This window comes from Paenibacillus sp. J22P277, from assembly GCF_059383675.1.
Genome location: NZ_JBXENS010000012.1, coordinates 115343 through 158260 on the forward strand (window position 1 = coordinate 115343; position 42918 = coordinate 158260).

The window sequence follows — 42918 nt, forward strand, 5'->3', positions numbered from 1 at the left end:
TTGCTGGCAGACAGAACGCCAATGCGCAGCACTTGGCGTTCCCCTTCTTCGTCAGCGCCGCCTGAACAAGCGGCAAGCAAGCTCGCCGCAAGAGTTAACGTTACGCCAAGCGCAACGCCGCGGCGAACGAAGAGATTGTAAATCGTATTATTATGTATCATGAATTTCCACCTCCGGTAATTCAGGGGGAGAACAGCCGGCTTGACGTCGCTGCCATCGCCCCTGATCCTCTTATCAGCTAAGAGCTCCATATTGCTAAATACTCTGCCAACGGAATGTATAGTAGGATCTCATTTGTTGCGGCCAAGTCATGACGACTGGCAGATCAAGTTCTCATCATTGGCACTATTCTGCGGCCAGCGGAATTCGAACTTCAAACACGGTCTGCTTCCGGTCGCTGTCCGCCGAGATGCGTCCGTCATGTGCATCGATTATGCTCTTGGCGATCGCCAGACCTAGCCCCGTCCCGCCGGTTGACTTCGAGCGAGATTGCTCAACCCGGTAAAAACGGTCGAAAATAAACGGCAGATCGCGGTGCGGAATAGGCTCGCCATAATTAACAAACCGGATGACCGCCTCATCGTCCTCCACACCGACCCCGATGTTGACCTCCTTGCCCTCGGCGCCATAAAGAATGGCGTTGGAGAGCAGATTTTCAAAGCTGCGTACAAGCAGATCGCCGTCCGCCCACACGACCGCTTGCTCCGCTTCAGCCGTGACGCGGCAAGCTACCCCGGCCGTCTCCGCGGCCGGCACGAACTCCTCGACCAGCTGACGAAGGAAGTCAACGAGATCGAGCTCGCTAGGACGGAGCGGCAAACCATTATTTACGCGCGTATATTCGAACAGGTCGTCGATCAGTTTCTTCAAGCTTTGCGCCTTCTCGTAGGCAATATTTACATAATGGCGAAGCTCCGTCTCGTCTCTATATCGATCCTCCTCGATAACCTCCAGGAAGCCAAGAATCGAGGTAAGCGGCGTCCTTAAATCATGCGACACGCCGGTAATCAGGTCGTTCTTCGACTTCTCGGCACTGCGTTCCTCCTCGATGGATCGGCTTAGCCGGACGGCCATGCGATTGATACTTTCCGCCACTTCGGCCAGTTCGCCGCTCCGAACGGGGATCGGACTGTCAAACCGCCCATCGGCGATTTTATCCAAGCCGTCGCGAATGTCCGCCAAATAAACCCTTAGCTCGGCAGCCATCCCGTTAACGCCGGCCGCAACTGCGCCCAGCTCGTCCGATGCGTGCACCGGGAGTATGGCATTAAGCCGCCCGCTGCCAATGTCGCGCAGCGCGATTTCAATACGCTTCAGATCGCGGGTCGGCCCGCTGGCAAACAGAAAGAACAAGACGATGAAAACAACGGTGCCCGTTGCTCCCATAACGGGGATCGACCCGATGTGGTTGATTAGCCAGGGGAACGGCCAGAGGAGCAAACGATAACGTTGAAATATTTCCAACAGCTGCCGGCAAACATAAATAAGCACGACGGCGACGGTGAAGCTTCCTAAAAAAACAAGCAGAAATTTGACGCGCAGCGAATAAAGACCCTTCCATTTCATGCGGATTCCTCCATCGCCTTTAGCCGCTCTCTATCTTGTAGCCGATTCCCCAAACTGTTTTAATGAAGCGGGGATGCCGGGGATCGCGCTCGATCTTCTCACGAAGCTTGCGGATATGGACCATGACCGTATTTTTCGATTCCATGTATTGCTCATTCCACGCCTCCTCGTAAATTTTATCCATGCTGAGCACGATGCCGCGGTTGACGGCAAGCAAATGGAGGATCGTGAACTCGCGCGGCGTCAGCTTCACTTCCCGTTGGTCCACGGTAACGGTATGCATGGCAATGTTGATGACCAAATCGTCGATCACGATTTCGTCCTCTTGAAATTCCGTCCGTTTGGCAAATCGGTTGTAACGGCGAAGCTGGGATTTGACCCGTGCCACCAGTTCCAGCGGATTAAACGGCTTTGCTACATAATCGTCAGCTCCGATGCTGAGCCCTGCGATTTTGTCGATGTCCTGGCTTTTTGCGGACAGCATGATAATCGGCGTGTCTCGTTCCTCGCGAATTCGCATGCAAGCCTCGGTGCCGTCCAGCCGGGGCATCATGACATCAAGGATAATCAGATCAACGGTATTCCGCCGGAGCAGATCCAGCGCCTCCAGGCCATCGGACGCCTTCAGCAACTCGTAGCCTTCATTCTTCAAATAAATTTCCATCAGCTTGATGATTTCTTTCTCGTCATCCACGATGAGGATTCTTTCTTTAGCTGACATGAGGACCTCCCTTCTACCCATTTCTGCCTTGCAATGAGCGACACTCCGTGCTGTTCGATCTAACGTCAGAACCCCGCATGGTACATGTTTAAGTTTGCTGTTCGACTCTTACACCATAATTGAACTTTGAATATAGTTCTGTGATCTTTCTTACAAAATACATGGCAAACTCATTGGTGCTTTCCTCCAGTTAAGTCTATGGACACGAGTGAACTTAGCCGACTTTCTCACTATCCGATTTGAATCTACTGATTCGAATCCATTTGTTGCATTACTTTCGCGACGCGCATATAGCTTTCTCTTCTCGTAAGGCCGGTTATATTTACGTTCACGTGTTGCTTGTGGTATGCATCCTGAATGCGGTTGACTTGAAAAAGCAAAATTTGCGTTTGGTCTTCAGTCAGTATGCTATCGAGATTGTATTCGTTTCTATATCCTCCTGCTGCAATTCCCTTTGAACGAAGATAGGCTAACGCTGCATATCCACGGTCGCGAGTTATTGCAGGAGCTGCGTCACTCCATGTTTGCAGCTTGAGTTTCTTTTGTATGGCGAGAATGCCTTTTTTGCTTGCCGCTAACTCATGAAAATCAATGTTGTGTTGATCTGCATATGCGGCTGCTATTCCAGCAGCTTCCCCCACGCTCATTCCGGTAGGAATGACGCGCGCGCTGCCATGCGCCAAGGAGTCGTAACTCGCGCTGCGGGACGAGACCAACAAATTGCGCAGTTCCGCGGGCACAAGTGCACGAAAAGGAATCGAATAGTGCTCTGGTTTGCCGATCACGACTCCCTCGCTCCAATTCCCCTTCTGTACGTCTACCGGATAGCTCCCCCATGCGATACGGTCGTCAAATTGCCTGTTTTCCAGGACATCGTTGAGGGTAAGCCGATATAAACCGAGCAAATGGCGGGTCTCCCGGACATACAACTCCGGCATGGATCTCACCAGCGTTACATGCTCCATACCCGGAAGCTTTCGCATCGAGGCCAGGATGTATGGGAGCTCCTGCTCGGCATCTTCGCGAGCTTTTTTTCTTTCTTCGGCGTTTGTTCCATCGACGCCCAATATTTGGAGCGCGTTTACCAGAAGGTTTCCGTTCTTTTGTCTGCCTACGTTGAGTCCCCGCATACGTACATTTTTATGGAACGGAACATATTTGCTCATTTGGTTGTATCCCCACAAGCTTTTCTCATCGGACCCGGTGTTCTTATCTCCGTCATTTTTTACGTACAGCCTCATCTGGTGCCAATCGGCTCCGGATAGTTCAAATACGAGCGAGACCGCCATCGTATCCTTGGTATGCGTATAATCTTCTTGCCCGTAAGTGAATTTGGCTCCAGACTTATAGGCAATATCAGCATCAGGCGTTGCATCTATATAGGTTTCTCCTATAACTCGTTTTAGTTGCCCCTGCTCGACATAGATTATTCCATCAATACCCCCGTTGCTGACGTCCACGTTAATATTTCGCGCGTTTTGAATGAGCGTCAGGCGCGGTTCCTTTTTAATCATCTTCATAAATACGGATTCGGCATCAGTAATGTCAAAGGATGTGCGCCGTCCGATTTGGGTAAAAAATTCATCGAACATGCCGCGATTGAGCAATTGTCCCGTTTTCGAATCGCGGTTTAAATCAAGTGAATTCAGTCCGCCCAGCGTCAATACGCCTCCGACGCGCGCTTTCTCGTCGATCAAGAGTGTCCTTGCTCCTTGCCTTGCGCTTGCTATTGCCGCTGCGATTCCTTCAGGATCGGTTCCGACGACAATGACATCATAATTGAAACTAGCCTGTTCAACCGTCGAACCTGTATGTGCAAACATCGAAAGCATTTGCCATAGAAGAACGATAATCATGAAAACGAAAGGGCTACATAAGAGAATACGATTTCTTCTTCGTGCCTGCTCCCTTTTGTCGTTCAAGGATGGGTAGGTTCCAGATAAAGTTTCTCCCGTTCGCGGCGTATCTTTTTTTTCCTTTGCCTTCATTGTCCCGAATAATAAACGGCCCCAGCTGTATCGTCGGAAGATCGACACGACCAGCCAAGGGATCGCCAGAGCCGCCAATCCTCCGCTCCAGACGAGCACATGATAGAGAATCGGGTCGTTCATCATAACCTTGGTTCTCCAGAAGGCAAGTACCAACGGGTGCATCAGATAGACGCCGAACGATACGGCTCCAAGTCCCTTGAGCAGCTTAACTGCTCCCCGGTTCTTATCTTGCAGCACGGTCGAGATATGCAGGAGGAAGTAGCAACACGCCGCCGCGTAACTGTGCACCGACAAATATTTCATGTGGGAAAACCAAGATTGCTCCATATATTGCGGTTCTAAAAGCTGAAATAAGCTTTGCGCGACATGGTTGGCTGCTAGCAACAATACAGCACCATATAGCAACCCGCTCCGTTTCCTCGGCCAATTCAGCGAATGTTTCAGTTTTACGCCCGCTTTGGCCCCAAGAAACACGTAGAGTGAATATGACCCGATGAACGTACTCGCCAATCTCATATGGAAAGCGTAGTAATTGCCGAAATAAAAAGCGAGCTGCAGAACGATTCCAATCGGAATTAAGTTGGCGCGCACCCACTGAATTCGAATTACACGCAGCAGCAGTGGGAGCAATGCCAACAATTGCGCAAGCACGACGATATAATAAAGATGCGCATAATTGCTTCCAAGCAATAAGCCGCTAAAAAACTGCGGTAAACCTTTTAGAATCGCGCCACCGCGGATATGAGTCACGAGCAGGAAGTAGATGAACGACCAAATCACATACGGCACGATGATTATCGTTATTCGCCTCAGATAAAACTTCCCCCAGTTGATTCCTGTCCGTTGATCGTAATTATAGAACAAGACCAATGAACTCAAGAATAGAAAAGCAGGTACCGCGTAATGCGCCGCTGAGTTTAACGCGATGTAAACCGGAAACAGAATCGAATCGTGCGGCAACGAGACTACGACCGACGATGTAGTATGAATCATAAGTACTGCTAAGATTGCGAACGCTCTATATAGATCTAGATAATTAATTCTCGCTCTTGTCATTGAATGAATCCTCTCTGTTGTACGTACTAATTTGACATTTCACGCGTATATTCGAACAGGTCGTCGAATATAGACCTTTCCATTTCATTTAGATGCCACAATCAGATTAGCCGGTCGAATCTTATGTCCATGCTTGTCACGCTACCATCCTCTCAACTTCATCTGAACAAGAGTATACCGGGAAAAGCTTAATAACCTTGCGCGGCAAAGCTTAACAAAAGCTTATCTTTCGCTTATCTTTTTTTGACAAGCCTTCTACGTAACATCCTGTGAATAAAAGAGGAGCTATCTCGACTTTTCCGCCGAGATAGCTCCTCTAAATCAAATCGCACTCTGTTATTTGTTTTTTGATGCTTGTAAAAGATTTCATTCAGCATACAAATCGACTGCTCGTATCCCGGGGAACAAAAACAAAATAAGGACTTAACAGGAGTTCGCATGATGAATGAATCGGAACCGACTATAATTATTGCACGACTATGAAATTAAAACGGCGCTGATACACCTTGTGGTGCAGCAGCGCCGCAAGGTGTATCAGCGCCGCAAGTGGAGCTATTCGAATTTCAAAACGACGTTGCCTTTTTTTCCAGGCGCAGCAACAGCTTCCACGGCATGCTTGATTTCGGATAGATCGAATTCCTTATAGCTTGAGAACATGAGCTTCGAATTGCTTCCCGCCTCGATGGCGGCTTTCATGTCTTGCATCCGCTCATCTGCCGTCGTATCTTCTTGCCAAGTCATGATCGTTGCCCCGACCAGTGTAAGCGACTTTACCGTTAAAGCGGTCATATCTGACGGTCCACCCGCCAAGGAGCCATAGGAAACGATGCGGCCTTTGACAGCCAACAGGCCGAATAGTCCGGTTAGCATGTCGCCGCCGACCCCGTCAACCGCCAGCACGATGTCTTCTCCGGCTGCTTTTCGGACCTCAGCCTGCCAGCCATCCACGTCAGTTGCGATTATGTTTCCACCAGGCAGCTCCTTTTCCATATGTTCGCCTGAATGGGTGGAGCGTACAAGGCGGATGGGGTCGATTCCTTGCTGAAGGGCAAAGTAAGTGATCAATTTGGCCACGGAAGATGATGCGCCGGTCTGAATCAGCCGCCTCGGGCGCGGCTCTAGTTCACGCAAGCCCGCTCGAAGCACATGCCGGGCTGTGATGGTATTGATGAGCAGCTGAGTCGCGATTTCGTCTGACATTTCATCGGGCAATGCCACCAGAGCCTGGGCAGGCACAGTTGCATAGCTCTGCCATGCTCCCGGGTAGAAGAAGGCCACGCGCATGCCCATCGTCAAACCGGTTCCATCCAGCGCACCTGGCCCGGCATCCTCGATGACTCCTGCCGCTTCGAGGCCAGGTACCCGACCTTCGGGCAGCTTTTCCGAAGAATCGGAATTTGCGGAAATCAGCTGGAGATCACCTGGATGAATCACGCTCCTTGAGATCCTGACCAGCACCTCGCCTTCGGCAAGTGGTTGGTCAAAAGTCGCGGACTCCACCTCAAGAACCTCTTGAGGATCGCCGAAGCGATACTGGATGATGCGTTTTCCTATGCGTGCCATATCTCATCATCCCTTTATTTTCAAATTTTTTAAGATCTCCGGAAGCAGATGCGATAGCGTATCAATCCTTAAATGTTGCTTCAGACGATGAATTTCTCCAAGAGATTCAAATTCAATCCAGCAAGAGGACCGCCTATTTGCTGAAGTCTACCGCCTTGGCTTAGGGAGCCGAGATCAACGCATGCAAAACCTATTCCTTCCCAGATTTCTTGGAAAACTTGTTTTGCCTTGCTGTCGTCTCCAGATACGAAAAGGACCGTCTTCGGCTTCTTTTCCGTATAATCCTGAATCCATTGCATCGGAACCGTATTGAAAGCTTTGATTACACGAGCGCCCGGAGCATATTGCGCTACGATTTCACTGGAATTCACTTCTGACAAGTCACCAAGGCCATCCATATTGTCAAAACGGTTGGCAGCATCAATAAGAACGCGGCCTGTCCAATCCGGAACCATCGACACGGCTGCAGGAACTTGCGACCACCCTACGCTCAAAATGACGTAGTTCTGCTCAGCTGCTTCTGACGGCGTGCCAGATTTCGCGCCGGCACCGAGCGAACTTACCAGCTCCGACAACGTTTCGGGACCACGGCTATTACTCAGCATGACTTCGTGGCCGTGCAGCAACAGATGCTTCGCCAGCGTTTGAGCAACGACTCCTGCTCCAATAAAACCAAATTTCATTTCGCACCTCCGGGTATGATGGAAATTTATTTTCGAGTCGTAACTGAAGCCGTTACAGCTACAAGATCGTTTAAAAAAGGCAGCAAACAACAAAACACGACCCATAGGCCGTGTTTTGTCGTGCGGGTCAACCCGGCGGTCATCACATGAACAGTGAGTCCTGCCTTTCGGCTAGTTTTGCCTTTATCCTTATTTTGTTTTCACGAAATCTTCCGCATGCCCATATAATTCTTGGTCCTTTAGAATAGGTGTAGGACCCAAAATATTTTCTAAAGATGATTCCAACGGAAGACCCTTCTCTGCTTTGACCACCCAGTCATGATTAGCTAGTGCGGCTTTTCCTAGTGAAATCAAATCAGAACCTGCTTCCAGCGCCTTTTCAGCATCCTCTGGCTGATCCAGTTGCCCATTAGCAATGACAGTCGTATTACCATATTTTTTCGCCAATTCAGCTAGCGTTGAACCGCTATCTCCGAAGGCCGGTTTATGGGCATTATATTCAGTAACGTGGATATAATCGGGCTTTTCTGCGCCAATGGCTTCGAAAATGATTCGGGCGTCTTCTTCATTGTTCGCCCACTTGTGCACAAAGTAATTGGCTTTAGCCTGCGATACCCGAACGCCGACAACAATACGTTGACCGACTTTTTCCTTGACGGCTCTAATAACTTCGGTTACAAAACGCATACGGTTCTCAGTTGATCCGCCATATTCATCTTGACGCAGATTTGTGAAATCCGTCAAAAATTCGTCCAATAAATAACCGGCTGCCGCGTGAATCTCTACCCCGTCGAACCCTGCTTGTTCGGCTCTTAAAGCTGCTTCCCCAAACTCGGCTATGATTGCTTTGATTTCTTCTCGCGTAAGTTCCTTCGGCGTTAAATATTCGCCGCCATTACCTCCAAATGCCGGTGGTTGCTCGCCAAATGGCTTCACAGCCGAAGGAGCCACTGTCCCATCTTTATAAATATTACCTATAGAAAGAGCACCAGCATGGGCAATTTGCATAATAATTTTACCGCCCTTAGCATGAACGGCTTCAGTCACTTGTTTCCAAGCTCCGACATGCTCAACATTTGCGATTCCTGGTTGAAAACTATATCCTTGACTGTATTCTTCATCTGGATATGTTCCTTCGGTAATCACAAGACCAAATCCACCCGCAGCATAGCTTTGATAATATCGCGCCATTCTATCGTTTGCATTTCCATTCTTTTCGGCAGAAGTGCGCGTCATCGGGGCAACTACTGCTCGGTTTTTTAAGGTAAGACTTCCTAGATTATAGGTGGAAAGAAGTTTTTTAGGCGTTGTCATGAAGAGGATCTCCTTTTATGTTAAAAAGTTATTTTTCCCAAAAAGTCACTAAATCTCTAACGGTCTACGGCTCGACAATGTTTTCTCAAGTGGATTATTAATAATCTGTTCCTAAGTTCAAGGATTAATACATAGCGGTGGAGTCTGAATAGCCGATCCCAAGATGATTGTCCGGCCGGCCAAGTTTACCTCTCGAGTGCGGTAAGCTACAATCTCCGTTAATCTAAGAAGATGGTCGTTATCTGACTTCCCCATTCGCCCTTAGGCTCCAGCCAACTAACGCTTCTATCCACGATTAAATCGCCTAGTATTCCTTCGTAATTCTTACGGTATGGCTTGATGAATTCTTCCGCCAGCCAGCTATCTCTCGTACCTTGCCATGTCTCATATATGACCAAATCATCCGGCTGATCCAAGTCATCGGAAACAATGGCGCTGATGAATGCCTTCTCGGATGACATTTTTTCGATAAGGGAAGACAATTCCTTGCGGAATTCTTCTTTTCTCCCCGGTTTTGCTTTGAATCGAATATTTAGTTGGACTAGCTGACTGGACATGGTTTATTCCTCCTTTAGGTTGGTTAGATGTACCGCATTTCCGTGAGCGCATATCGTATTGGCCTAACGGATTAACGCTGATCTTGTATGAGTCCTTTCCACAACTCTCCGAAAGGATGAATTAATCATAATCCTAGATGGATAATTCCTCAGTAATATAGATTACCTAAACGAGAAGCAATAAGAGGAAAATATTCTCATTATTCAAATCAAGATAATTCTTTCATGACTTTTTCGACATGAATCATAACCATCCTTCGGCTGGTAACGATAATACCTTCGTTGGATAGTTCTTGTAAGGTAAGTGACACCGCTTCACGCGTAGCGCCGATCATATTAGCCAATTCTTGATGAGTAAGCGGAATATCGATTTTGAGGTATCCATTTTCTTCAATGCTGAATTTTTTAGAGAGCCGGTTTAAAAAGTACAGCACTTTTCCTCGAAGATCTCTAAAAACAAGCTTTTCCACTAATTCAACTTGCTGTCGCAATCTCTTGCTCATTTCCGATAACAATCGTAATGCAAGTTCGGGATGCTTGCTCAACAACGGCTCGAAATGTTCAGTCGGGATCAAATAAATCGTCGTTTCCTCCATCGTCTCCACGTAAGTTCCGTCTATGCCGAGAGAAAACGATTCGACTTCACCGAACATCCCGCCGTCGCTAAGGATGCACACCGTATATTGTTTACCGTCCGAATCGGTTTTATAGGCTCGAAGCTTGCCGGCGATTACGAAGCTCAATCCAGTCTTCTCGTTTCCAGGCGCTTGAATAATGGTATTTTTAGGATACGTATTGAGATTGGATTCATTAGCCAGCTGTTCGATTTCATGGATGATTTGCGACGGAAGCGATTCGAATAGCTTGATTTGAGACAATATCGTTAATTTCTTTTTGTCCTGTTCCATACTCTTCATTTACTTCTCTGCCGAGGCAACATCGAGCTTATTCAGATATTCTCTGATTTGAGTCGGCGTTTTCGCGAATTTACTGTGCAGATGATCCAATTTCACGATATCACCGATAAATCGGTCTAAATTTTTGCAATCCGGACACCAGGTTGCGTCGAATTTCATAATGGTATATTTATCTTGATCGATTTCATCTTGAAATTGCTGTTGATTGTCGATTCTGTTCATTGCATATCCCTCCTTGGTATGGAGCCATCTTAGCTCAATACGCTGCACTTGTTCTGTAAACTAATTTACCGAAGGCGCACCGTCATAAGTTTAAACGGTAAAGGACCGAGTTCCGATCCGGATAGTCATAAGGAAACGGCAAATCATGCTTGGCGATTTTCTCAAAGCCGTTCTTTTCATAAAAGCGATGCGACCTCGCCGCAATAGAAGGCGTATCTAAAATAATCGTTTTGACTCCATGGGATTTCGCATATTGAACTAATGGATTGAATAGTCCAATCGAATAACCTTTGCCTCGGTATGCTTCGTAGATAAAAAACTTCTTCAGGATATAGAGGTCTTTGCTTAACCGCTGCAGTCCAATGGTCCCGACTACTTGTCCATCATCATTCAATGCTATCCAAAAATTCCCGCCATTCGCGATATAATGCGTTGGAATGTCAAGGATATCGGACTGTTCATCCAGGTTGATATTCAGTTGAAATTCTGTATTTTGAACGTACAGAATTAAATCGACAATCGCATGCTTATATTGCTCCTCATATGATTTAAACATTCCCAGTCTCTCCATTTGTCATCCCGCCGGTCCGGCGTATTTTTTTTGTTCGAAAGATCAAATCGGTATAGGATTGCTTGGTTAAGATCGCACGAACCTGTATCCGATTGTACCATTCATCATAAACCACCCTATTTCTCTCCTCAGTAATCCAGATTACAAAATCTGCTCCGCTTATGAACGAAAGGCGCATAAGAAGCTATATACCTACGAATACTTACTGAACTTTGAGCGTTCGCATAACGCGTACGTTGATTTTTCTTTAATTTGGAAGAGCTGAATAGCCTAACATTAAACCTTTGTGTAAATCAGATTACAGAAAAAAAGAACGCATGCGACTAGAATGGGGAACAGGCAAGAAAGGAGCGGTGAGGTTGCCGTGTTGCGAAGCAAACTGCGTCAACACGTTTCGAGTTACTTTTAGACTGATTAAGCTCAAGAAATAAGCCATAGTTTGAATAAAGTTTCCAAAAAACTAATTTAATCGGAGGAATATTTTTATGTCGACTTTTTTGGATGTTATGGGACCGCGTATCAAGCTTTTAACGGACTTGGCGAAAAACCGGGATTATAGCCTTATGGAGGCAGAAGTTCCGCCAGGGGTAGTCGTTCCTGTTCACAGTCACGTTGACCGAGAAACCTTCGTTGTTCTCTCCGGGGAACTTGAGGCTTTCACGGATGACAGCTGGCAAACCGTTCACGCGGGTGAAACCGTTGATATTCCGGGAGACGTTAAACATGCTTGGAGAAATGCCACGAATGAAACCGTAACATTGGTCATCGCATCAACAGCGAACATGGGAGATTTCTTCGTTGAAATCGGCCGCCCATCTGATTCCGTTACACCGGGCCCGCCTTCTCTCGAAGCATTGAACCATTTTGTTCAAGTAGCCATCGCGTATGGGTACTGGCTTGGATCCCCTGACGACAATGCATCGATTGGCATCCACTTAGGTTAAGCCAATGAATCGCAGCGGCCGTAAAGCGGCCAAAACATAATGGAACGGCTGAACAGGATATCTCCTGCTCAGCCGCTTTTAATCCCACGAATTAACACGGGGTTGTAATAGTTGCCTTCCAAATTACGAGTATGTTAACTCGAGTATTTCCGCTGCTTTCACGGGTGAAATGGAAATCGATTTCCTTCCGGTCTGAATAACATTGTTCTTCGTAAGCGTCTTTAAGATTACAGAGACCGCCTCGCGTGTGGCACCTACCATATTCGCAACATCCTGATGCGTTAACGGCAAGTCGATTCTTATATTCCCATCTTCCTCGATTCCGAATCGTTCGGAAAGATCGAGCAATAGATGGAGTATGCGGTCACGGACATCACCTAGGGCTAGTTTCTCGAGCATCTCATCCTTATACTTAAGAACCTTGCTCAATTCCGTCAACATTTTCATTGCAAGCAGCGGTCGTTCAGCTAAGAAATTTTCAAAATCTTGTTTAGGCACCGAACAAATCAACGTTTGATCCATTGTTTCGATGTGAAAACCTTTCGTTCCAAAAGAAAAGGTGTCGATTTCTCCGAAGACATTACCTTTTCCCAAAATCACGACAGTAAATTGCTTTCCTTCCGAAGTCGTTTTATATAAGCGTACCTTTCCTTCTTTTATAAAAAACAGTCCGTCTCGAGCTGTATCCGGCTTTTGTATGATACTCCCTTTGGGAATAGCATTAAAATGAGTCATCGGTGATATATGATCCAGTTCATTTAAATCATCAGGAGTCAGCACATCAAAAATGCTCATTTTTGATAAATAATATCGTTTATCTAACATTTCCTTGTGACCCTCCCGAGATCATTAAGCTGCTTGAAAGCCACACCAATAAGCTTCATCGATTTATCTTCCCCAAAACACTAAATCAAATACAAAGAAACCGCTCTTGAGGCAGGCGGTTTCTTTCATATGGTATCGTTATCCAGTTCACTATGAATTAGGCAGTTGTTTGCCGTTCCACAGCGGAACTAAAAGTGTAAAAGGAATAATTATCTAGCCACAAGCGTACGAAGTACACAAAAGGGGTCTTCCTTAATGGATGACTCCTTTTTTCCCATTTTCCTTCAGGAAAGCGACACCGACTATATAAATTGTAATGTATTTCACTGAAATCAATGTACATTTCACATTAAACTAAACTCATGTCAGGTGGATCTGATATGGAAACGAAGGGCTAAAACTGATAGATCTCATTAAACAGTCAACACCCAAGGAGGCAACATGGACAACAAGAGAAAAACAACGTTTTGGATTTATATTATTGCACTGGGGCTCTTTAGTATCATCAATACGGAATTCGGTGTTATTGGGATTATTCCTTATGTCGTTGAGAAATACCAGGTTAGTGTTTCTCAGGCAGGTTTATTGGTGAGCTTGTTTGCTTTAACGATCGCGATCTTCGGTCCTATTATGACCTTATTGTTATCAGGCATTAACCGTAAAACAATCATGTTGCTCGTTTTAGCTATCTTTGCTCTGGCCAACGCTTTGGCCGCATTCAGTACGAGTTTCAATGTATTATTGCTGCTTCGAATCGTACCCGCATTTTTACATCCGGTATACTTTTCGCTCGCGTTTGTCGTGGCAGCGAGTTTTTATCCGAATGACGGCTCGAAAGCCATCGCCAATGTATTTACTGGCGGTACCATCGGTCTTGTGCTGGGCGTCCCGATCACGTCGTTTATAGCGAGTCATTTTTCCCTTGAAGCATCCTTCTTGTTCTCGGCAATTATCAATATGATTGGCTTTATCGGATTAGCCGTCTTTATTCCCAGTCTCCCTGTGACGACTAAATTAACGTATCGTTCGCAGTTACGCGTGCTAGCGAAGCCAAGCCTATGGTTTAATATTGCAACTTTACTCCTTGTGCTTGCCGCTATGTTTACTGCATATAGCTATTTTTCCGAGTACTTGACTAAATATACGGGATTAGATAACAAGTGGATAAGTATTATGCTTGTGGTGTTCGGAATTAGCGGGGTCATTGGGAATTTGCAAATAGGTAAGTTTTTGAGCAGAAGCGTTACTCGAACTGCAGTATTCTTCCCTATATTTATGGTTCTCATTTATTTACTCGTGTATTTTGCCGGACAAGCGTTCATTCCCATGATTCTCGTTGTCATTCTCTGGGGAGCTGTTCATACTTCGGGTTTTGTCATTAGCCAAAGTTGGTTTACGACAGAAGCTTCGGAAGCGCCAGAGTTCGGAAACAGCTTGTTTGTCTCTTTCTCCAACCTCGGTATTTCGGTCGGATCGATCGCTGGAGGCTGGACAATCTCTCAGTATGGTACGCATAACATTCTTTTGACAGGTATCGTCCTTTTTGGAGCTGCTTTACTCACCATACTATTGAAAGTAAGATTATTTGGCATAAAGGACGTTGCTCCAAGTTCCCGGCCTCATTAATTGGCTAAGTCCCGAATGCATACAACAATTCATATCAATTTGGGGATAAAAATGTTCCGATTGTGAGCAAACAGTCGTGAAAGGCCTGCAAGAGCAATTTGCCATATGCCGACAACTTCCCGGGCGGGTCGAACCAGTTATCGGGCATGCTACAGCATGTCATTTTGGACTGCGCATGTCGCGAAGGTCCTGCTAAAAATACGGGCCTCATATTGTTGCCGGTCTTCCGGGTCAGTATCGTTTCATGAACTTTATCCCATAAATGCAAAAAGCCGCGATTTTCGCGGCCTATATTGAGATAATGTTCGAAGGCGTTCGCCTAATCGCATCCCTGAGCGCATCTTGGTTCTCGGACTCCTCCACGTTGAAAAACTGAATTTGATGAAATCGGGCTGTTAAACAAGTTCTCTGCTGCGCGACATGGAGCTTCATCCATGTCGGGAATGTTACCAAGTTCTTGTCGCTGATCGGGAATGTTATAAAGTTCTTGTCATTGCACTTTGACAAGAACTTTATAACATAAAAACAAAAAGCCGCTACTTATGCGGCTTTCAATGTTACTATGTTATTGTCACGCGACATAAATATTCAATCCCAATTTACAATCACTTATCTATTTACAAATAGAATACGCCCGATCGAGGGGCGGGATGTCATCGCTGCGATCTTCGCTCAGTCGAGTTCAACGCGTGGTTCCGGTAAATATACAGCCGAATTTAAACTCGATGAACGCACCACCTTCTTGCAGTGGGTGGGGACCATGGATGGTCACAAGATCGAGAGTTTGGAGATCATCGTAGACAATGAGCAGGGGCTGATAGAAGAGCGCACAATTGCCCTTAGGCCTTATCCTGCAGTGAAACTGTTCCGCGACTCCATGTATGAATCTCTCAAGGATGAGCTTCCGCCTGATGTTTGGGACTACCCAACTTCATAGCGGACCTCGACGGTGGCATTTCAGTTCGTTACTCACAAGGGGCTACCTGCCCGTTCATGTTATGAGGTCACCAGAATTACTGGTCGACCTCATTTTTATGTGGTCGTAAGATTGCAATTGATCGCGCCTAATTAAAATAATACTCTATTTCCCTTCCAGTTTTCATATAATGCATCTGATGTATCATGCTTTGCCATCAGTGCAACCGAGCTCTCCCCTCTTATTGCGTCTAAGACCAGCTGTTTCATTTTGCGCTTCCCTGCCAACCGTCGGAAATGAGGTTATGTTCGGTTGCCGCGTAGCAGGTCGCGGTATTGTTTTTCTTTTCTGCGGAAATTGGCGCTTTGAAACGAATACTGCATCATCATGCTCATCTCTCCGAATTGGCTACCAAGCGCTCGTGGAGCACATTCGCCCACGTGAGATCGAATTGGTCGACTTCGATTTAGCTTTCATGAAGCAGACTTACGGACAAGAGTTGAGTGCGAATCGTACTAAGGTCTATTGTTTGTTTTCATCATCGAAATCGATTTCGCCAAGAACTTTTCCATAATGGAGCTCGAGATCGCTTAATGTGCCGTGGCCATGCTTCGTAAGGATAGGAATTCGTTTAGGAGGACCTTCCCACTTGTAGGCACTGAAGAAAAGCTTCATCGTTTCATCAAGCTCCTGCGGTGTCGGTGAATCGTGACGAATATTTACAAGGTGTTTGATTTCGGCGATAGCTCGTTTATCGAAAGACGCCACGCGTTGAGCGAATCGTTCTACAAAATGCTCAAACTCAGCATCCGGGATCGCTCGGTTGACCCAACCGTAACGTTCGGCCATGGCAGCATCGTAATCCTCGGCGCTGAGCGCGATCTCCAGCGCACGGGCGCGTCCAACGACTCGCGGAAGTTGTTCTAGGCCGCCACCGCCGGGAAACAGTCCGAGTCCGATTTCAAATTGACTTAGAATGGCTTTTTCCAAGCTAGCAAAACGAATGTCGGTTGCAAGCACGAATTCTGATCCGATCCCGCGTGTTCGCCCACGGATAGCTGAAATGGTTACAACTGGGAGTTTAGACAGTTGAGAAGCAAAATAGGCCCACGGCAGCAACCCATCTGAACGTGGGGTCAGCAGGTATTCCGTTCCTGCGGCCGGGGTGAAGTGAGCAATGAAGAAATCTGGATTCGCGCTGTCAAACACGATAACTTTAAGCTCTTGATCGGTCTCGGCCAGTTCCAAAAGCTTCAAATACTCAGGAATCGTACTATCGTCAATCAAATTCAGAGGCGGATTGTTAAAAGTAACTCTCCAATAATTAGTGCTTTTACGATCAATCGTGAGCTGCTTGAATTCGGTCATTTTTTTGCTCCTTGTAATTTGATGATTAACAACTTCCTCCGCTTCTGAATGATCCGAATAAGACCACTAAAGAGCGGAGATGACCACGGTCAGAGTAACTCTCCCTCGGACCGTTTGAAATCATTGGCCGTCCTGCGACAAGCAACAGAGGTATGAAATTAGGATATCCAGATAAAAGAATGTGAATGCACAGTTACAAATAAAGCGATTCACTCTTACCTTAGACAAGCCCGTCGCCGTCACCGCGTGGGGGTTATTCCTGTTTCCGAGTGCGAAGCCTCTACTTCCTTACCCCGATTCCGATCCGAATAATATCCACTTTTCGGCTCAACCACTTAGCCTGCCGGGCGTGGCCGGCGAAGGAAAAGTGCCAACACTACGCCACAAATAGCAAACCAAGCGATGATAAAATAGGTGTCACCGAAGGCTAAGGCAGATTCCTTCAACTTATCCGCGTGCGGACCGGCTTCCACAATGCGGGTCCCAATCCGTGATGTTAAATGTCCCGTAAAAGCAGCTATTGCAATTGAAACGACGACTTGTTGTGTCGCTGATGTTAACGGTGTAACTCGGCTTATCAAATTTCGCGGAGCTGACTGTAACACATGCGTATTTATGGTCATCATCGATAAACCCATGCCACTCCCCATTAAGAACATGGGGATCATTAATCCGATTGGCGGGGTGTGGATTGTGACGCGTGAGAGTAGCAATACCGCAACAGACACGAAACTCAACCCTGTAACAGCAAGTGGTCTCGCGCCTAATTTATCAGCTAATTTCCCCGATAAAGGCGAAAAAATTAGCGCCCCTAGTGAACTAGGAAGTGCGATTGACGCGCTTACGAGCGGAGTTCGACCTAATACTCCTTGTTGATACAAAGGCAGTAACAGAACAGATACAAACATGGAAATTTGTAAAAGCCAGGATAGAAAAATACCCCGAATGAAATCAAATGATTTAAAGACACGCAACTCGAGTAGAGGTTGCTTATGACGCAATTCTGCAATAATGAATAGGATTAAGGCGACGCCGCCAATAATTAGTCCTGTGATCGCTTTATTAGAACCCCAATCTGATCCGCCTTCACTTACTCCGTACGTAAGCATAGTAAACGCGATTGGACCAAGAATCATGCCTAAAATATCCAATGCCGCCGTCTTGTGACGCTCCTTTTTTGGTAAGAATTTAATGCCTATGGCAATGGCCGCAATGCCTATTGGGATATTAATAAAAAAGATCCAATGCCACGACCCAATGCCGATCAACCAACCAGAAATCAATGGACCTGTAGCAGGGGCTACTAACATCGGTATCCCAAGGACCCCCATTACAGCCCCTTTTTTTTCAGGAGGTGCAAGTCTAAACGCCATCGCCATGCCGATCGGTGCTACCATTCCCCCGCCCAAACCTTGTAAGATCCGAAAAAAAACGAGCTGTTCCGGGGTTTGGGCTAAGGTACACAGAATGGAACCGATCATAAAAAAGGCAATCGTAAGGAGGAAAATTCGTTTGGCTCCAAATTTATCCGTCATCCAACCAGCTAAAGGGATAACAGTAGCCAATGCAAGTGTATAGCCAGTAATCGCCCATCGAATGGTCCCTAATGGACTGTTGAAGTATCTTTCTAAAGTGGGTACAGCAACGTTAATAACTGTTGTATCCAAAAGCACCATAATCATTCCAATCATTACCGCAAGTAATGGAGCAAGGATTGATTTGATTGAAAATGCAGGTTTATCAGCGGGTTTATCTGCTGTTGTTATCATTATTTAAATCCTCTCTTTGTCCAATTTGACGAACAAATAGTAACTTCATACGTATTTTGCGCTAGCCCATTCATTGCTTAACACGCCTTTGTTTTACCCAATAAACGACTCTTTATTTGCTTGAGCAAACGTCTCGAACGTAGTTGGTTTTTGCCCGGTGATTTCTTCTACCGCACTGGAAACTTTTGCTGTGTACCCTAAATCCACTATATGGTAATGCTCTAACAAGCCTTCGGCGATTTCGGTGGGCATACCTACTTTTTGCATAGAAGCGCGATAAGCATCAACTGGTACACTTACGTATTTAATTGATTTTCCGGTTACGGAAGAAAGAATAGCTGCAATCTCTGCACCGGAGAGTGCTTCAGGTCCTGACAAGTAGTAGGCTTTGTTTTCGTGTCCATCTTCCGTTAAGACATGATAAGCAACTTGGGCTATGTCTCGAGCATCGATGTAAGCTGTTTTCCCATCCCCATGCGGCTCATAAATGGCGCTTTGATTACGAATTGTATGTGAGCTGAACTTAGATAAGTTTTGCATAAACGTATTTGACTGCAAGAATGTATAAGCTATGCCGGACTGCTCCACTTCTTTTTCTGCAGCCCTATGCCATTTGGCCAATGTATCCATTTCAGACCCGCCGCCAGATAATTTCACAAGATGTTTCACGCCGGCTTCTTTAGCTGCACGAGTGATCGAAGAAGAAAGCTCCACCATATTCGGAACAAGAGGAGTTGCAAAGTATACTTTCTCGATGCCGTCCATGGCTTTTACCAGTGAGTCGACATCGTTTAAATCAGCTTGAACCAGTTCGACTTCCAATGCTTGCAATTCATTTGTTTTGCTTGTTGGACGAACAGTTACCCGCGTTTTATGACCATTCTTCACCAGTAGTTTCACCAATTCCTTGCCTGTTGTTCCTGTAGCTCCAATCACTAAAATCGATGCGCTCATATTCATCAAACTCCTATTTCTTAGTTGGTTAAATTTCATGCTTTCATTATGATCGAAACCAATTTAGAATATAAGTACCGACTTTTTAGTGAGGAACTATCAAAAAGGTAAGTATGGAGGGATCCTATATGAACGCTAAAGAATATTCTTGTCCTGTAGAAGCCACAATTGATGTAATCGGCGGCAAGTGGAAACCTTTAATACTATGGCGTCTGCGAGGAAATACGTTGAGGTTCGGCGAAATAAAGAAGTCCATTCCTTCCATTACGGAAAAAATGCTTACACAGCAGCTTCGCGAGCTTGAGCTCGATGGCATTGTTCATCGCGAAGTATACCCGGTCGTCCCCCCTAAGGTGGAGTATTCCCTTACCGAATTCGGAGAGAGTTTAAGTGCGATTTTAAATAAGATGTATGAATGGGGCGTAAATTATATGAAAATGGAAAAAAACACAGCAGGTTAACAAGATGGCGTGAGCCATTTCAATTCTCAAAACAAAGCCTGACGGATTAAACTCCGTCAGGCTTTGTTCTGACTCCTCTGAATTTTAATACTGCGACTGCTTCCTTAATCGCGGACAGCAGAAATCGCAATCAGGTAGCGAAAGGGTTCCGCTTTCCTAGAGGGTTGCTCTTTCGGATTGTCTTAACTTCCACAGACCTTTTTCAGCGTGCTGGTCGTGAACGTTTGATTGAACAAGTTTACTGCTGCGCGACACGGGGCTTCATCCATGTCGGGAATGTTACCAAGTTCTTGTCACTGATCGGGAATGTTATAAAGTTCTTGTCATTGCACTTTGACAAGAACTTTATAACATAAAAACAAAAAGCCGCTACTTATGCGGCTTTCAATGTTACTATGTTCTTGTCACCCGAAGGCTTTTCAAGTACTTTCATTTTTTGGAATTGGTTAAGCTTCTCCAACTTCATAAGAATGTTCAACTAAAAAAACAGTTTTCATTTTCAATTCACCTCTATAGGCATATTCGTTAAATCTCTGAACAAACCTGCCCGTTACTTCAATAAACAACGGCAGCCGATCGACCGGCTGCCGTTGCGTCTTCATTCAACTATCGTTCCCCGTTAGTTCAACTTAAAGATTTATTCACTTTGACTTTATCAGCAATTGTCAAAGCTAATTTTTCAAGATCAATATTCGAAAAAATGGAGCCTAAGATAGTAAACTTATAGTCACCTATCGAATAATTCTTAACAATAAAACGGTCTAATTCTCTCCAAAATGACCGTTTTTCTTGCTCGTTGCCCCGAATTACAAGTTGTTTACTGCCTGCGCGTCCTGAAATGACCTCAACTTTACGGATGCCGTTCCATCTGAAAGTTTTTCTGTTGTACTCAATAGAATCTTCAGTAATTTTTAAATAGGGTTTTCTAAAGAACGCTACAGCGAGCCACACGTATCCAAAAAAAATAGCAGCTACTAACCATATTACGTTCATAATTAATTTGTCCTGCTCAGTGCCAGGGATTAAGACAAAACCCAGTAAAATAAAAACTGATAGTAATAATAATATGTGAAATGACCACTTTGGTTTGGCTTGTTGATAAAAGGGTAGATCATACAACTCTTTTTCGATTAATGATTCTTTCATTCTACTCTTCCATCCTCCAATAATATTTTCTCAATCAATACTACAACAGTAGCAGAGGTTTTGTTAAGCAATTCTGCCCGTTAACATAATGGAAAGAGGAGCAGCTACCGGCGGCAACCTGCTCCTTGGTGCGCTCGACTTTAGGGCAATAAATTGATAATTATTAACGAATTCGCCCCTATCGAGCAAAAGAAAAGCCACCTTTCGTTGAGGTGGCTGTGAATATGCATTTACATAGAAAGCTCATTTTTTAGCCTTATTAAATGGAATTTCCATAATTACCTTATTCCCCTTGAGAACAATTAAAGTGGAATCAAGAGCCGCACTCCGCACCTCGTCAAAATCCACACCCTCCTTTGTAACATATTCAAGATTAACGGTAACTTGATCAGTCTTTTGAAAGTCCCCTGAAGCCCCACCACCTGCAAATTGCATTTTTACATATTTCGTGTTTCCTTCTAATACCATTAGTGATGCCAGGGCTTTATTGGGTCTAACAGCAAAGTTTATTCCAGAGGTATGATGAAACATTCGGTGACCAGGTGAGTCCTCAACCTCACTTTTGAATATCTTCAGTTCACCGTTTTTCTTTAGTACGATGTCATACCGAAGGATGCCTGCGGTCTTTATAACATTAATTTCAACATCCTTCACCGTGATGGGTTCTGGTTTGCTAAAAGCGGTCAGCAATAATACTGGAACGAGCAGCATAAGGATTCTTACCTTTATCATCAGTCGTCTTCACCTCAATTCAAATTTGTCGGTATTTGCGAAAATCTTGTTCTTTCCAGTCCAATTTTTACCGAATTAGTATTCCCCCCCTGGAGGTGCAATATTCCGCATTTTGTAATTCGAGGTGGCTGAGCAGATAAGAAAAACCGCCTCCAAATAAGGCGGCAGTCTATTCAACTAACGTTCTCCGATAGCTTAATCTTGATAAGAAATCTCTTCGTCTAAATTGCCCTCATTCGAGCTGTAGGGTTCCATAGGGATAGCAGTGGAATTAATCTTGTGCTTCTTCGAGTAACTCTCTGAGCATCCTATCCTTGTTATTGACAAACTCTCTCATAATCATAAAATGGTCGGTTTCCTCCAATACTTGGACCTCGATACCATTCGGCTTTAGATTGTAAATAATCGAATCTGGATATGCCATAACGATCGGGGAATGGGTCGCAATAATAAATTGAGAGTTCTGCAAAACAAGTTCATGAATTCGTGTCAACATCGCCATTTGGCGAAGGGGAGACAATGCAGCCTCAGGCTCATCCAGTATATATAAGCCATTCTCCCCGAACCGATGAATGAAAGTGGAAAAGAACGACTCTCCGTGCGATTGCTCATGCAAGGACTTTCCACCGTACGAATCTTTAATAGGGCGACCGAATGAAGGTTGACTGTCCAACTCATCGATCGTCGTGGCTAAATTATAATAACTTTCTGCCCGGAAGAAAAAGCCATCCTTCGGGCGTCGCGGACCTCTGATCAATTGTATATATTCGTATAAGCTGTTAGTACAATCCCACGAAAATTTGTAACCTGTGCCACATGAGTCTCTTTTGCCATGTCGATCCCTACAATTAAATGCGAGGTCGTAATTCGTTCGACACGTTGATTTTGTGCATCTGATTGTTTAAACTTCATGATAAGAGCGCCTCCTTGATGGTGTTGGGTAATTAACCCTTGGACAAACCCATCATATCGAGGCGCTCCTTTTTTGACAAAGGCCATTTCTTAGCCTTAACAGGAATGTTTAGCTTAATGCCGGTTCCCAGTCTACAACGTTATTTTCACAGTCTAATGTTTTATTTTTCAGTCTAAGACTTTATTTTCGATGAACAAAGTGCACGAACGCATGCCGGTCATTCTTTGGCGTGAGTTGTCGGGAATGTTATAAAGTTCTTGTCACTGATCGGGAATGTTATAAGGTTCTTGTCATTACGCTTTGACAAGAACCTTATAACATTAAAACAAAAAGCCGCTTCTTATGCGGCTTCCAATGTTACTATGTTCTTGTCACCCGACACCGTCGGAAGAAGCTCAATTTTCGTTTAGTTTTTTTATAAGTTCCTGTCTAACGACACAAATGTACAGACATTAACGACACAAATGTCGGGACATTCTCTCTTGTCCCCCAAACATAAAGCCGGATCTAAATACGATCCGGCTTTTCGCGTATGCGATCGCTTTGGCGATGCTATGCGGAGAGATCGCCTTGTCTCTTAACGATTCCGCGTACGCTCTTACGTCGGGATTGCTGATCGTGTTAAACAACTCGGTTTCCGTAAACCCCGGAGAGACGATCGTCGAACGAATGCGGTTAGTCGGAGATTCTTCTTGGCGCAGCCCTTCCGATATGGCTCTCACCGCGAACTTCGTTCTGCTGTAGACGGCCGACATCTTATGGACTTCATGGCCGGCTACCGACGAAACGTTAACGATGTGGCCGGATTGCTGTTCCCTCATAATCGGCAATACGGCAGCGATGCCGTACAGAACGCCTTTCACGTTGACGTCGATCATCAGGTCCCATTCATCGACTTTCAATTCGTGCAGGAAGGAGTTGGGCATCACGCCGGCGTTGTTGACCAACACGTCGATGCGGCCGTATTTATCGAGCGCAAACCGAGCCAGCTTCAGCATTTCTTCCCTGGACGTTACGTCGGTTTGCAAAAAAGCGACCTCCCCGCCTTCTTGTTCGATTTCCTTCGCTATCGTAAGAAGACGGTCATCCCGTCTTGCCGCCAACACGAGCTTCGCTCCTTGTTTCGCCAGCAGCTTCGCCGTTGCTTCGCCGATACCGCTCGATGCGCCCGTAATGATGACGACTTTGGATTGCGTATCGTTCATTTTCGACACTTCCTTATTTCAAAATTTCATTATTATTATAAGTTTTTCCGATATCGGTTCAATCGTTAATCGTCGACCGTTTGTTTCATAAACGACGGTTGACCGAAAAATGTTCAATAACAGAGGGAGGCCGTCCGAAATGGGTAGCGAAGCGAAAACCGACAGGAGAGTTTTGAAAACGAAAGAAGCGATCAACAAAGCTTTTCTCGAGCTCTTCTCCGACAAGCCGTTCGAGCAAATCACGATCAACGAAATCGCCGACCGGGCTAACGTGAACCGGGGAACGATCTATTTGCATTATCTGGACAAATACGATCTGCTGGATAAGAGCATCGAGGATCATCTGTCCACCCTGTTCCTCCTATGCAAACGGAAGTTTCAGACGGAGATCCGGTCGATCTGATCGGTTCCCTGTTGCCGATATTCTCCTACCTCGAGGAGAACTTTCTGTTCTTCTCTTCCATGCTGGCCAACAACCGCGCTTCCTTATTCCGCGAACGAATGTTGCGCATCGTGGAAGGCAATATCAAGACGAAGATGGAAGGCCGTAACGGGGACGGTCAAGTCGACAAGGAGCTCACCGTGCAATTCATGGCTTCCGCTTTCTACGGCATGGTCGAATGGTGGATCGTGAATCGTATGCCGCATCCCCCTCGCTATATGGCGGAGCAAGTGTGGAGGTTATTCGAGAAGCACGGCGTATACCTCGTCGGGTAACCCGATCTCCCCCGGCGATTCTCTATTGACCGACGTGCTTAAGCTTGTCCGGATTCCGCATGAAGTACATTCCCTGAATGAGGTTATTCTCCATGTGCAGCATCGCCACGGTATGGATGCCGCTTCCGTGCTTATGACCTCTTCGGAATCCAATCCCATCTTCGCAGTCGCGCGACTGAACAGCTTGCGGCAATTGACTTCGCTCTTCTCGACGAGCTTTGCGATTTCGTTATATTCGAAGCCGAGCGCTTCGCGCAGCAGCACGAAGACGACCCGCTCGGACGGCGAAAGCCGTTCCAGCAGCACGAGCATGCCGTGGGACAACAGGTCGTCGCGGACGACGGAGTCCATCGAATCGCTGAACGGGCTGACGAACGGTTCGGGAAGCCACTCCCCGTAATATTGCTCCCTCTTCTTCCGGGCCGACTTGTTCAAATCATGGCAACGGTTCGTATAAATAAGCTTTCGGCTCGGCGAGCTTCTCCGGCGGCACGTCGTAAATTTTCACGAAGACGTCTTGAACGACGTCCTCCGCATCGGACACCGACCCCGTCAGCTGATAAGCCAGCTTGAACAACAAGTTCTTATATTTTTTTTCGTATAATTCCTTCATCTTACCGCTATCGTCCTTTCTAGTCTTGGCGATGATACATGGAGTACCAAACATCATATAACGAGTTCGCCCTCGTCTATGTGACACACCTTTTGTATTTCCAAAAGCCGCATAATCGAATCCCGTCCGGTCCATAATAACCTTAAAAATGCGACCGCGGTCATGGGGTGAGCGGAAATGAATACGGATACGGTTAGCCGAAAGCTGAGCTTAAACGAAAAATATTTGAGAAGCTTTTTCGATCGAAGCTCGGACGTCGTCCTTCGTACTTTTACTTTAAAAGACGGTACGTCGCTACTGCTGGTCTACATAGACGGAATGACACGATTGCAAAGCGTCGAAGACAATTTGCTGAAGCCCCTCCTCTTCGGAGGATTGCCTCAAGGAATCGACCGCATCCAGTCGATGGCCGAAATGCTCGGAAGGCAGTGGTTGCCTCTTGCGAACGTTTTATTGGACGATACTTTGGAAGCGGTCGTTCGTCACATTCTTCAAGGCAGCCTGGCGATCTTGGTCGACGGAGAACCCGCCGTTCTTATCGCCCAGGTTCAAGGCTATGAAACGAGAGGCATCCAGGAACCGAAAAAGGAAGCGACATTGCGCGGTTCAAAGGAAGGCTTCGTAGAAAATCTGCGAACCAATACTTCATTAATAAGACGAAGAATAATTCATCCGAACCTGAAGATGGAATCGTTCACGGTCGGAAAATTCACGCAAACGGAAGTCGCGCTCGCGTACATGCACGGGCTTGCCGACGATAAGGTGCTGGACGAAGTCAGACGGAAGCTCGACGAAATCGAAACGGACGGGGTCATCGATTCCTCCTATATCGAAGAGTGGATCGAGAACAACTCGTTCTCGATATTCTCGCAGATCCAGAATACCGAACGGCCGGATATCGTCACCGCCGGTTTATTGGAAGGCAAAATCGCGTTGCTTACGAACGGAACGCCTTTCGCTCTTATTCTTCCCATTACGTTCTGGTCAGGCCTTCAATCCGCGGACGATTATTTCGAAAGGTTCGTTTTCGTCGTTCTTACGAGATTCATCCGTTACGTGATGGCCTTCATTTCTTTCGCTTTACCCGCGATCTACGTTGCGTTGTCCACCTTTCATCCGGAAATGGTGCCCAGCAATCTGATGATAGGTATCGCGACTGCCAGGGAAAACTCTCCGTTCCCGACCGTCATAGAAGTTTTCCTCATGATGTTCGTTTTCGACGGGCTTCAGGAAGCCGGCGTTCACCTTCCGAATCAACTTGGACCCGTCGTTAGCATCATCGGCGCGTTGGTCATCGGGCAAGCGGCGGTCGAAGCAGGAATCATTTCCACGCCGATCATCATCGTCATTTCGTTGACGGGGGTAGCCGCCTATACGATTCCGAGATTCAGTGTCACCTTACCCTTTCGCGTTATTCGGTACTTATTACTGTTCGCTTCAGGTTTTCTGGGATTCGTCGGTTTCGCTTTCGGGCTCATTTTCATGTTGATCCATCTCGTGACGCTGGAATCGTTCGGAACTCCGTTCATGAGCCCGGTTTCTCCTTTCGACGGCAAACGGTTTCGCGATATCTTCGTTCGATATCCATTTTGGGCGAAAAACGGTAAGAAACTGAAAGGTCGTAAATGATGAGTCTCAAAATGCTCGCGACGATAATTCTTAGCATCTTGATTATTATGACCTGCGGCTGCACGGATTTCGTTGAACCCAACCAATTGGCTTTCGTATTGGGTACGGGATTCGACGTTACGGAGGAAGGCAAAATCGAGATGAGCTATCAGATCGTGATTCCTTCTCAAATGGCCTCTTCCAAAGGAGTATCGAGTTCCGAAAATTCTCGCGGTTTCGTCGTCGTCTCCGCGGTGGGAAAGGACATCTACGAAGCCTCTCAGATCGTTCAAAGCCAGATGTCACGAAAGCTGTTGATCAGCCATCGGATCGTAAACGTGTTCAGCGAACAGTTCTTTGATAAGTTCAACGTGATTGAATTTTATGACAAATTGGTTAGAGATCCGGCGAATAATATGAGGGATCTCTTGATTGTCGTCAAGGACGCAAAGGCAAAAGATTTTCTGCAGCTGCAACACCCGATGGAGCACCTTTCCAGTATCGGAGCAGGCAAAGAACTCGCGATCAACGGAGTTAACGGATTTTCCACGAGACAATTCGTCATCGACAATCTTTCCGAAGGAACAAGGCCGATCGCTCCGATGTTTTCGATTCGGTATTTGAAATCAAATGAAAAACATAAGCAACCGATCGCCGTGTTTACCGGGTTTGCCGCGCTCGGCAAAGAGAGCAAAATTAATATAACGTTAGATAAGGAAGAAGGATCCGCTGCCATCTGGATGGCCGGTAAAGGGAGAAATCAAGACATCACGATTCCATGGAAAGACGGCAAAGGGGTATTATCTTTCAGGCTGACGCACTTAAGACGGGTAATCGATTGCACGGTTGCAAGAGGATCCGATCCCAATCGCGCCGTCCTTAAGGTTCGGGCGCAAGCTTATCTGATCGAAAATACGACGTCGATCGACTTGTCCGATGGCGACAACATGAAGGAAGTTCAAAAATACGTAAACGAATATATTCAACGCAAATTTCATCGAATCATGATAAAAACGCAAAATACGGGAACCGACATTTACGGCATCGGAGAGGCCTTTCATCATAAGTATCCTGCGTGGTGGAAATCGCGCAAAGAAGGATGGGACGCCGGCTTCAAGGATGTCGTCGTGAAAATCGAGGCGGATGTTAGATTTCGTTCGATCGGAATGAGCGGCAAGAAGTTGAAATAAATCGAAGGCAGAGGAATGGAAACATGAATATAAGCGGTTATCAACTGTTTTGGCTAGTCTGCATCTCTTCGATCATCGAGATTTCTTATATCCCCATTCGCTTAGCCACCGAACAAGCGAACCAGGATTGCTGGATTTCCATCTTAATCGGAGGCTCGGCCATGCTGGTTCTCACTTGGATCATGCTTCGGGTGTGCATGCGGTACAAGCATAGAACCTTGGTCGGCTTTCTGAAGGACGTTCTCGGAACTTGGATCGGAAAGCTCGTCGTCTTGGCGTATTTCGCGCATTGGTTCTTGAAGATGGAACTGATTACGAGAAGTTTAGGAGAATTCCATAACGTCGTCCTCCTTCACAGCACCCCTACGATCGTCATCCATTCGTGTTTGCTGTTTCTGGTCGTATATGCGGTTTGCAGAGGCGGAATCCAAACCGTTAGCCGCTGCGCCGAATTTATCGGTCCCTTATTCGTTTTTACCCTTTATGTCCAAATTTTTCTGAATCCGCAAGATATGAGTTTTGGCCGGTTATTACCGATATTCGCCGATACGGGCTGGCACGGGATATTGCGCGGAGCGTTTTACTCGTTTAGCCAACTTATGGATCCTACGATCGTGCTTATGTTGTTCTTTTTTTCGGATAATAAGAAAAAGGCCGTGAAAGCTGTCTTGGGAGGAATAACGGTTGCGATGGCATGGGGAGTGATCACCAGCGTCGTACTTATCTTGGTGGAAGGCCCGAAGCTAGCTCCCGCTCTTGTAGCGCCAGTATATTCTCTGTCGAAGGTCGTCAAAATTCTTAACTTCATACAGAACATCGATGCCTTCTTTATCCCTTTCTGGCTGCTGGGCGCTTTTATCAAATTAGCGGTTTACTTGTTCATTTTGAGTTACGGATTGTCCGAGTGGCTGGGAATCAAAAAGTGGAAACCGCTTGCCTGCTTAATGTCGGTAGCGTTACTCGTTTACACCACTCTTGCTACGAATAATTTGAAGCTTGTTTTCCCGCTAAAGAGCCCGTTTCAGAACCTTTTTTTCAACCCGTTCGTATATGCGTTCGTACCTATGCTTCTCTGGTTGATCGGCAGCATCAAAAAACGAGTAAAACCCGTTGTCACGGAATAAGACCCCTCGTCGTTATATGCATGTTCGAAAATAAAACAGACCCGTAAACAACGGGCTAAACCATAGGAGGAATTTCAAAATGAAAATCGTCGTAGTCGGCGGCAGCGGTCTTATCGGCAAACCTCTCGTAAGCACTCTTCAAACGCAAGGTCACGACGTCGTCGTGGCATCGCCGTCCCGCGGCATCAATTCCGTAACGGGCGAAGGCTTAGCCGAAGCGCTTAAAGGCGCGGACGTCGTCGTGGACGTATCGAACTCCCCTTCCTTCGACGACGGTCCGGTCATGGAATTTTTCGACAAATCGACGCGGAACCTGCTGGCCGCCGAGAAAGTCGCGGGCGTGAAGCATCATGTCGCGCTGTCCGTCGTCGGGACGGAACGCATGCTCGCCGGCGGCTACTTCCGCGCGAAGATGAACCAAGAGAAATTGATCGAGGAAGCCGGCGTTCCTTATACGATCGTACGCGCTACGCAATTTTTTGAATTCATCGGAGGCATCGCTTATGTCGCGACCGAAGGGAACACCGTACGTCTTCCGTCCGCGACGATGCAGCCGATGGCCGCGGCGGACGTCTCTGCTTCGCTCGTCCCCTTCGTGCTCGGAAAGCCCTTGAACGGCCTCGCGGACGTTGCGGGTCCAGAAAAAATCCGCATGGATGAGCTCGCTCGCCGCTTCCTGAGCGCGCAGAAAGACGAGCGCACGGTCGTAAAGGACGACAACGCGGGATACTTCGGCAATATTCCGGTAAACGATCAAACGCTCGTTCCGGCGGGCGAAGCTGTCATCATGTCCACCCGCTTCGAGGATTGGTTGAAAAACAATTCCAAATAAGCCGGACTCGAAAAAATAGAAAAGCGAATCGCAAAGAACCCTTAACCATAGGGTTTTTTGCTTTGCGGAGGATGGGGAACCCGTGTATAAAGTTCTAATCGTGGACGACGAGCCCCAAGTCATATCGGGCCTTCGAAGACAAGTCGACTGGGAAGAGTTCAACATGGAGATAGCGCTGGCGGCGACGAGCGCGGAAGAAGCGTTGTCCGTGCTGGGTAACGAGCCGATCGATTTGCTCGTCTCGGATATCAACATGCCTCTAATGGACGGCTTAACGTTATTGGAGCAAGCAAAGAAAACGAGCCCCACTGCGGGGGCGGTAAGGGGCGGACTGGGACGGTCGCGGCTGGTACCCTCTTGGCTTTGGGTGCTGCATATGACCTGGAGGATGCGGAGACTAAAGCGAAGCAGATACGGTCGATTATTGATATCAAACCGATACAGAAAGCTGCTTTGGAGAAGATTCATAGTTAAGTAAAAAGGAAATGCTTTTATTGAGCATTTCCTTTTTGCTTATTCCAAGCTAAAGGAAGTATGGCAGGCAATTTCCTGAGATATCAACCTGTTTTGCTTCCATTCTATCGCCTCTATTTTTAATATTTCTTCCTATGGGCACAAAAAAGGCCAAGCGGTGCTTCCACTTAGCCAATTCGACCGATACTAGATGATCTCTGCAGTCCCTCTCCATTCAGTAAGTCAGAAACAACAGTTGCGAGTTTGAGCCTGCAATCAATGTTCCACTAGCGAGTAATTTTAGCGGGTTTGCAGTTGCCGGTAACTTCACGGGAGGAAATCGAAAAGTGCGGATCGTTGAAAATCCTGTGCGCGAGCACCGTTCGGTATAACGGAACGAACAGCTAATCTAATGCCGATCTTCCCCATGGACATTCACAACACCATGTAGGGTCCAATCAAAAAAGGGATTAGCCACAATTTCAGGCAGAGCTTACTAAGTTCTGCCTGTTTCTACCTATATAGTACGTATTTTTTGAACAGATCATTATAATTAACGAAACTGAGAATTTGAGGAAATGATCATTAAAAAAATGATGAGAAATCCGGTCTTCCGTTCCCTCTTCCTCTCTTGTGACTCATTTCCAGACATCAGTAATCGGTTCTGCAGTACGGCTTGCTCCTAAACGAGGAAGAACATAGAGATCTTCAATGGTTCGGAGCATGTTATAATGGTTGATTTTCTGCGTATACTTTCCTGGTTTTATCATTGCACCAGTCAAGATGACCGGAATCTGGTTCTTCTTGGAATTATCGTCTTCATCCCAGGTGACGACCAGCAAGCTATGATGCGTCTTTGCCCATGCCGCGTAGGGACCGATATTCTTCTTCAGCCAATCATCCGCTTCCTTGACCGTCCCGTCGTGCATGTCGTCCTGATGATTGGGAATGACGAATGAAACGGTCGGCAGTTTGGAGTAATCCTTGGGAAAGGCGGTGAACGGCTGATTCAGCTTAGCGGGAATCGTCGTGAATTGTACCCAGGGATTGTGTTTCCGTCCATATCCCCCCGCCCAGCAGCCTGTAAATCCGACTTTCGGCAAATCCTCGGAATAGCCCGTAAAAGTCATATGTGCTTTCAGCAATTCCGCGCCTAAATTGTCGGTCTTGAACGGTTTGTTGCAGGAATCATCTTTGACGCCTTGCTTCGACCCGGAGAACAGCGCGAGATAATTGGGCTGGCTTGGATGGGTGATCGCGTAGGCATTGGTGAACAAGGCTCCTTGGTAAATCAGCTGGTTCATATAGGATGCATGACTGCTGCCGACGATTTGTTTGTATGCATGATTCTCCTCCACAACGATGACGATGTGATCGACCTGGATATCCGGAAACTTAGGCACGCTGAATGCCGTTTCCCCAGCAGGCGCCTCCGATAATTCCGCAGTGCCCGGCTCTGCATCCAAATGCAGCTGCCTAGAGAAGCTGCAGCCTGTTCCGAGCGCCGCCATGAGAAGAAGGCTAATCATCCATTTCGAGCTGTGTTTTAACATTTGTATTAAGCTTCCTTTCCGAGATCCGTAAATGAGTGCAAGTACCTTCACGGACAAAAGCCTGTTGGTTTTACCGCCAACAGGCCAGCCTGATTAATATTCTTTTGCCAAATCAGCGTCGATTTCTGTACTTTGGGCGGGTGAACCGCCTCGAAAGACGACCAAGATGACTATGAGGATCGTCAAGACGAACGTTACAGGCCCTTTGCCCAGTTCTAAGCCGCCACTGTCATGCGCCGCTGATAACCAATCTGCGAACGATGCGCCCACAGGGCGCGTCATAATGTACGCGAACCAAAAGGCGACGATTTCCTTCATTCCAAATAGCCAGAAGCCAATCGCCGGAATGGCCAAAATAACGGTAAACATCACACCGGATGCGAGGTAACCGAGATGCATGTTCGACGCAGTCATGTCACCGGCCGCCGTGCCCAGGGCAAATGTCGTCAAGACGGTGAGCCAGTAGAAGACCTCTCGCCTTCGGGTGAAAATGCTGTGTACGGACAGCGTCTTCTCTTTCCTGTACCATACGATGAGTATGGCCGCAAGCGCCGCAGCGAAAAATAGCGTAGAGGCGATATATGGTATGCCTAGTCCTACGCGGACAACGTCAGCGGCTGTCGTACCGAAGATGCTGACCATGACGACAACAAGCCAGTAAATGTCGGCGACGTATCGCCGCACTTTGAATTGCAGGATCATGGCGGCGACGAAGATCAGCACGCTAAGCGGCGCCGATATGAGCGGATTCAGATGCTCGAATAAATAATCCGACGCCACCTCGCCCATCCCCGTCGTCAACAGTTTCGTGATCCAAAAATAAAGCGTGATTTCAGGAACTTTGGCAAGCACACCCGCCGCATGTTCTTTGGTGACCGAAAGCATTTTGTTCATATCCAGGTTCCTTTCTACGGTTAGTACGCTTGCGTTCATTATAGGAATGAGTGCTTAAAAATCTCGTCCTTCTCGAAAACTTGTAGCAGCACGCAATGCCGGCAAAAATAACGGACGCCATCCAAAACGGGAATGGCGCGCTGACTCGTTCGGCCAGCCAGCCGCCCAAGGCCGGGCCGGCCACCACTCCGATGCCTTCGATCGTGGAGATTAACCCCCATCCCGCCCCAGCTGATTCTTGTGGCACGTAACGGGCTAGGTACGCATTCCATGCCGGTAGCAAAGAAGCATACGAAGCCCCTAATATCATCGCTAGAAGGACCGTTTCCATGAAGGTGCTCGAGAACGTCAACATCAACACCGCAGACGCGAACCGTCTTTCGATCATGCTTAGAAATCAGCGCCAGAAGCCCGCAGACGCACAACATTCCATTCAAAATCGCGAAAGCGACATGGGCACCAATATCCATTAAGAAGTTCATAACGACCGGACCGAGTCCAAGACCGCACATCCAGAATAAATACCTCGGACGAATTCAATGAAGAATAAGAGGAGAAACCAGGCTGTCATTTCCGGGAATTCAAATTTCCGGCTCAAGCGGTTACGTATATTCATCGATAAGCAGCCTTCCCTGCAGCGAATTGCCCGGTTTTTTTTGCCCGCGGTTATTTATCGCCGCCATGACCTCTTGAACGATGATGTCCGCCGATGGTTGATCATGATAACTGCTAACCTGTTCTTGCTTGACGTTCAGCCTCCAAGCCAAGGCTTCTTGAACGGCCGCGTTCAGCTGCGATCGTTCATTGATGATTTTCAAAGATCCTTTGTCCTGCCAATATTCGGCGTTTGCTTTCTCTTGTCCGGGAAGCGGACGATAGACGATTACTGGCAACCGCATGGTTCTTGCTTCCGCGAGCGTAATGCCGCCCGCCTTTGAAATCAGGCAGGAGGAAACGGACATCAGCTCTTCGATATGCTCGACGAAGCCCATCACATGGACATACTCGTTCGTGCCGAAGGCTTCGGTCATCGCGCGGTAAAGGGAATTGTTTTTGCCGCAAACGAGAACGACCTCCGTTTCATGCGTCGATAGCTCCCGGGTGAGCGAGGCAACATCCGCAAGAACGCCATAGGCGCCGGCCATAAGAAGCACGATAGGCCGATTCCCATGTAACCCGTATTTCTGGAAGACAACTTGCTTCGGAACGGTATTTTGAAATGCCTGCCGTACAGGAATGCCGCTAATGGCAATTCGTTGACCGCTTACGCCCTTTTCCATCAACGCTGCTTTTAATTCACTGCTGGCCACGAAATATCGGTCCGTATTGGGATGGATCCACCGGTTATGCACCACATAATCGGTTACAATCGTCAAACAAGCAAAATCTGTATCTGCCTCGGATTTCAATTGCGTCATCGCCAGGAACGGAAAAGCGTGAATGACCACGTCAGGCTCTTCCCGCGCCGCTATCTCTTTCATTTTGGCCATGCCTAATGACCGAAGCCATCTGTTGAATGGTCCTTCCGGTTTCCACGCGTTCGTTAACGCATAAAACCAGCCGTACACTTTCGGGCAATAAATAGAGCCTTTATGAAAAGCGAATCGTGATAGCGCGTTCCATAATGGAAGTGTTTCCGCATAAGCATCTATGATTTTTACGTCGAATTGACCTGTATGTTCTAACCGTTCCTGCATGGTGCGGGCAACCTGATAGTGCCCATCTCCGTATTTAGCGTATATGATTACGATTTTGAGTTTCTGACTCATCTCGATCACTCCATTCGAATTGATCTAATGATGTGAAGTGAATCTGCAAAGCCGTGTAGAAAGATCATCAAAATACACGAATCGTCTAAACGATTGTTTTCTCGCCTACGCCTTCATTTTTGGATTGGATTACGCCTCATTAAGATAAAGCAAAATCAACGATCAAGCTGATCACAATTCCCAATCCGGCGCCCGCAAGCACTTCGACCGGGCGGTGCCCGAGCATTTCCTTTAACGTCGGATCGGCTTGTTCTTCGTTTTGCAGCATGGAAAACATTCGTGTAATACGGTTAAGGATGGATGCGTGCGTTCCGGCATGTCTCCGGATCCCTGCTGCATCGTACATAGTGATGACGCCGAACATAAAGGCAATCGCAAACATGGCGGAGGAGAAGCCCTCCATTAGACCGACTGCAGCTGCCAGTGCAGAAACGGCTGCGGAGTGCGAGCTTGGCATTCCCCCTGTACTGAAGGCAAGCTTCAAATTAATCGATCCGCGTGAAATGAAATGGATCGGGACTTTGATGAACTGAGCTGCGAATACAGCTATTAGTGCTGCGAGAAGCGGGAAATTATGAAGTACGCTCATGCTGCTTCGACTCCTTGCTCCGGTTTGACATCTTCGGGATCCTCACGGATTATTGTTTCCTCGTTTTCTTTTCTTCGCCAAGACGGCATTGCGCAAATTGCGTACCCCCTTAATCACGATCAGGACGGCCAGCACCATGACAGAAACATCCCTAATATTCAGCGATCCGCTTTCCGGGCTTGGCGAAGCTTTCTTGCTGTTGTCCCTGATCGTCTTTGCTCGAGCAAATGCTTCATTGGATAAGCTGAAGTCCATGCGATGTGTTTTCGTATCGGCCAGATGCCGTAGGCGAACATCAGCTTTATAATCCCCCGGTTTAAGCAACGGCGCATTCCGGAAAACAAGATGCTGCTCCTTCCCTGGCATAAAAGCGATGTCACGCATGGCCTTCAACGATCCGACTTCCTTGAATCGGTAGTCGTTCTGCGCGGATGCAATGGCCTTATTCAGCTTCACGGAAAGATCGGCATGCATCACCTGTGCGCTCGGATTCATGATCGTCAGCTCAATAATTGGAAGTCCTGCAGTCGTGAAGCGGTAATCGTAATGCTCGACGATAAGGTCGGCCATGGATACTACCGCGATGGGAAACATCAGGTTTGCTTCCTTTTCTTGCGTACAAGCCAAAATACGAGCAGTATGCACGCGAGTCCGGCGATTGCATAGCTAAGCGGATGAAGATAACGCTCTACGGCATCCGAGTTCGAGCCGAGCTTGTACCCTGCATAAGCCAACGCCATATTCCAGGGAATGCAGCCTAAGAAGGTGTATACTGCGAACTTCCCGAAGCGCATACCGGCAATTCCAGCCGGAAGCGAGATAAACGTGCGAACGAACGGCAAGTTCCGAGCGAAAAAAACGGTTCCTTCGCCATGACGGTCAAACCATCGTTGGGACTGATCAAAATGCGCGGCATTAAAAAAGACGTATTTCCCGTACCGTTCCAGCAGCTTCCTTCCACCACGGTCCCCGATATAATAAGCAATAACGGAGCCGACCAGATTTCCGAGCACACCGGCAACCACTACGGCCGTATATGACATCGACCCGCTCGCCGCCGCTGCGCCGCCGCTTAACAGAATCACTTCACTCGGAATCGGAATACAAGCACTTTCCAGGACCATGCCGATGAATATGCCGGCCAATCCCAAAGAATCGATCAATTGAACGGCCAAATGAGAGATCCATTCGAGAAATTGCTGCAATCCGCATCCTCCTCTCTTCTTAAGCCGGCTTGATTATGCCGTCAGCAGTAAATAGGCTAAAAATACGGCAGCGAGTACGAATCGGTAGTACGCAAAAGGTGCCAGCTTCAATCGTTCCAACAGCTTCAAGAAGGTCATTACGGCCAATAGCGCCACGACGAAAGCGACGATAAAACCGGTCGCGAAGAAACCCGCATCCGAAGCTGTCAGCGTGTCGTAGCTTTTAAGCAGCTCGTACCCGCTGGCCGTGACCATCATCGGAATCGCGATCAAGAACGAGAAATTCGTCGCCGCCCGATAACCGACGCCGGATAGCAATCCGCCGGCAATCGTCGCTCCGGACCTGGAGAAGCCCGGCCAGAGTGCCAAACATTGATATAAGCCGACCAGCATCGCTTGTTTATATGACAATTGATCCATGCCTTCGGCTTCGACCGCAGCCTGCTTCTTCTGGCCGATCAGCATGAATGCCCCGCCTAGAACCAAACCTGCCAGCACCGTATAAGGCGAAAATAAATAGTCTTTGATGAATGAATGCAGGACTAACCCGAGTACCATGGCGGGCAAGCAAGCCAATATGACATGGATAAGACTCAGCTTATGTGCCGAGACCGTGCTGCTGCCTCCATCCGGATTTAAACGGATAAAACCGAGCAAATTCAAAATTCTTCGCCAATAAATCACCGCAACTGCCAGAATGGCGCCGAGTTGAATGATGATTTCGAACGTATCCGCCTTGTCTCCGCTAAACCCGAGCAGCTTTCCGCTCAGAATCAAATGGCCCGTCGAGGACACAGGCAGAAACTCCGTCAACCCTTCCACGATGCCTTGGATGATGGCGGTGAAGATGTTTTCCATGAACACGTACACGCTCCTTTACGTTATAAAATGGACTACCTCCACTTTAGAGCCCATTCCTAAACCAAGCGTGAACCGTTTCTTAACATTTTCTTAACTGGCCTTAAACGTTTATGTCCTCCGACTAAGCAGGCAAAAAAAATAAAGCCTGATACATAATCAGGCTTTAGCTTACCCCTTGAAACGGTAGCCGGTTCCCCACACCGTTTCAATATAAGTCGGATCCGCAGAATCGTTTTCGATTTTTTCGCGGATCTTACGGATGTGTACCGTTACCGTCTGCAAATCGCCCAGCGCGTCGATGCCCCATATCTTCTCAAACAACTGTTCCTTGCTGAATACCCGGTTCGGATGACGAGCAAGCAGATAGAGCAGGTCGAACTCTTTGGTCGTCAAGGTCGTTTCCGACTCATTCACATACACTTTCCGCGTATCCGGATCAATGCGCAAACCGCGGATATGGATATCGTTTTTCATTTCTGCCGTACCAACCAATCGCTCATATCTGGTAATATGGGCCTTCACCCTGGCAACGAGCTCGGCTGGCTTAAACGGCTTCGTCATATAATCGTCCGCGCCGAGTCCGAGCCCGCGTATGATATCGATGTCCTCCCGTCGGGAGGAGACCATCAATATGGGAACATTTTTCTTCTCCCGTATTTTCTTGCATACCTCGAAGCCGTTCAGCTTCGGCAGCATTAGATCGAGAATAATCAAATCGTAGCTTCCGGATAAGCCCATCCTGAGGCCGGTATCACCGTCCGAAGCCAAATCGACTTTATAACCATTTATCTCTAAATAATCGCGTTGAAGCTCCAAAATCGTCACATCGTCTTCAATAAGAAGAATGCTTTTCACGATATATCATTCCTTTGTCGTAATGGGCAAACTAATCTCAATCGTCGTTCCCCTGCCTGGTTCGCTGGAAGCCCTAATGATGCCTCCGTGCCCCTCCATGATTTGCTTGGCAATGGCAAGTCCAAGGCCGCTGCCCCCCGTATGCGCATTACGAGATTCATCCGAGCGGTAGAAGCGTTCGAATATATGCGGGAGCGCATTCGGATCGATACCGATCCCGTTATCCGTGATCCTAAGGACAGCTAATCCGTCTTGAAGGGAAGCCGTCAACGTTATGACCTGTTCGCGTTTGTCCATATACCTGACACTATTCTGAATAATATTGTTGAGCACCCGCTTAAAATGATCCCTATCCAAAGAAACGGCCGTATTGGGATCTAACCGGATGTCGGCTCGGAAATCGATATTTCGTTTCTCGAGTTCAAATTGCAGCTCCTCCGACCAATCAAGAAGAAACGGAACCAGGTTCACCGTTTCGAACTGGAAAGGTTGACGGTTCAAATCCAGCTTGGAATAAAGAAACAACTCTTGGATCAGATGATCCATTTCATCCGCTTTGACCGCAATGGTATGCATATACTTGACGTTCTTCTCTGGCGTATCGGCAATCCCGTCCAAAATGCCGTCAATATAGCCTCGGATAGCCGTAAGCGGCGTTCGCAGGTCATGCGATATATTCGCGATCAATTCTTTGCGATTCTCTTCATACTGCGTTTGAACTTGGATCGATTGCTGAAGCCGGAATCGCATCTCTTCGAAAGCGATGCCCAATTGGCTGATTTCGTCCTTCCCCTCGATATGAAGCCGGAAATCCAGATTCCCTTCTTTGATTTCGCTGGCCGCGTTGCGAAGCGCCTGAAGCGGACGAATGATGCGTTTCGACATGAATGTCGTCAGTAAGACGTGGGTCAGCACCAAGACACAGAGCAAGGCAATGAATAAAGTCGGAAAATACTTGCGGATGTAATAAGTGAAGGGATCGACTTTCGTAATGATGAACAGCGTCCCGTGCCCGTTATTCGCATAACCGAAATCAAATTGCAGGAACGAATAGTCCGAGCCGGCTATTTTTCTGACGGGGTATTCGCTAAAGTCATCTTGCCCCTTAAACGGGGGCAAATCCGTCGTTAAACTCGAAATTTGCTGTATGCCGGGCGAACGGTAGACAATTGCGCCGTTCACGCGAACGGTCAATCCGGAGTCTTTGTTCTGAAGCTCCGCCGTCATCTCATCAAGATATGTGCGGTCCATCAGCAAATCAGGTTCGCGCTGAACTGAACGTTTGATTTCTTTTGCAATATGTTCCACATCGGAATGATCGAATCGATCCTCTGTGGACTCGTAGAGCCCTTTTAAGTTTTGCAAATCCCCCCGAAAGAACACGACCATGAGCAACGAAATAAGGAGGATGGAAACCAACGGGATGACCAACATCGCCGCATAGGATACAAGCAACTTCATACGTATGGACATGCAAGGAAATCTCCTCTGCGCTTACGCTTCTTTGCGGGCAATCATCATGAATCCGAACGAAAAAAATAATACCAACCTTGGAAGGATGAACAATGACGGGTTCAACAAAGTTGTCCACCTGCGGAGTTAACCGTTATCCGAAATTCCAACCGCTCCCTGCACGCTGAAGCTTTGAAACGTTTTTGTTTGCTTCAACGCCTTTTGTAAGCATCGTAGCCGGAAGTTCCGGCAGGCGCGGTAAACCCGATTGCAGCTATCACGATCCCACTAATGCCGATCGCACCGCCTAACACCATCCACTTTCTATTCAATACTCTGCCTCCTTCGGTAAGGGTGACTGCTTACTCAGGATAAGCAAAGCATCTAAATAATTGGTGAATTAGGTCTTAAAATTCTCTTAACTTCCGTTTGGACTCTACGTGCGAGCCCGAAATTTCTTCGATCGCCACCGCTCCTCCAAACCGTGCTCGTACCAACCGATGCTTACTGTCAACCAAGCGGCGCTTATGAGATATCCGCCGATAACGTCGCTCGGATAATGAACGCCGAGATAAATTCGGCTCAAGCCGATCATAAGGATCATCGTGAACCCAATGACGATAACAACGACTCGCATTCCCGCATGCCGCGCATGTTTCCATAGAAAATAAACGGTTTGACCGTAGAGCGTAAACGCAGACATGGAATGGCCGCTGGGAAAGCTATATCCCGCTGCATTAATAATTCGGTGAAGATCCGGCCTTGTCCGATGAAAAACTTGTTTCAAGAGAATATTAAACAGACTCGAGAGAAGAATGACGCCGACGAAGAAGATCAATTCTCTGCGATATCCGATTATAATCAACACCAGCACGATGCATAGTGTAATTAGTGTCACGTAGAGTCCTGAGCCAGCTGTCGTAAAGTTTTTCATTACACTCGTCACTCTAGTCGAGCTAAAGCTTTGAATAGCATCCGTGATTCGATTATCGAAGGCAGCGATCCAATGTTGCTCGATGGATAAGGCCAGTCCTGCAAATAAAATAATGATGACGACTGCGCTCACAGTCGATCGAAACATCACGGTTTTAAGAAAACGCAAGCTCATGCTTCTCCCTCGCTTGTAAGATGAACGTGCAAAAAGAGAGTCTTCCCTGTAATAGGTCGACTCTCTTATAGTATTACTTCGGATAAGCCTTTGCATACCGCATGATTTTCTTAAATACGTTTGGATCCGGATGCTTCTTGAATATATAGGGATCCGGGCACGTATTCACCTCTAGGATCCAAGGATGCATCGTTTTGTCCATTGCAATGTCGAGCCCGATCATGCAAACGCCCGGAAAAGTGTTTTGTATCGCTTTGCCTGTTAGAATGCCAATCTTAGCCAGCGTATTCAACTTTGATTGTACATGCTCCGTATGTTCTCGTAGTAGACGATTTGCCGCAATGATTTTTCCGCCGCTATGGTAATTGGTGACGATTTTATTTTTTGCGGCAACCCTTCCGATGATTCCCGTCGTTTCCCAAGTACGTTTTGGCGAATATTGAACCATCACTCGAATATCGAACTTTCTTCCTTCATGCTCCAGCAATCGAATTCCCTTCTGAACGAGGTACCGCTTTCCATTTGTATGTTGATGGATGGATCTATAAAGGGAAGCGTATGCTCGAAAGATAAGTATCTTCTTGTCAAGCTGATACCGATAGACTGTTCCTGCTCGCTCTACACGCATAACGCCATTACCGAACGAACCGAATTCCGGCTTAATATACACCATCCCAAACCGTCTTAAGTGACGAAGAAGCGATGCACGTGTCATTCGCAACGTTTCAGGTACATAGGGTTGCAATTCATGGTATTTGCGGATCGCAACGGTTTTTCTCCATTTACTCGCTACAAAGCGAATCACAGTTTCTCCCCTTTTCAAGATGTTGATGTTGTACTCCAAGCTATTCAACTTTCCGCATACGATGCTGGGCAAATATCAAGTTCAAGCAAATTTAATAACTTCTATCTGATTGCGTTCATTGTCCGATGAAAATAAGTTCTAGCCTGAAAGCGTTGATTTGACGCTATTTTTAGGGATATCGTCTTTTTTTAAGGCAAGATTGAAGTTACTTCGATCATCTCGTCGTTACCGCTGCCGGAGGTGGGTCTTCCAATGGCCCCTTTGGTTCTTTGGGAATCGGTGTTGCGAGGGCTGAGTTTGACGGCAAGTTCTGGGGGCAGTACACAACAGTGAAAGCCGCCTTTCCTTATATCAGGGAGTCCGGGTCGATTACGCTGACTTCCGGTGTACTTGCCGCACGACCGATAAAGGGCGCCTCGACGCTGGTTGCGCTAAATAACACAGCCATTGAGGGTCTTGCCCGTGTTTTGGCGATGGACTTGGCGCCGATACGAGTCAATGTTGTGTCGCCAGGGATGGTGGATACACCTGTTTACAGTGGAATGGGAATGGACGCCGAAAGCCTTGCAGCGATGTTCCAAAAGGTTGCCCAGTCACTTTTAATACAGCACGTTGCAAAGCCCGAAGAGATCGCTGAGGCGTACGTGTACTTGGCGACAAATACATACACGACCGGGTCTGTGCTTCAAGTAGAGGGTGGTGCAATCCTGGCTGGTATCTAAATAATGGAGAATCCTACCACAGCAGCACCTACGCTTGCCTTCGGTTGCCGACTTTGACGGTACATCCCCTCTTCTATCCGGATAGCGGTTATACATTGGAGGGATCCTGCGAATAAGCGAGCATTCGTGAGAAAACTAAATCGTACCGAGGGAGTTGAGTTGTAGTCGGTCGTCCCTGACTGCCCTCAACATGCGAATCCCTTCCTTACGTCGGATATGAGATCAAGTTCTTGTCATTTTCGGAAATGGGATAAAGTTCTTGTCATTTGGTTTTGACAAGAACTTTATCCCATAAATGCAAAAAGACCGATTTTCGAGCGCCTTTAATGAGATAATGTTCTTGTCACCTGACATTAAACCCTATTTTTAGTCATTCGTTATCCCACGTATCGAATCCATCGGCGAGTCAGTGATCAGGAAGTTTTTTACGATCGGGGAAAGGACATGCGGATCCATGTGATGGTTTTGTCCTTTAAGACATAGATATTGTCCAATTGGAAGATGGGTGGCCATCCGCTCATTTGCTTGCCTAAACCCTTCTTTGCTTT

At 47.1% G+C, this 42918-nt stretch carries 45 protein-coding genes and 3 pseudogenes (1 of these 48 running past the window's edge); 13 read left to right on the forward strand and 35 right to left on the reverse strand.

What is annotated here, in order from left to right; translation table 11 throughout:
* The 11 genes from AC50YL_RS33450 to AC50YL_RS33500 form a co-directional block, all read right to left on the reverse strand.
* Window positions 1-161, reverse strand: partial view of an extracellular solute-binding protein gene (locus AC50YL_RS33450; protein WP_494837706.1) — the start only. The gene continues 1315 nt to the left of window position 1, outside the view; the window shows 161 of its 1476 coding nt (coding positions 1-161); the start codon lies at window positions 159-161; its stop codon lies off the left edge, out of view.
* 184 nt (window positions 162-345) lie between these two features.
* The gene (locus tag AC50YL_RS33455) at window positions 346-1464 is read right to left on the reverse strand and encodes a sensor histidine kinase (protein WP_494837707.1); all 1119 of its coding nucleotides are present in this window, start codon (window positions 1462-1464) and stop codon (window positions 346-348) included.
* 121 nt (window positions 1465-1585) lie between these two features.
* Window positions 1586-2287 (reverse strand): response regulator, encoded by a 702-nt coding sequence (locus AC50YL_RS33460; protein ID WP_494837708.1) that lies wholly within the window; start codon window positions 2285-2287, stop codon window positions 1586-1588.
* Between the two features lie 245 nt (window positions 2288-2532).
* Window positions 2533-5334 (reverse strand): FAD-dependent oxidoreductase, encoded by a 2802-nt coding sequence (locus tag AC50YL_RS33465; RefSeq protein WP_494837709.1) that lies wholly within the window; start codon window positions 5332-5334, stop codon window positions 2533-2535.
* Window positions 5335-5886: 552 nt separating this feature from the next.
* Window positions 5887-6897 carry an alcohol dehydrogenase catalytic domain-containing protein gene (locus AC50YL_RS33470; protein ID WP_494837710.1) on the reverse strand — a complete coding sequence of 337 codons (1011 nt, stop codon included), beginning with the start codon at window positions 6895-6897 and terminating at the stop codon, window positions 5887-5889.
* A gap of 80 nt (window positions 6898-6977) precedes the next feature.
* Window positions 6978-7580, reverse strand: a complete 603-nt coding sequence (locus AC50YL_RS33475; RefSeq protein ID WP_494837711.1) for an NADPH-dependent F420 reductase — start codon at window positions 7578-7580, stop codon at window positions 6978-6980.
* Between the two features lie 189 nt (window positions 7581-7769).
* Window positions 7770-8894: an oxidoreductase gene (locus AC50YL_RS33480; protein WP_494837712.1), complete on the reverse strand. Its 1125-nt coding sequence runs from the start codon at window positions 8892-8894 to the stop codon at window positions 7770-7772.
* Window positions 8895-9112: 218 nt separating this feature from the next.
* Window positions 9113-9451 (reverse strand): putative quinol monooxygenase, encoded by a 339-nt coding sequence (locus AC50YL_RS33485; protein ID WP_494837713.1) that lies wholly within the window; start codon window positions 9449-9451, stop codon window positions 9113-9115.
* A gap of 209 nt (window positions 9452-9660) precedes the next feature.
* On the reverse strand, window positions 9661-10359 hold the full coding sequence (locus AC50YL_RS33490) for a Crp/Fnr family transcriptional regulator (RefSeq protein WP_494837714.1): 699 nt from the start codon (window positions 10357-10359) through the stop codon (window positions 9661-9663).
* Window positions 10360-10368: 9 nt separating this feature from the next.
* Complete coding sequence (locus AC50YL_RS33495; protein ID WP_494837715.1) at window positions 10369-10590, reverse strand: thioredoxin family protein; 222 nt, start codon at window positions 10588-10590, stop codon at window positions 10369-10371.
* Between the two features lie 82 nt (window positions 10591-10672).
* The gene (locus AC50YL_RS33500) at window positions 10673-11146 is read right to left on the reverse strand and encodes a GNAT family N-acetyltransferase (protein ID WP_494837716.1); all 474 of its coding nucleotides are present in this window, start codon (window positions 11144-11146) and stop codon (window positions 10673-10675) included.
* Between the two features lie 500 nt (window positions 11147-11646).
* On the opposite strand from AC50YL_RS33500, the gene AC50YL_RS33505 reads away from it, so the two are divergent.
* Window positions 11647-12105 (forward strand): cupin domain-containing protein, encoded by a 459-nt coding sequence (locus tag AC50YL_RS33505; protein WP_494837717.1) that lies wholly within the window; start codon window positions 11647-11649, stop codon window positions 12103-12105.
* 123 nt (window positions 12106-12228) lie between these two features.
* Here the strand turns inward: AC50YL_RS33505 and AC50YL_RS33510 are convergent, their stop codons facing one another.
* Window positions 12229-12930: a Crp/Fnr family transcriptional regulator gene (locus AC50YL_RS33510; RefSeq protein WP_494837718.1), complete on the reverse strand. Its 702-nt coding sequence runs from the start codon at window positions 12928-12930 to the stop codon at window positions 12229-12231.
* 441 nt (window positions 12931-13371) lie between these two features.
* Between AC50YL_RS33510 and AC50YL_RS33515 the strand changes: the two genes are divergently transcribed.
* Window positions 13372-14556, forward strand: coding sequence for an MFS transporter (locus AC50YL_RS33515; protein WP_494837719.1), 1185 nt, complete (start codon window positions 13372-13374; stop codon window positions 14554-14556).
* 562 nt (window positions 14557-15118) lie between these two features.
* Complete coding sequence (locus tag AC50YL_RS33520) at window positions 15119-15493, forward strand: hypothetical protein (protein WP_494837720.1); 375 nt, start codon at window positions 15119-15121, stop codon at window positions 15491-15493.
* Between the two features lie 293 nt (window positions 15494-15786).
* Here the strand turns inward: AC50YL_RS33520 and AC50YL_RS33525 are convergent.
* The 4 genes and pseudogenes from AC50YL_RS33525 to AC50YL_RS33540 all read right to left on the reverse strand — a co-directional run.
* Window positions 15787-15888 (reverse strand): annotated as a pseudogene (locus AC50YL_RS33525) (manganese catalase family protein); the annotation flags it as partial.
* Between the two features lie 106 nt (window positions 15889-15994).
* Window positions 15995-16840, reverse strand: a complete 846-nt coding sequence (locus AC50YL_RS33530; protein WP_494837721.1) for an enoyl-CoA hydratase/isomerase family protein — start codon at window positions 16838-16840, stop codon at window positions 15995-15997.
* Window positions 16841-17175: 335 nt separating this feature from the next.
* A complete protein-coding gene (locus AC50YL_RS33535; protein WP_494837722.1) occupies window positions 17176-18609 on the reverse strand; it encodes an MDR family MFS transporter in 1434 nt (477 codons plus the stop codon).
* Window positions 18610-18702: 93 nt separating this feature from the next.
* A complete protein-coding gene (locus AC50YL_RS33540; protein ID WP_494837723.1) occupies window positions 18703-19563 on the reverse strand; it encodes an SDR family oxidoreductase in 861 nt (286 codons plus the stop codon).
* A 113-nt stretch (window positions 19564-19676) separates the two neighbouring features.
* Between AC50YL_RS33540 and AC50YL_RS33545 the strand changes: the two genes are divergently transcribed.
* Window positions 19677-20024: a winged helix-turn-helix transcriptional regulator gene (locus AC50YL_RS33545; RefSeq protein ID WP_494837724.1), complete on the forward strand. Its 348-nt coding sequence runs from the start codon at window positions 19677-19679 to the stop codon at window positions 20022-20024.
* Window positions 20025-20470: 446 nt separating this feature from the next.
* Here the strand turns inward: AC50YL_RS33545 and AC50YL_RS33550 are convergent, their stop codons facing one another.
* The 5 genes from AC50YL_RS33550 to AC50YL_RS33570 all read right to left on the reverse strand — a co-directional run bounded on the left by AC50YL_RS33550 (window position 20471) and on the right by AC50YL_RS33570 (window position 24020).
* The gene (locus tag AC50YL_RS33550; protein WP_494837725.1) at window positions 20471-20626 is read right to left on the reverse strand and encodes a hypothetical protein; all 156 of its coding nucleotides are present in this window, start codon (window positions 20624-20626) and stop codon (window positions 20471-20473) included.
* A gap of 22 nt (window positions 20627-20648) precedes the next feature.
* Window positions 20649-21170 (reverse strand): hypothetical protein, encoded by a 522-nt coding sequence (locus AC50YL_RS33555; protein WP_494837726.1) that lies wholly within the window; start codon window positions 21168-21170, stop codon window positions 20649-20651.
* A gap of 243 nt (window positions 21171-21413) precedes the next feature.
* A complete protein-coding gene (locus AC50YL_RS33560) occupies window positions 21414-21902 on the reverse strand; it encodes a hypothetical protein (RefSeq protein WP_494837727.1) in 489 nt (162 codons plus the stop codon).
* A gap of 271 nt (window positions 21903-22173) precedes the next feature.
* Window positions 22174-22800: an AAA family ATPase gene (locus tag AC50YL_RS33565; protein ID WP_494837751.1), complete on the reverse strand. Its 627-nt coding sequence runs from the start codon at window positions 22798-22800 to the stop codon at window positions 22174-22176.
* Between the two features lie 467 nt (window positions 22801-23267).
* Entirely contained in the window at window positions 23268-24020 is a 753-nt protein-coding gene (locus AC50YL_RS33570; protein ID WP_494837728.1) for an SDR family oxidoreductase, read from the reverse strand.
* A 139-nt stretch (window positions 24021-24159) separates the two neighbouring features.
* On the opposite strand from AC50YL_RS33570, the gene AC50YL_RS33575 reads away from it, so the two are divergent.
* Window positions 24160-24423 carry a TetR/AcrR family transcriptional regulator gene (locus AC50YL_RS33575; protein ID WP_494837729.1) on the forward strand — a complete coding sequence of 88 codons (264 nt, stop codon included), beginning with the start codon at window positions 24160-24162 and terminating at the stop codon, window positions 24421-24423.
* Window positions 24384-24737 carry a TetR-like C-terminal domain-containing protein gene (locus AC50YL_RS33580; protein WP_494837730.1) on the forward strand — a complete coding sequence of 118 codons (354 nt, stop codon included), beginning with the start codon at window positions 24384-24386 and terminating at the stop codon, window positions 24735-24737. Before AC50YL_RS33575 ends, AC50YL_RS33580 begins: the two co-directional genes overlap by 40 nt.
* 105 nt (window positions 24738-24842) lie before the next feature.
* Here AC50YL_RS33580 and AC50YL_RS33585 read toward each other — a convergent pair.
* Window positions 24843-25350, reverse strand: a pseudogene (locus AC50YL_RS33585) (sigma-70 family RNA polymerase sigma factor); the annotation flags it as partial.
* Between the two features lie 177 nt (window positions 25351-25527).
* On the opposite strand from AC50YL_RS33585, the gene AC50YL_RS33590 reads away from it, so the two are divergent.
* From AC50YL_RS33590 to AC50YL_RS33610, 5 genes are all read left to right on the forward strand, one after another.
* Window positions 25528-26979, forward strand: coding sequence for a spore germination protein (locus tag AC50YL_RS33590; protein ID WP_494837731.1), 1452 nt, complete (start codon window positions 25528-25530; stop codon window positions 26977-26979).
* Window positions 26980-26990: 11 nt separating this feature from the next.
* A complete protein-coding gene (locus AC50YL_RS33595; protein ID WP_494837732.1) occupies window positions 26991-28148 on the forward strand; it encodes a Ger(x)C family spore germination protein in 1158 nt (385 codons plus the stop codon).
* Between the two features lie 23 nt (window positions 28149-28171).
* Window positions 28172-29272, forward strand: coding sequence for a GerAB/ArcD/ProY family transporter (locus AC50YL_RS33600; protein WP_494837733.1), 1101 nt, complete (start codon window positions 28172-28174; stop codon window positions 29270-29272).
* Between the two features lie 79 nt (window positions 29273-29351).
* Window positions 29352-30104: an SDR family oxidoreductase gene (locus AC50YL_RS33605; protein WP_494837734.1), complete on the forward strand. Its 753-nt coding sequence runs from the start codon at window positions 29352-29354 to the stop codon at window positions 30102-30104.
* Window positions 30105-30186: 82 nt separating this feature from the next.
* Window positions 30187-30582 (forward strand): response regulator, encoded by a 396-nt coding sequence (locus AC50YL_RS33610; RefSeq protein WP_494837735.1) that lies wholly within the window; start codon window positions 30187-30189, stop codon window positions 30580-30582.
* 613 nt (window positions 30583-31195) lie between these two features.
* Here AC50YL_RS33610 and AC50YL_RS33615 read toward each other — a convergent pair.
* From AC50YL_RS33615 to AC50YL_RS33625, 3 genes are all read right to left on the reverse strand, one after another.
* A complete protein-coding gene (locus AC50YL_RS33615; RefSeq protein WP_494837736.1) occupies window positions 31196-32110 on the reverse strand; it encodes an alkaline phosphatase family protein in 915 nt (304 codons plus the stop codon).
* A gap of 93 nt (window positions 32111-32203) precedes the next feature.
* A complete protein-coding gene (locus tag AC50YL_RS33620; RefSeq protein WP_494837737.1) occupies window positions 32204-33004 on the reverse strand; it encodes a COG4705 family protein in 801 nt (266 codons plus the stop codon).
* The gene (locus AC50YL_RS33625) at window positions 32943-33392 is read right to left on the reverse strand and encodes an MFS transporter (protein ID WP_494837738.1); all 450 of its coding nucleotides are present in this window, start codon (window positions 33390-33392) and stop codon (window positions 32943-32945) included. Before AC50YL_RS33625 ends, AC50YL_RS33620 begins: the two co-directional genes overlap by 62 nt.
* Here AC50YL_RS33625 and AC50YL_RS33630 point away from each other — a divergent pair.
* Window positions 33334-33477 (forward strand): hypothetical protein, encoded by a 144-nt coding sequence (locus AC50YL_RS33630; protein WP_494837752.1) that lies wholly within the window; start codon window positions 33334-33336, stop codon window positions 33475-33477. The two genes, AC50YL_RS33625 and AC50YL_RS33630, sit on opposite strands and share 59 nt — an antisense overlap.
* Before the next feature lie 129 nt (window positions 33478-33606).
* Here AC50YL_RS33630 and AC50YL_RS33635 read toward each other — a convergent pair whose 3' ends face one another.
* The 9 genes from AC50YL_RS33635 to AC50YL_RS33675 form a co-directional block, all read right to left on the reverse strand.
* Entirely contained in the window at window positions 33607-34773 is a 1167-nt protein-coding gene (locus tag AC50YL_RS33635) for an MGDG synthase family glycosyltransferase (RefSeq protein ID WP_494837739.1), read from the reverse strand.
* Between the two features lie 139 nt (window positions 34774-34912).
* A complete protein-coding gene (locus AC50YL_RS33640; RefSeq protein WP_494837740.1) occupies window positions 34913-35362 on the reverse strand; it encodes a divergent PAP2 family protein in 450 nt (149 codons plus the stop codon).
* Window positions 35363-35404: 42 nt separating this feature from the next.
* Window positions 35405-35956 carry a hypothetical protein gene (locus AC50YL_RS33645; protein WP_494837741.1) on the reverse strand — a complete coding sequence of 184 codons (552 nt, stop codon included), beginning with the start codon at window positions 35954-35956 and terminating at the stop codon, window positions 35405-35407.
* Window positions 35956-36567, reverse strand: a complete 612-nt coding sequence (locus AC50YL_RS33650; RefSeq protein WP_494837742.1) for a DedA family protein — start codon at window positions 36565-36567, stop codon at window positions 35956-35958. Before AC50YL_RS33650 ends, AC50YL_RS33645 begins: the two co-directional genes overlap by 1 nt.
* A 33-nt stretch (window positions 36568-36600) precedes the next feature.
* A complete protein-coding gene (locus AC50YL_RS33655) occupies window positions 36601-37425 on the reverse strand; it encodes an undecaprenyl-diphosphate phosphatase (RefSeq protein ID WP_494837743.1) in 825 nt (274 codons plus the stop codon).
* Between the two features lie 171 nt (window positions 37426-37596).
* A complete protein-coding gene (locus AC50YL_RS33660; RefSeq protein WP_494837744.1) occupies window positions 37597-38283 on the reverse strand; it encodes a response regulator transcription factor in 687 nt (228 codons plus the stop codon).
* A 6-nt stretch (window positions 38284-38289) separates the two neighbouring features.
* Complete coding sequence (locus AC50YL_RS33665; RefSeq protein ID WP_494837745.1) at window positions 38290-39756, reverse strand: sensor histidine kinase; 1467 nt, start codon at window positions 39754-39756, stop codon at window positions 38290-38292.
* Between the two features lie 415 nt (window positions 39757-40171).
* Complete coding sequence (locus AC50YL_RS33670; protein WP_494837746.1) at window positions 40172-40843, reverse strand: phosphatase PAP2 family protein; 672 nt, start codon at window positions 40841-40843, stop codon at window positions 40172-40174.
* A gap of 73 nt (window positions 40844-40916) precedes the next feature.
* Window positions 40917-41687: a YheC/YheD family protein gene (locus AC50YL_RS33675; RefSeq protein ID WP_494837747.1), complete on the reverse strand. Its 771-nt coding sequence runs from the start codon at window positions 41685-41687 to the stop codon at window positions 40917-40919.
* Window positions 41688-41872: 185 nt separating this feature from the next.
* Here AC50YL_RS33675 and AC50YL_RS33680 point away from each other — a divergent pair.
* Window positions 41873-42370, forward strand: a pseudogene (locus AC50YL_RS33680) (SDR family oxidoreductase); the annotation flags it as partial.
* A 366-nt stretch (window positions 42371-42736) separates the two neighbouring features.
* Here AC50YL_RS33680 and AC50YL_RS33685 read toward each other — a convergent pair.
* On the reverse strand, window positions 42737-42918 hold a 182-nt coding region (locus AC50YL_RS33685; RefSeq protein WP_494837748.1), incomplete at its 5' end, for a hypothetical protein.

What these genes read in the sequence shown, in the direction of transcription:
- AC50YL_RS33665 (WP_494837745.1), bottom strand. Translation starts at nt 39,756, where the DNA reads ATGTCCATACGTATGAAGTTGCTTGTATCCTATGCGGCGATGTTGGTC.
- AC50YL_RS33465 (WP_494837709.1), bottom strand. Translation starts at nt 5,334, where the DNA reads ATGACAAGAGCGAGAATTAATTATCTAGATCTATATAGAGCGTTCGCA.
- AC50YL_RS33635 (WP_494837739.1), bottom strand. Translation starts at nt 34,773, where the DNA reads ATGAGTCAGAAACTCAAAATCGTAATCATATACGCTAAATACGGAGAT.
- AC50YL_RS33490 (WP_494837714.1), bottom strand. Translation starts at nt 10,359, where the DNA reads ATGGAACAGGACAAAAAGAAATTAACGATATTGTCTCAAATCAAGCTA.
- AC50YL_RS33580 (WP_494837730.1), top strand. Translation starts at nt 24,384, where the DNA reads ATGCAAACGGAAGTTTCAGACGGAGATCCGGTCGATCTGATCGGTTCC.
- AC50YL_RS33575 (WP_494837729.1), top strand. Translation starts at nt 24,160, where the DNA reads ATGGGTAGCGAAGCGAAAACCGACAGGAGAGTTTTGAAAACGAAAGAA.
- AC50YL_RS33515 (WP_494837719.1), top strand. Translation starts at nt 13,372, where the DNA reads ATGGACAACAAGAGAAAAACAACGTTTTGGATTTATATTATTGCACTG.
- AC50YL_RS33460 (WP_494837708.1), bottom strand. Translation starts at nt 2,287, where the DNA reads ATGTCAGCTAAAGAAAGAATCCTCATCGTGGATGACGAGAAAGAAATC.
- AC50YL_RS33590 (WP_494837731.1), top strand. Translation starts at nt 25,528, where the DNA reads ATGAATACGGATACGGTTAGCCGAAAGCTGAGCTTAAACGAAAAATAT.
- AC50YL_RS33485 (WP_494837713.1), bottom strand. Translation starts at nt 9,451, where the DNA reads ATGTCCAGTCAGCTAGTCCAACTAAATATTCGATTCAAAGCAAAACCG.
- AC50YL_RS33615 (WP_494837736.1), bottom strand. Translation starts at nt 32,110, where the DNA reads ATGTTAAAACACAGCTCGAAATGGATGATTAGCCTTCTTCTCATGGCG.
- AC50YL_RS33475 (WP_494837711.1), bottom strand. Translation starts at nt 7,580, where the DNA reads ATGAAATTTGGTTTTATTGGAGCAGGAGTCGTTGCTCAAACGCTGGCG.
- AC50YL_RS33605 (WP_494837734.1), top strand. Translation starts at nt 29,352, where the DNA reads ATGAAAATCGTCGTAGTCGGCGGCAGCGGTCTTATCGGCAAACCTCTC.
- AC50YL_RS33645 (WP_494837741.1), bottom strand. Translation starts at nt 35,956, where the DNA reads ATGTTTCCCATCGCGGTAGTATCCATGGCCGACCTTATCGTCGAGCAT.
- AC50YL_RS33555 (WP_494837726.1), bottom strand. Translation starts at nt 21,170, where the DNA reads ATGAAAGAATCATTAATCGAAAAAGAGTTGTATGATCTACCCTTTTAT.
- AC50YL_RS33535 (WP_494837722.1), bottom strand. Translation starts at nt 18,609, where the DNA reads ATGATAACAACAGCAGATAAACCCGCTGATAAACCTGCATTTTCAATC.
- AC50YL_RS33550 (WP_494837725.1), bottom strand. Translation starts at nt 20,626, where the DNA reads ATGAAGACGCAACGGCAGCCGGTCGATCGGCTGCCGTTGTTTATTGAA.
- AC50YL_RS33505 (WP_494837717.1), top strand. Translation starts at nt 11,647, where the DNA reads ATGTCGACTTTTTTGGATGTTATGGGACCGCGTATCAAGCTTTTAACG.
- AC50YL_RS33630 (WP_494837752.1), top strand. Translation starts at nt 33,334, where the DNA reads ATGAAGGTGCTCGAGAACGTCAACATCAACACCGCAGACGCGAACCGT.
- AC50YL_RS33540 (WP_494837723.1), bottom strand. Translation starts at nt 19,563, where the DNA reads ATGAGCGCATCGATTTTAGTGATTGGAGCTACAGGAACAACAGGCAAG.
- AC50YL_RS33495 (WP_494837715.1), bottom strand. Translation starts at nt 10,590, where the DNA reads ATGAACAGAATCGACAATCAACAGCAATTTCAAGATGAAATCGATCAA.
- AC50YL_RS33560 (WP_494837727.1), bottom strand. Translation starts at nt 21,902, where the DNA reads ATGATAAAGGTAAGAATCCTTATGCTGCTCGTTCCAGTATTATTGCTG.
- AC50YL_RS33500 (WP_494837716.1), bottom strand. Translation starts at nt 11,146, where the DNA reads ATGTTTAAATCATATGAGGAGCAATATAAGCATGCGATTGTCGATTTA.
- AC50YL_RS33480 (WP_494837712.1), bottom strand. Translation starts at nt 8,894, where the DNA reads ATGACAACGCCTAAAAAACTTCTTTCCACCTATAATCTAGGAAGTCTT.
- AC50YL_RS33595 (WP_494837732.1), top strand. Translation starts at nt 26,991, where the DNA reads ATGCTCGCGACGATAATTCTTAGCATCTTGATTATTATGACCTGCGGC.
- AC50YL_RS33600 (WP_494837733.1), top strand. Translation starts at nt 28,172, where the DNA reads ATGAATATAAGCGGTTATCAACTGTTTTGGCTAGTCTGCATCTCTTCG.
- AC50YL_RS33520 (WP_494837720.1), top strand. Translation starts at nt 15,119, where the DNA reads ATGTTATTGTCACGCGACATAAATATTCAATCCCAATTTACAATCACT.
- AC50YL_RS33670 (WP_494837746.1), bottom strand. Translation starts at nt 40,843, where the DNA reads ATGAGCTTGCGTTTTCTTAAAACCGTGATGTTTCGATCGACTGTGAGC.
- AC50YL_RS33530 (WP_494837721.1), bottom strand. Translation starts at nt 16,840, where the DNA reads ATGACCGAATTCAAGCAGCTCACGATTGATCGTAAAAGCACTAATTAT.
- AC50YL_RS33620 (WP_494837737.1), bottom strand. Translation starts at nt 33,004, where the DNA reads ATGAACAAAATGCTTTCGGTCACCAAAGAACATGCGGCGGGTGTGCTT.
- AC50YL_RS33640 (WP_494837740.1), bottom strand. Translation starts at nt 35,362, where the DNA reads ATGAGCGTACTTCATAATTTCCCGCTTCTCGCAGCACTAATAGCTGTA.
- AC50YL_RS33510 (WP_494837718.1), bottom strand. Translation starts at nt 12,930, where the DNA reads ATGTTAGATAAACGATATTATTTATCAAAAATGAGCATTTTTGATGTG.
- AC50YL_RS33655 (WP_494837743.1), bottom strand. Translation starts at nt 37,425, where the DNA reads ATGGAAAACATCTTCACCGCCATCATCCAAGGCATCGTGGAAGGGTTG.
- AC50YL_RS33570 (WP_494837728.1), bottom strand. Translation starts at nt 24,020, where the DNA reads ATGAACGATACGCAATCCAAAGTCGTCATCATTACGGGCGCATCGAGC.
- AC50YL_RS33625 (WP_494837738.1), bottom strand. Translation starts at nt 33,392, where the DNA reads ATGATCGAAAGACGGTTCGCGTCTGCGGTGTTGATGTTGACGTTCTCG.
- AC50YL_RS33470 (WP_494837710.1), bottom strand. Translation starts at nt 6,897, where the DNA reads ATGGCACGCATAGGAAAACGCATCATCCAGTATCGCTTCGGCGATCCT.
- AC50YL_RS33545 (WP_494837724.1), top strand. Translation starts at nt 19,677, where the DNA reads ATGGAGGGATCCTATATGAACGCTAAAGAATATTCTTGTCCTGTAGAA.